Source organism: Aurantiacibacter sp. D1-12 (genome assembly GCF_028858515.1).
Classification (GTDB): domain Bacteria; phylum Pseudomonadota; class Alphaproteobacteria; order Sphingomonadales; family Sphingomonadaceae; genus Alteraurantiacibacter.
Genome location: NZ_JAPJZJ010000004.1, coordinates 165816 through 223486, shown reverse-complemented (window position 1 = coordinate 223486; position 57671 = coordinate 165816). Strand labels below are relative to the sequence as shown.

The 57671-nt window shown below is 60.8% G+C and carries 52 protein-coding genes and 2 tRNA genes (1 of these 54 only partly in view); 24 read left to right on the top strand and 30 right to left on the bottom strand.

Annotated features, from left to right (window positions below; translation table 11 throughout):
• The 4 genes in view from holA to OOZ52_RS11000 are tightly spaced (at most 19 nt apart) and all read right to left on the bottom strand, a layout consistent with a single transcriptional unit that may run on beyond the window.
• A protein-coding gene (holA, locus tag OOZ52_RS11015; RefSeq protein WP_274698568.1) for a DNA polymerase III subunit delta crosses the window boundary here: on the bottom strand, positions 1-659 show its 5' portion. Its footprint begins 376 nt before the window's first position; the window shows 659 of its 1035 coding nt (coding positions 1-659); it begins with the start codon at positions 657-659; its stop codon lies beyond the left edge, outside the window.
• A gap of 10 nt (positions 660-669) precedes the next feature.
• Positions 670-1167, bottom strand: coding sequence for an LPS assembly lipoprotein LptE (gene lptE / locus OOZ52_RS11010; RefSeq protein ID WP_274698567.1), 498 nt, complete (start codon positions 1165-1167; stop codon positions 670-672).
• Entirely contained in the window at positions 1164-3683 is a 2520-nt protein-coding gene (leuS, locus tag OOZ52_RS11005) for a leucine--tRNA ligase (RefSeq protein ID WP_274698566.1), read from the bottom strand. Before leuS ends, lptE begins: the two co-directional genes overlap by 4 nt.
• Positions 3684-3702: 19 nt before the next feature.
• Complete coding sequence (locus tag OOZ52_RS11000; protein ID WP_274698565.1) at positions 3703-4170, bottom strand: DUF3576 domain-containing protein; 468 nt, start codon at positions 4168-4170, stop codon at positions 3703-3705.
• Positions 4171-4489: 319 nt separating this feature from the next.
• On the opposite strand from OOZ52_RS11000, the gene OOZ52_RS10995 reads away from it, so the two are divergent.
• The 4 genes from OOZ52_RS10995 (at position 4490) to galU (ending at position 7308) form a co-directional block, all read left to right on the top strand.
• A complete protein-coding gene (locus tag OOZ52_RS10995) occupies positions 4490-5242 on the top strand; it encodes a hypothetical protein (RefSeq protein WP_274698564.1) in 753 nt (250 codons plus the stop codon).
• 138 nt (positions 5243-5380) lie between these two features.
• Positions 5381-6103 (top strand): acetoacetyl-CoA reductase, encoded by a 723-nt coding sequence (gene phbB / locus OOZ52_RS10990; RefSeq protein WP_274698563.1) that lies wholly within the window; start codon positions 5381-5383, stop codon positions 6101-6103.
• Between the two features lie 40 nt (positions 6104-6143).
• A complete protein-coding gene (locus tag OOZ52_RS10985; RefSeq protein WP_274698562.1) occupies positions 6144-6392 on the top strand; it encodes a ribbon-helix-helix domain-containing protein in 249 nt (82 codons plus the stop codon).
• A gap of 31 nt (positions 6393-6423) precedes the next feature.
• Entirely contained in the window at positions 6424-7308 is an 885-nt protein-coding gene (gene galU / locus OOZ52_RS10980) for a UTP--glucose-1-phosphate uridylyltransferase GalU (RefSeq protein WP_274698561.1), read from the top strand.
• A 75-nt stretch (positions 7309-7383) separates the two neighbouring features.
• Here galU and OOZ52_RS10975 read toward each other — a convergent pair whose 3' ends face one another.
• From OOZ52_RS10975 to glnE, 4 genes are all read right to left on the bottom strand, one after another.
• Positions 7384-8046 (bottom strand): M23 family metallopeptidase, encoded by a 663-nt coding sequence (locus OOZ52_RS10975; RefSeq protein ID WP_274698560.1) that lies wholly within the window; start codon positions 8044-8046, stop codon positions 7384-7386.
• Positions 8047-8137: 91 nt separating this feature from the next.
• Positions 8138-8929, bottom strand: coding sequence for a ferritin-like domain-containing protein (locus OOZ52_RS10970; protein WP_274698559.1), 792 nt, complete (start codon positions 8927-8929; stop codon positions 8138-8140).
• Positions 8926-9399 (bottom strand): peroxiredoxin, encoded by a 474-nt coding sequence (locus tag OOZ52_RS10965; protein WP_274698578.1) that lies wholly within the window; start codon positions 9397-9399, stop codon positions 8926-8928. Before OOZ52_RS10965 ends, OOZ52_RS10970 begins: the two co-directional genes overlap by 4 nt.
• On the bottom strand, positions 9399-12056 hold the full coding sequence (glnE, locus tag OOZ52_RS10960; protein ID WP_274698558.1) for a bifunctional [glutamate--ammonia ligase]-adenylyl-L-tyrosine phosphorylase/[glutamate--ammonia-ligase] adenylyltransferase: 2658 nt from the start codon (positions 12054-12056) through the stop codon (positions 9399-9401). The genes OOZ52_RS10965 and glnE overlap by 1 nt, the downstream gene beginning before the upstream one ends.
• Positions 12057-12156: 100 nt before the next feature.
• Here glnE and OOZ52_RS10955 point away from each other — a divergent pair, with 100 nt between their 5' ends.
• From OOZ52_RS10955 to OOZ52_RS10940, 4 genes are all read left to right on the top strand, one after another.
• Positions 12157-13809: a M28 family peptidase gene (locus OOZ52_RS10955; RefSeq protein WP_274698557.1), complete on the top strand. Its 1653-nt coding sequence runs from the start codon at positions 12157-12159 to the stop codon at positions 13807-13809.
• 16 nt (positions 13810-13825) lie between these two features.
• Positions 13826-14797 (top strand): agmatine deiminase family protein, encoded by a 972-nt coding sequence (locus OOZ52_RS10950; protein WP_274698556.1) that lies wholly within the window; start codon positions 13826-13828, stop codon positions 14795-14797.
• Between the two features lie 49 nt (positions 14798-14846).
• A complete protein-coding gene (locus OOZ52_RS10945; RefSeq protein WP_274698555.1) occupies positions 14847-14969 on the top strand; it encodes a hypothetical protein in 123 nt (40 codons plus the stop codon).
• Between the two features lie 69 nt (positions 14970-15038).
• Positions 15039-15806: a DUF1223 domain-containing protein gene (locus OOZ52_RS10940; RefSeq protein ID WP_274698554.1), complete on the top strand. Its 768-nt coding sequence runs from the start codon at positions 15039-15041 to the stop codon at positions 15804-15806.
• Here OOZ52_RS10940 and OOZ52_RS10935 read toward each other — a convergent pair.
• From OOZ52_RS10935 to OOZ52_RS10920, 4 genes are read right to left on the bottom strand one after another with little or no spacing between them, the layout of a single operon-like run.
• Entirely contained in the window at positions 15803-16543 is a 741-nt protein-coding gene (locus OOZ52_RS10935) for a sulfite exporter TauE/SafE family protein (protein ID WP_274698553.1), read from the bottom strand. The two genes, OOZ52_RS10940 and OOZ52_RS10935, sit on opposite strands and share 4 nt — an antisense overlap.
• A 12-nt stretch (positions 16544-16555) precedes the next feature.
• Positions 16556-17299, bottom strand: coding sequence for a sulfite exporter TauE/SafE family protein (locus tag OOZ52_RS10930; RefSeq protein ID WP_274698552.1), 744 nt, complete (start codon positions 17297-17299; stop codon positions 16556-16558).
• A 4-nt stretch (positions 17300-17303) separates the two neighbouring features.
• Complete coding sequence (gene thrS, locus OOZ52_RS10925; RefSeq protein ID WP_274698551.1) at positions 17304-19316, bottom strand: threonine--tRNA ligase; 2013 nt, start codon at positions 19314-19316, stop codon at positions 17304-17306.
• 39 nt (positions 19317-19355) lie between these two features.
• Entirely contained in the window at positions 19356-19862 is a 507-nt protein-coding gene (locus OOZ52_RS10920; protein ID WP_274698550.1) for a 3'-5' exoribonuclease, read from the bottom strand.
• Between the two features lie 236 nt (positions 19863-20098).
• Between OOZ52_RS10920 and OOZ52_RS10915 the strand changes: the two genes are divergently transcribed.
• The 3 genes from OOZ52_RS10915 to OOZ52_RS10905 all read left to right on the top strand — a co-directional run bounded on the left by OOZ52_RS10915 (position 20099) and on the right by OOZ52_RS10905 (position 26983).
• On the top strand, positions 20099-20839 hold the full coding sequence (locus OOZ52_RS10915; protein WP_274698549.1) for an alpha/beta hydrolase: 741 nt from the start codon (positions 20099-20101) through the stop codon (positions 20837-20839).
• Between the two features lie 139 nt (positions 20840-20978).
• On the top strand, positions 20979-25709 hold the full coding sequence (locus tag OOZ52_RS10910; protein WP_274698548.1) for an NAD-glutamate dehydrogenase: 4731 nt from the start codon (positions 20979-20981) through the stop codon (positions 25707-25709).
• 50 nt (positions 25710-25759) lie between these two features.
• A complete protein-coding gene (locus OOZ52_RS10905) occupies positions 25760-26983 on the top strand; it encodes an NAD(P)/FAD-dependent oxidoreductase (protein ID WP_274698547.1) in 1224 nt (407 codons plus the stop codon).
• On the opposite strand, the gene queG is transcribed toward OOZ52_RS10905, so the two are convergent.
• Entirely contained in the window at positions 26967-28028 is a 1062-nt protein-coding gene (queG, locus tag OOZ52_RS10900) for a tRNA epoxyqueuosine(34) reductase QueG (protein ID WP_274698546.1), read from the bottom strand. The two genes, OOZ52_RS10905 and queG, sit on opposite strands and share 17 nt — an antisense overlap.
• Before the next feature lie 51 nt (positions 28029-28079).
• Between queG and OOZ52_RS10895 the strand changes: the two genes are divergently transcribed.
• The 3 genes from OOZ52_RS10895 to msrB are packed head-to-tail and all read left to right on the top strand — an operon-like array spanning position 28080 to position 30830.
• Positions 28080-29054, top strand: coding sequence for an ABC transporter ATP-binding protein (locus tag OOZ52_RS10895; protein ID WP_274698545.1), 975 nt, complete (start codon positions 28080-28082; stop codon positions 29052-29054).
• Complete coding sequence (locus tag OOZ52_RS10890) at positions 29051-30319, top strand: ABC transporter permease (RefSeq protein WP_274698544.1); 1269 nt, start codon at positions 29051-29053, stop codon at positions 30317-30319. The genes OOZ52_RS10895 and OOZ52_RS10890 overlap by 4 nt, the downstream gene beginning before the upstream one ends.
• Before the next feature lie 10 nt (positions 30320-30329).
• The gene (gene msrB / locus OOZ52_RS10885) at positions 30330-30830 is read left to right on the top strand and encodes a peptide-methionine (R)-S-oxide reductase MsrB (RefSeq protein ID WP_274698543.1); all 501 of its coding nucleotides are present in this window, start codon (positions 30330-30332) and stop codon (positions 30828-30830) included.
• Here msrB and OOZ52_RS10880 read toward each other — a convergent pair.
• The 7 genes from OOZ52_RS10880 to OOZ52_RS10850 form a co-directional block, all read right to left on the bottom strand.
• Positions 30827-32539, bottom strand: a complete 1713-nt coding sequence (locus OOZ52_RS10880; RefSeq protein ID WP_274698542.1) for a hypothetical protein — start codon at positions 32537-32539, stop codon at positions 30827-30829. The genes msrB and OOZ52_RS10880 overlap by 4 nt on opposite strands.
• A gap of 45 nt (positions 32540-32584) precedes the next feature.
• The gene (locus OOZ52_RS10875; RefSeq protein WP_274698541.1) at positions 32585-32986 is read right to left on the bottom strand and encodes a GtrA family protein; all 402 of its coding nucleotides are present in this window, start codon (positions 32984-32986) and stop codon (positions 32585-32587) included.
• 2 nt (positions 32987-32988) lie between these two features.
• Complete coding sequence (locus OOZ52_RS10870) at positions 32989-34584, bottom strand: NAD(P)/FAD-dependent oxidoreductase (protein WP_274698540.1); 1596 nt, start codon at positions 34582-34584, stop codon at positions 32989-32991.
• Between the two features lie 80 nt (positions 34585-34664).
• Positions 34665-35291, bottom strand: a complete 627-nt coding sequence (locus OOZ52_RS10865) for a PilZ domain-containing protein (RefSeq protein ID WP_274698539.1) — start codon at positions 35289-35291, stop codon at positions 34665-34667.
• Between the two features lie 278 nt (positions 35292-35569).
• A tRNA-Leu gene (locus tag OOZ52_RS10860) sits at positions 35570-35656 on the bottom strand.
• Between the two features lie 119 nt (positions 35657-35775).
• Positions 35776-36057 carry an integration host factor subunit beta gene (locus OOZ52_RS10855; RefSeq protein WP_274698538.1) on the bottom strand — a complete coding sequence of 94 codons (282 nt, stop codon included), beginning with the start codon at positions 36055-36057 and terminating at the stop codon, positions 35776-35778.
• A gap of 185 nt (positions 36058-36242) precedes the next feature.
• Positions 36243-36581 (bottom strand): GntR family transcriptional regulator, encoded by a 339-nt coding sequence (locus OOZ52_RS10850; protein WP_274698537.1) that lies wholly within the window; start codon positions 36579-36581, stop codon positions 36243-36245.
• 195 nt (positions 36582-36776) lie between these two features.
• Here OOZ52_RS10850 and OOZ52_RS10845 point away from each other — a divergent pair, with 195 nt between their 5' ends.
• Genes OOZ52_RS10845 through OOZ52_RS10830 form a run of 4 tightly spaced genes read left to right on the top strand, consistent with a single transcriptional unit; the run spans position 36777 to position 41983 of the window.
• Complete coding sequence (locus tag OOZ52_RS10845) at positions 36777-38612, top strand: peptide MFS transporter (RefSeq protein ID WP_274698536.1); 1836 nt, start codon at positions 36777-36779, stop codon at positions 38610-38612.
• 6 nt (positions 38613-38618) lie between these two features.
• Complete coding sequence (locus tag OOZ52_RS10840) at positions 38619-40019, top strand: amidohydrolase (protein WP_274698535.1); 1401 nt, start codon at positions 38619-38621, stop codon at positions 40017-40019.
• A complete protein-coding gene (locus OOZ52_RS10835) occupies positions 40016-41305 on the top strand; it encodes an amidohydrolase family protein (RefSeq protein ID WP_274698534.1) in 1290 nt (429 codons plus the stop codon). The genes OOZ52_RS10840 and OOZ52_RS10835 overlap by 4 nt, the downstream gene beginning before the upstream one ends.
• Before the next feature lie 3 nt (positions 41306-41308).
• The gene (locus OOZ52_RS10830; protein ID WP_274698533.1) at positions 41309-41983 is read left to right on the top strand and encodes an NnrU family protein; all 675 of its coding nucleotides are present in this window, start codon (positions 41309-41311) and stop codon (positions 41981-41983) included.
• Here OOZ52_RS10830 and OOZ52_RS10825 read toward each other — a convergent pair.
• The 7 genes from OOZ52_RS10825 to rpe all read right to left on the bottom strand — a co-directional run bounded on the left by OOZ52_RS10825 (position 41974) and on the right by rpe (position 50354).
• A complete protein-coding gene (locus OOZ52_RS10825; protein ID WP_274698532.1) occupies positions 41974-42768 on the bottom strand; it encodes an alpha/beta hydrolase in 795 nt (264 codons plus the stop codon). The two genes, OOZ52_RS10830 and OOZ52_RS10825, sit on opposite strands and share 10 nt — an antisense overlap.
• Before the next feature lie 26 nt (positions 42769-42794).
• On the bottom strand, positions 42795-44744 hold the full coding sequence (gene dxs, locus OOZ52_RS10820; RefSeq protein WP_274698531.1) for a 1-deoxy-D-xylulose-5-phosphate synthase: 1950 nt from the start codon (positions 44742-44744) through the stop codon (positions 42795-42797).
• Positions 44745-44818: 74 nt separating this feature from the next.
• Positions 44819-45280 carry a Fur family transcriptional regulator gene (locus OOZ52_RS10815; RefSeq protein ID WP_274698530.1) on the bottom strand — a complete coding sequence of 154 codons (462 nt, stop codon included), beginning with the start codon at positions 45278-45280 and terminating at the stop codon, positions 44819-44821.
• Between the two features lie 36 nt (positions 45281-45316).
• Entirely contained in the window at positions 45317-45994 is a 678-nt protein-coding gene (gene msrA, locus OOZ52_RS10810; protein ID WP_274698529.1) for a peptide-methionine (S)-S-oxide reductase MsrA, read from the bottom strand.
• A gap of 256 nt (positions 45995-46250) precedes the next feature.
• Positions 46251-47840, bottom strand: a complete 1590-nt coding sequence (purH, locus tag OOZ52_RS10805) for a bifunctional phosphoribosylaminoimidazolecarboxamide formyltransferase/IMP cyclohydrolase (RefSeq protein WP_274698528.1) — start codon at positions 47838-47840, stop codon at positions 46251-46253.
• Positions 47841-47850: 10 nt separating this feature from the next.
• Positions 47851-49692 carry a heparinase II/III family protein gene (locus OOZ52_RS10800; RefSeq protein ID WP_274698527.1) on the bottom strand — a complete coding sequence of 614 codons (1842 nt, stop codon included), beginning with the start codon at positions 49690-49692 and terminating at the stop codon, positions 47851-47853.
• Positions 49689-50354: a ribulose-phosphate 3-epimerase gene (gene rpe, locus OOZ52_RS10795; protein ID WP_274698526.1), complete on the bottom strand. Its 666-nt coding sequence runs from the start codon at positions 50352-50354 to the stop codon at positions 49689-49691. The genes OOZ52_RS10800 and rpe overlap by 4 nt, the downstream gene beginning before the upstream one ends.
• Before the next feature lie 242 nt (positions 50355-50596).
• On the opposite strand from rpe, the gene OOZ52_RS10790 reads away from it, so the two are divergent.
• Positions 50597-51085, top strand: coding sequence for a DUF2141 domain-containing protein (locus OOZ52_RS10790; protein WP_274698525.1), 489 nt, complete (start codon positions 50597-50599; stop codon positions 51083-51085).
• 3 nt (positions 51086-51088) lie between these two features.
• Here the strand turns inward: OOZ52_RS10790 and OOZ52_RS10785 are convergent, their stop codons facing one another.
• Positions 51089-51979: a hypothetical protein gene (locus OOZ52_RS10785; protein ID WP_274698524.1), complete on the bottom strand. Its 891-nt coding sequence runs from the start codon at positions 51977-51979 to the stop codon at positions 51089-51091.
• A 24-nt stretch (positions 51980-52003) separates the two neighbouring features.
• On the bottom strand, positions 52004-53032 hold the full coding sequence (locus OOZ52_RS10780; protein ID WP_274698523.1) for a diacylglycerol/lipid kinase family protein: 1029 nt from the start codon (positions 53030-53032) through the stop codon (positions 52004-52006).
• 228 nt (positions 53033-53260) lie between these two features.
• Between OOZ52_RS10780 and OOZ52_RS10775 the strand changes: the two genes are divergently transcribed.
• The 3 genes from OOZ52_RS10775 to OOZ52_RS10765 all read left to right on the top strand — a co-directional run bounded on the left by OOZ52_RS10775 (position 53261) and on the right by OOZ52_RS10765 (position 56143).
• Positions 53261-54472 (top strand): M20 metallopeptidase family protein, encoded by a 1212-nt coding sequence (locus OOZ52_RS10775; RefSeq protein ID WP_274698522.1) that lies wholly within the window; start codon positions 53261-53263, stop codon positions 54470-54472.
• 333 nt (positions 54473-54805) lie between these two features.
• The gene (locus OOZ52_RS10770; protein WP_274698521.1) at positions 54806-55027 is read left to right on the top strand and encodes a hypothetical protein; all 222 of its coding nucleotides are present in this window, start codon (positions 54806-54808) and stop codon (positions 55025-55027) included.
• A 300-nt stretch (positions 55028-55327) separates the two neighbouring features.
• Positions 55328-56143 (top strand): calcium-binding protein, encoded by an 816-nt coding sequence (locus tag OOZ52_RS10765; protein WP_274698520.1) that lies wholly within the window; start codon positions 55328-55330, stop codon positions 56141-56143.
• 259 nt (positions 56144-56402) lie between these two features.
• Here OOZ52_RS10765 and OOZ52_RS10760 read toward each other — a convergent pair.
• A tRNA-Arg gene (locus OOZ52_RS10760) sits at positions 56403-56479 on the bottom strand.
• A gap of 146 nt (positions 56480-56625) precedes the next feature.
• Between OOZ52_RS10760 and OOZ52_RS10755 the strand changes: the two genes are divergently transcribed.
• Both OOZ52_RS10755 and OOZ52_RS10750 read left to right on the top strand, forming a co-directional pair.
• Entirely contained in the window at positions 56626-57045 is a 420-nt protein-coding gene (locus OOZ52_RS10755; protein WP_274698519.1) for a hypothetical protein, read from the top strand.
• Between the two features lie 59 nt (positions 57046-57104).
• Positions 57105-57623 (top strand): MmcB family DNA repair protein, encoded by a 519-nt coding sequence (locus OOZ52_RS10750; RefSeq protein WP_274698518.1) that lies wholly within the window; start codon positions 57105-57107, stop codon positions 57621-57623.
• Positions 57624-57671: the final 48 nt, after the last annotated feature.

Sequence of the window (57671 nt, the reverse complement as noted above, 5' to 3'; positions counted from 1 at the left end):
ATGAAGCCATCTTCTTCGGTGCTGGCTCCGACCGCGTCCCACGCCGACTGGTCAGCACGTTTCGGCGCTTGCGGCGACGCGTCGAGATAAAGCGCGAGTTTGTCGACCTCGGACTGCGCCAGCCGCACGTCGAGATTGGCTGCGCGGGCGATTGTTTCGGCCAGCGAACCATCGAGCCGCAAGCCAACTGCGTCAGCCATGGCACGCACATCCTGGGTGACCGAGCGCAAATCGGGAGGATAGAATACTGCAACGAGACTATCATCACGCTTCAACAACAGTTTGGCGCTGCGCGACTTGTCTGTGGCGGAAGTGGCAATGATGAAAATCGGCCAGCCATCATCCACCTCTCCGCGATCAACCAGCTCGCACCAGCTTTCCAGAGCAGCATGGGCTTCCTCGCCCGAAACGCGGGCAAAGATATGGCGAACATCACCGAACAGGGAGGTTGAGCGCGCTTCATCAACCAGACGCGAGGGATCGGACTTGAGATCAGCTCCACTCAGCTCGAGGCGTTCCCCGGCATCGGGCAATTCCGCAATCAGCCTGGCAACCGCAGCAGAGGCTCCTGCTTCATCCTGTCCGCAAAAGAAGAACAACCTGCATTTCCCGCCCGCGCGCTGGGCGGCTTGCGCATAGTCGCGCTGGGTAGCCTTCACTGCCCTATTCTCATTCGGCGCGCTCGCGCAGGACGCGCGTCAATCGGACAACGATCTGATCGGCAACTTCGACGGTGAGGTTCTCAAGCGCGGTCTGCTCCGCAGCGATGGTCGCATATTCGCTGCCCACCACATCGATACCGGCATCCGAACCGGCCGTGGCATCGACAAGGATTTCACCCGTCGCCATGTCCACCAACTGATAGCGCGCGCGCAGCGTGCGACGCTCGCGCCCAATCGTATCGTCGGTGAGCAGGCCCAACCCTTCGAGCCGGTCATCAAGCAGCACGTCGAGCCGGTACTGCGATCCTGCAGAGCCTTCTCCGCGGCCGAGCCGGTCATTCAGCGCATTGCGCATCAGCCAGCCTTCCTGGCCTTCGATGGGAGCGACTTCGATGCCCGCCAGCCCGCGCGCGATCACGCCGTTGCTTCCGCCCGCGTAGATCGGTTGCAGACCGCATGCCGAAAGCAGCGCCAGCGCCGCAAGCGAGGCGAGTACGCGCATCATGTGACGATATTGACCAGTCTGTCAGGCACCACGATCACCTTGCGAATATCTGCTCCGTCAATCGAACGCTGAACCTTCTCGCTAGCAAGCGCAAGCACCTCGAGGTCCTCTTTTGACGATCCCTTCGGAGCAGTCAGCGTATCGCGCAGTTTGCCCATATGCTGGACGGCGATAGTAACTTCGTCCTCGACCAGCAGAGCTTCGTCGACTTCAGGCCAGGCGGCATTGGCAACCAGGCCCTCGCCATCCATTGCCGCCCAGCCCTCTTCGGCAAGGTGCGGCATCATGGGAGAGGCCATCAGCAGGAGCGAGCGGATCGCGTGGTTGCGGCTTTCCGACGGCTGGGCCTTTTCGGCTGCGCTGGTGAGTTCGTAGAGCCGCGCAACAGCCTTGTTGAACGCAAGCGCTTCGATATCATCCGCCACGGCGGCAATGGTCTGGTGTGTCTTGCGCGCGAGATCCTTGTCCTCGCCGCTCGCGCTCTCGTCATACTGGCCGAACAGGCGCCAAAGGCGCTGAACATAGCGTCCGCACCCTTCGATGCCGGCTTCGGACCACGGCAGATCACGCTCTGGTGGCGAATCCGACAGCATGAACCAACGCACAGCATCAGCGCCATAGTCACGGATGATGTCTTCCGGGTCTACGACGTTCTTTTTCGACTTGGACATCTTGATGACCTTGCCGATCTCGACCGGCTGCCCGTCCGATTTCAGAGTCGCTCCGTCGCTCGTCCGATCAACTTCGGAGGGCATAAAGAAAGCCTCGCGCGCCCCATCCTTACGGCTGTACGTTTCATGCGTGACCATGCCCTGCGTGAACAGGCTTGCGAAAGGCTCCTTCACCTCCAGCAATCCGACATGCGCCAGTGCGCGCGTCCAGAAGCGGGCATAGAGCAGGTGCAGAATGGCGTGCTCGATCCCGCCAATATACTGGCCGACCGGCATCCACTTGGCGACCTCGTCTGCATCGAAGGGTTTGTCCGACGGCTGGCTGGCGAAACGCAGAAAGTACCAGCTCGAATTCACGAAGGTATCGAGCGTGTCGGTCTCTCGCTGAGCCGCGCTGCCGCATTTGGGGCAGCTAGTTTCCTTCCAGCTCGGATGGCGCAGCAGCGGGTTGCCCGGCTGCTCGAAAGAGACATCCTCGGGCAGCTTTACGGGCAGCTGGTCCTTGGGAACAGGCACCACGCCGCAAGTCTCGCAATGGATAAACGGGATCGGCGTACCCCAGTATCGCTGGCGCGAAACGCCCCAGTCTCGCAGGCGCCAGACGGTCGTGCCCTTGCCCCAGCCGCCGTTTTCGGCGCGGGCGATAACCTCTGCCTTGGCAGCTTCGACATCCATGCCATCGAGGAAGTCCGAATTGACGAGCACGCCTTCGCCTGCCTCGGCCTCGCCATCGAAAGGCTTGGCAGCTTCCTCCACGCTCGCCGCGACTACGCGCGGGATCGGCAGGCCATATTTGGTGGCGAATTCGAAGTCCCGCTGGTCGTGGCCGGGCACTGCCATGATCGCGCCCGTGCCGTAGTCCATCAGAACGAAGTTGGCGATGTAGAGCGGCAGATATTCACCCGTAAACGGGTGCCTTGCGCCAATACCGGTATCGAAGCCGAGCTTCTCCGCAGTCTCGAGCTCGGCAGCAGTGGTACCGCCTTTCTTGCACAGCTCGATAAATTTGGCCGCCTCGCAATTGTTGGCAGCGACATCCTGTGCGACCGGATGATCCGCCGCCACCGCGACAAAGCTCGCGCCGAAGATCGTATCGGGGCGCGTGGTGTAAACGGGCAGCGTGCCCCCGTTCGAAAGGTCGAATGCGAACTCTAGACCTTGCGACTTGCCGATCCAGTTTTCCTGCATCAGCCGCACCTTCTGCGGCCAGTCTTCCAACCCCTGAACGCCTTCGAGAAGGTCTTCAGCGAAATCCGTAATCTTCAGGAACCACTGGTTGAGCTTGCGCTTCTCGACCTCCGCGCCTGATCGCCAGCCCTTGCCGTCAATCACCTGCTCGTTGGCCAGAACCGTCATATCGACAGGGTCCCAGTTCACTTCGCTTTCCTTGCGGTAGACAAGGCCGGCGTTGAACAGTTCGATGAACAGCGATTGCTCGTGGCCGTAGTATTCGGGATCACACGTCGCGAATTCGCGGCTCCAGTCGAGCGCGAAGCCGAGCTGCTTCAGCTGCCCCTTCATCGTCTCAATGTTGTCGTAAGTCCAACCTGCAGGATGGACGCCCTTCTCCATCGCGGCATTCTCTGCCGGCATGCCGAACGCGTCCCACCCCATCGGATGGAGCACTTCATGCCCCTGCATCTTGCGATAGCGCGCCAGCACGTCACCCATCGTGTAGTTGCGCACGTGGCCAATGTGGATGCGCCCGCTGGGATAGGGAAACATCTCCAGCACATAGCTTTTCGGCTTGTCCGAATTGCTGTCTGCATCGAAACAGCGCGCATCGTCCCACGCACGCTGCCAGCGCCCGTCGGCAACAGACGGATCGAATCTCTCGTTACTCATGAAAGCCCCCTAGGGCAGATCACATGACAGTGGAACGGCGCAGATCGCGCGCGGTGGTGAGAATGATATCTTCCAACCGCTGTATCGTGGCAGCCGCAACAGGCGCTTCCACCCACTGGCCGTTCTGCATAACCTGACGCGTCGCATTCACGCGCAGCGCATCAGCCCGCAAGTCCTGATCGAGGATGGCGACCGACACGCTCACGCGTTCGTTCGGATTGTTGGGGCTGGTGTACCAGTCGGTGATCAGCACGCCGCCATTGCTGTCAGCAGTAGTGAGACGTGCGAACGAGAGCGTTTCAAGGCTAGCCCGCCAGAGGTAGGAGTTCACACCGATAGACGTCACCTGCGAGGCAGCAAGATCTGCCCGGAGTCGCTCGTCACTGCCGCCACCGCATGCGGCAAGGCCTGCTGTGGCAAGGCCCAGCACAAGGGCCGAACCCAATCGGCGGGCCGGAACGAAAGAGCGGAAAGTGGAATATGCCATCGTGTGTCCTGTAAACTCGTTTGCAACGGGAGAAACCCGCTGCAGGTTTTGCCTCTATACAAGCCGCATACGCAGTCGCAAGGCGCAGCGGGAAGATTGCGCGCAATTGCCCGATTCTGCACTGAATGCATGCTTAATGCCCACGATGATCCTGCAATGCACTTGTGTGCTGGCTGCAACACTTTGCCAAAAGGCGAAAAAGCATGGCGTATGCAGTGGCGAATCGGGAACGAAAGGCCTAGCGTATGAGTCGCTCAATAGTCACCGGCGAGTCGTTCGTTCAGGAAGAGTCCATTGGGTATGGGGAATAATGAAGGCCATGAAACGGCGTAGCAACACATTGGCAGGCAAGGTGACGCTCGCAGCGTCGGCTACGCTGTTGGCTGTTGCCCTCCCCAGTTCGGTATTCGCGATCGGCCTTTTGAATGGCGATAGTGTAAGCACCGACAGCACCAGTCAGTTCGCCTTTACCCCTGCGGCTGCGGACCCTGCCGTAGCAGCGCTCATCGCGGAACAGTCAGGTGGCAAGGCGCGGATGATGCGCTTCACTCCCGCAGGTGTCGTCAATTCCGGGGCAGAGCGATCAGTGACGGTTGCTGTTCGCGTGGACCAACAGGCTGCGGAAGCGCTTGCGGTCCGGTCCGGCATCGGCGCTGATGCTCCCAGCACGCTGCAGGTCGCGCCGACCCGGTACAATCTTGGCCTTGCACGTGGCTTTGGCAGCTTTGCCCGACCGGCACCTGCGCGCACTCCAATGCTTTCCAGCACACTTTCGAACGCCAATATTCCCGACATTTCCGATTTCTCGCTTCCCGAGAACAATCGGGACGAGCCGAGCCGCTTCGCCGCTCGCGTTGAGATGGAACAGACTCCAGTGGCCGGCCGCCGTGAAGAGGCGCGCACCAACGTGTCTGACCAGATGCTTGATGTCGGCGGCAGCTATCGCCTGACGCGCAACCTCGATATCACCGCAGGTGTGCGGTACGAGCAGGATCGCGACATTGTACCTCTGCCCGATGTGGAACAGCAGGACAGTCAGGCCGTTTATATCGGCACACAGTTCCGCTTCTAAGGCAGGATTCGCGCCAACAATTGCACAGGCATTGCTATGCGCGCCCCGCTTTGGCGGGGTTTTTCTTTGCGGAGTCACACGGCTCTGCACTAAAGCGGCAGCATATTTTCAATTCAGAGCAGAGATGGAGAACATCCCATGGCAAAAGTAGCAGTAGTCACCGGCGGTACCCGCGGCATTGGCCGGGCAATTTGTGAAACGCTGAAAGAAGACGGCTTTACAGTAGTCGCCAGCTATGCCGGCAATGACGATGCCGCACGCAAGTTCACCGACGAAACCGGCGTTCCCGCCTACAAGTTCGATGTTGGTGACTACGAAGCAACGCAGGCTGCCTGCGCCAAGATTGCCGATGAAGTCGGCCCGATCGATGTCGTCGTCAACAATGCCGGTATCACGCGTGACGGAACGCTGATGAAGATGAGCTACGAAGACTGGCACGATGTGATGCGCACCAACCTGGGCGGCTGCTTCAACATGGCCAAGGCCGCGTTCGAAGGCATGAAAGAACGCAAGTGGGGCCGCATCGTCAACATCGGCTCGATCAACGGTCAGGCGGGCCAGTACGGTCAGGTGAACTATGCCGCTGCCAAGTCCGGCATCCACGGCTTCACCAAGGCACTGGCGCAGGAAGGCGCACGCTATGGCATCACCGTGAACGCCATCGCGCCGGGCTACATTGATACCGACATGGTCGCCGCCGTGCCGGAGAACGTGCTTGAAAAGATCGTCGCCAAAATTCCGGTCGGTCGTCTGGGCCAGGCCAGCGAAATCGCTCGTGGCGTGAGTTTCCTGGCATCGGAAGACGGAGCATTCGTCACCGGATCGACCATGTCGATCAACGGCGGCCAGCACATGTATTGATGGGCTGATGCCCCTCTTTCCAAGAAGAGCGAGTTGACCGGTGGGCGATATCTATCACCCGCCGGTCAAGCGCTCGGTCGAAATTGCCGGACACAAGACTTCGATCAGTCTCGAACCGCTGTTCTGGGACATGCTCAACGATGTCGCGCGCCTCCGCAAATTGCCGCTCAATGCGGTGATCGCGATGATCGATGCAGAACGGATCGAGGCGGAGAACCCGCCGGGCCTCGCTACGGCGGTGAGGCTATGGCTTGCAGCCGATTTACGCGGTGATCTGCACGAAGGTTGACCGCGTCTATGCACCCGCGCAGAAGGCTCGCATGAGCAATCACAAACCGATCCGCAAGGCCGTGTTCCCCGTTGCCGGGCTTGGCACCCGCTTCCTGCCCGCCACCAAGGCGATCCCGAAGGAATTGCTTCCCATCGTTGACCGCCCGCTGATCCAGTACGCTGTGGACGAAGCGCGAGAAGCCGGGATCGAGCAGATGATCTTTGTCACCGGTCGCGGCAAGACTGCCATCGTCGAGCATTTCGATATGGCTTACGAGCTTGAAAGCACCATGAGCGAGCGCGGAAAGGACATGGCCGTGCTCGATCCTACCCGCGCCACTCCGGGCGATATCATCACCGTTCGCCAGCAGGTGCCCATGGGCCTTGGCCACGCCATCTGGTGCGCCCGAGCCATCGTGGGGGACGAGCCCTTTGCCATTCTGCTGCCTGATGAGATGATGGTCGCCCACCGCAATGGTAGTGGCTGCATGGCACAGATGGTCGAGGCCTATAACAAAGTCGGTGGCAACCTGATCTCGGTGCTCGAAGTCCCGCACGAGGCTGTGTCGAGCTACGGCGTGATCGATCCGGGCGAAAGCGCAGGCGCTTTAACCGAAGTGAAGGGGCTGGTCGAAAAGCCACCCGTCGATCAAGCGCCCTCAAACAAGATCATTTCGGGCCGCTACATTCTCCAGCCCGAAGTCATGCGTACGCTGGAAACACAGGGCAAGGGTGCCGGCGGCGAGATCCAGCTGACCGATGCGATGGCCAAGATGATCGGCTCGCAGGCATTCCATGCTGTCACCTTCGATGGGCGCCGGTTTGACTGCGGCAGCAAGGCCGGCTTTGTCGAAGCGACACTGGCGCTAGCGCTTGAGCGTGAAGACATGGGCGCAGAAGTGCGCGCGATCGCGGAAAGGCTCCTTGCACAGTAACGGCGTGGCATCACGCATACGAAAAGGGCGGGCCAAACGGCCCGCCCTTTTTCATTTCGCGATGTGGGGGCTGGCTTACTCGCCGCCGCGCGCAGCCTGTTCGCTGTTATCAGTATCAAGATTCGCCGTCATGTACGGGATCGGGTTGACCGACTGGCCGGCAATGCGGACTTCATAGTGCAGGTGCGGGCCGGTAGAGCGCCCCGTCGAACCGACATAACCGATCAGATCACCCACGCGAACCTGCTCACCCGGCTGCACGGTGTAGCTGGAAAGATGCGCGTAACGCGTTTCCATTTCCGCACCATGGCCGATCTGCACATAGTTGCCATAGCTCGAATACCACTGCGCCATCTCTACGATGCCATCTGCGGTTGCATAGACCGGTGTGCCACGCGGAGCGGCAAGGTCAACGCCGTGGTGGCGAGCGCGGCGACGCAGAATCGGGTGATTGCGATCACCGTATCCGCTGGTCAGGCGCGAATCGTTGAGCGGCATGCGCGAGGGAACCGACACGGCCAGCTGTGGCACAATGTCGATTTCACCAGCAGTCGAGACGGCAGCACCGCCGTCGATGCTTTCCCAGCTGGCGAACAATTCGCTGAACTCGCTGTCCAGGCTTCCCTCGGCAACACTATCGGTGTTGATGGTGCCTGCACGATCATCGTCTTCAGCCATTGCGGGCGTTGCAATAAGCAATGCACCAGCGGCAACAGCTTTGGCGAAATCAAAAAACATACGATCCCTTTGTTCTTTTCCGGCCCCTTTTCGGAACCAAGAGTGGACCCCACCCGTTTGTGTGATGCTGAGGTATGACCGCAAAAGTTAATCAAACAAGTGCGGCATAGCTTTCGCGCGACAAACCGGCTGCAAGACGCGCCGAGTCGTTGAACGGAGGCTTCAGCGCCCCCCGGAAGTGCGTTTTTACAAGATTTTTCCAGTGATTCTGCGGATTCTGGCCGTTTTTGGTGCAAATCTTTGCAAAATGCCTTGATCCGGCGGCGACGTGGCGAATCTCATCGTCAAGGATTCGTTGCAGAATTTTGGCCCCGCGTCCGTCACCCTGCGACCTTACGCGCTCAAGCGTAGCGGGTGTGACGTCAAGGCCCCTTGCCTCCAACACCATTGGTACAATCGCAAGCCGCGCTGCCAAGTTGTGGGCCGTATCACCAGCCGCTTGCCAGAGCCCCTCGTGCACAGGCAGATCGCCATAGGCCGCGCCTATCGTACCAAGGTGACGCTCGATCAGTGCAAAATGCATCGCTTCGTCTGCTGCGACATCCAGAAAATCGGTAATGAACGCGTGATCCATCTGCGCGCCGAACCGCCCGACGATGTCGAGCGCGAGATCGATCGCGACAAATTCGATGTGCGCGAGACTGTGCCACAAGGCCACCCGATTGCGCTGAGAACCGCCCTTGCCACGCTTAGGCATCTGCGACGGCGGGAGCACCTGAAGATCCACCGGCCACTCGGGCCGGTCGGGCATTGCTGCTGAAAAGCCGGTCGGAAGGTTGCCGTGCCGCCAATCCCGCACCAGCTTGCGCGTGCGCATGACCTTGCTTCGTTTGTCGCCGGTCAGCAGCGCATCACGGATCGCAGTAGAAAGGTCGACGGTCAAAGCGCCTTGGCCGCAGCGAGCACTTCTTCTGCGTGGCCTTTGACCTTCACCTTGCGCCAGACCTGAGCGATTGTGCCATTGGCATCAACGAGGAATGTCGAACGTTCCAGGCCCATATAGGTCTTGCCATACATCTTCTTCTCGACCCACACGCCCAGTGCTTCGGCCAGACCGTCGGTCTCGGCATCGGTGGCCAGCGGAGCTTTGAGGTCATGCTTGGCGATGAAGTTCTGGTGCTTCCTGGCCGAGTCCTTGCTCACGCCGAGCAGTGCCACGCCCGCCGCATCGAATTCGCCTTTCAGCGCAGAAAAATCCTTGTTCTCGGTGGTGCATCCGGGGGTATTGTCCTTCGGGTAAAAGAACACGACCAGCTTCTGGCCCCTGAAGTCACTCGCCTTTACGCTACCGCCATCGGGCGTTTCCATCGCCATATCGGGCATTGCGTCTCCAGCGTCGGGGCGATTTGCCATCATTCAATCTCCAGATCTTCGTCAAAGTGTCTGCTCCATTGTGTGGCGATCCCTCGCCGCGCTTCAAGGAGGGCCTGTAACAAATCGGCATAGCTATCGAACCCGCATGCCTTGGCGAGCACGCTCTTTGCTGCCTCGGGCGGTTCGTATCCGTCTGGTGCAAACAAACGCTCGGCGACAAGGAAACGTGTCAGCATCAGGTGATTTTCGGCATGCTCTACCGGCAGCAATCCGGCGTCCGCCAAACCGCTTATCGCCTTCTCCAATGCCGGCTCGAGCGCCACGCCTTCGCGCAGCTGCAAGTAGTGGATCAGAAACTCTGAATCGACGAGACCGCCGCGCAGCAGTTTAACATCAAGCGGCCCTTGCGCTGGCTTGTTGGCCAGGACATCGGCGCGCATCGACAGTACATCCTCACGCAGCTTGGCCTTGTCGCGCAGCTGGCAGAGCGCATTGCGGACGATGATCCGCAGCTGCTCTTTTGCCGCGTCCGAGCCGTAGAGCGGGCGGGCACGGGCCAGCGCCATATGCTCCCACGTCCACGCGTCCTCCCGCTGGTACTTGGCAAAAGCATCGAGGCTGACCGCAAGCGGTCCTTGCTTGCCTTGCGGGCGAAGCCGCGTGTCCACCTCATAGAGCGCACCCTCGGCCGTCGGCACGCTCAACGCGGCAGAGACGCGGGTCGCAAGGCGATTGAAATAGAGTGTCGAGGAAAGTGGTCTGCGGCCATCCGATTCAGCGCCAATATCGCCGGTAAACAGGAACACAATATCAAGGTCCGACGCATGGGTCAGCGCGCCGCCACCCAGCCGTCCTAGCCCGAGGACGACCAACTCGCTCCCCGCGATTTCGCCATGCGTCCCGCGGAACTCTTCGACGGCGGCAGCAGCTCCTGTCGCGATTGCCGCTTCGGCGATGCGGCAAAGCCCTTCGGCGATATCGAGCGGATCGTGGCGGCATTCGATCATCTGCGCACCCAGCGCGAACCGCCCTTCGCCGACGATCTGCCGAAGGCGATCAAGCCGCGCCTCGTAATCGTCCTCCTCGCTGCGCGCCATGCGGGCCGCAAGCGCAGGCACATCATCGGGCAATTGCGCACCGCTGGCATCGAACAGCACGTCGAGAAGTTCGGGGCGTCGTGCCAGCGCATCGGCGAGCGGCCGAGCGAGTGTGAGGATACGCAGAACGCGTTCGAGCAGGCCCGGACGCTCCTCGAACAGACGGAACAGGTTGATCGCGGTCGGCAAGCGGGTGAGCAGTGTTTCCCATCGCGCAAGCGCGCGGTCGGGATCGGGGGCATCGGCAAGTGCCTGCAACAGGTCATTGCGCATGGCATCGAAGGCCTTGAGTGCCTCCGTCGAGCGAAGCGCGCGGATGGTCCCTTTCCAGCTTTTCACCCGGCTCTCGAAATGATCGCGGAAATCATCCGGTACCGAGACGCTGGCAGGAGCAGTATCGTCTTCACCCAGCAGGGCATCGTAGCGCTCAGCCACGGCATCAGTGATTTCGCGTAGCTCCTCGATCAGTGCTTTGCCGTCGGGCAAGCCGTCGAGCCTTGCGACGTTGTCGATCGCCTCTTCGCCGTCGGGAATTTGGTGCGTCTGACGGTCGTTCACCATCTGCAAACGGTGTTCGATCACGCGCAGCCGGTCGTAGCTTTCGCCGAGCACCTGCGCGTCATCCGCTCCGATCACCTCAGCCGCCGCCAGCGCGTCGAGTGTTGCGCGCGTACCGCGACGCCGCAGCGCCGGATTGCGGCCGCCGTAGATCAGCTGGTGAGTCTGCGCATAGAATTCGATCTCGCGTATCCCGCCGCGCCCTTTCTTGACGTCGAAACCCGGCCCCGGCTCGCGCGGTCCTTTGTAGGCCGAGCGAATACGCGCGGTGAGGCGGCGGATCGATTCGATGGCGGTGAAATCGAGGCTCTTGCGCCAGACGAAGGGGCGGATGTCCTCGAGGAACGCCTCGCCCGCCGCAAGGTCTCCACCCGCAGGCCGCGCGCGGATAAAGGCCGCGCGTTCCCATGCCAGCGCCGAGGTTTCGTAGTGCGAGATCGCACCGTTAATCGGGACAGCCAACGGGCTGACTTCGCTCGCCGGACGCAACCGCAGGTCGACGCGCAGCACATAGCCCTCACCCGTTGGCTGGGAGAGCAGCTCTACCACGTGGCGCGCGTATCGCTGGGCAGCTTCGCCCGGCTCGTCCCGCTCGCGCTTGGCCAGCCGGGTCGGATCGAACAGCAGGATCGGATCGATGTCGGACGAATAGTTGAGCTCACCCGCGCCCTGCTTGCCCAGCGCCAGCCCGACAAAGCCGCTTGCATCGGCATCGGGCACACGGCGGCACACCGCGGCTAGCATCGCTGCATCGAGCGCGCGGTCGGCAAAATCGCTGAGTTCCTGCATCACCCTCGCAAGCGGCGTGGCCCCCGCCAGATCGGCAACACCCAGCACCAGCGCAAGCGAAAGCCGTTCCTTGCGCAGCAAGTCCCCGACATCCTCGATGCCGTCACCGCTCGCTTTCGCTGCTGTGAGTGCTGCCTCGCCATCACCCTCCGCCAGTAGCTCGGTCAGCTCAGGCCGGCGTTCCGATGCAAGGCGCAGGAATGGCGCGTGCGCCAGCGCCCGATCCAGTCCGCTTTGCCAATCTGCAGCCATGCCCGTGGTCCTGCACACACCGCGCGCGCCTAGCAAGTCTGCTTGTGCTTGGCCTCGCGTGATGCCACATGGCGGGCAACACAAGTGAGAGGACTTTTTGATGCTGCGTATTCTCGCCCCCGCCGCTTTGCTGGCGCCACTGGTTGCTCTGGCCGCCTGCACGCCCGAACCGCAGGAGGTCACTCCCGAACTGTCGCTCGAGACGATGCAGAATGTGACGCGCACGCTGTCTTCGGACGAGTTCGAGGGCCGTGAACCGGGCACACCGGGTGGCGAGCGCACGGTTGCCTACCTGATCGAGCAGTTTCAGGCCGCGGGCCTGCAGCCGGGCAATGGCGATAGCTGGGTGCAGGAAGTGCCTCTGGTGGAAGTGACGGGCAGCAACTTTGCGCCGCTCACCATTGGAGACCAGCAGTTTGAGCATGGCAGCGAATGGGTAGGTGTATCCTACCCACTGGTCGAGCGGACCGAGATTACCGATAGCGAAGTGGTCTTCGTCGGCTACGGCATCAACGCGCCGGAGCGCGGCTGGAACGATTACGAAGGCCTGGACATGGAGGGGAAGACCGCGCTCATCCTCGTCAACGATCCAGACTATCAGGACGAAGGGCTGGAAGGTACCTTCGGTGGCCGCGCGATGACCTATTACGGGCGCTGGCGCTACAAGTACGAAGAGGCCGCACGACAGGGTGCCGCCGCTGCTATCGTGATCCACGAAGATTTCGCCGCGAGCTACGGCTGGAACGTTGTCGAAGGCGGCTGGACGGGCGCGCAGGCCTATGCCGACACCGGAGATGGCGGTGCGGGGAACACCGATATGAACGGCTGGATGACGCAGGACGCAGCGCGTCGTGTGCTCGCCGCCGAGGGTCTCGATCTGGACGAGCTTGTAGAAGCGGCAAGCCAGCCGGGCTTCCGCGCAGTCCCGCTGGAGCAGCGAGCCTCAACCAGCTTCGATAATTCGATCCGCCGCTTTACGTCTGAAAACGTGATCGGCATCCTCCCGGGCAACCAGCGCCCGACCGAATATGTCCTCCACACCGCGCACTGGGATCATCTCGGCATCTGCGGTGAAGAGGGCGATGAGGACATGATCTGCAACGGTGCGGTTGACAATGCCACCGGAACCGCAGCGCTGGTCGCTCTGGCCGAGGCACATGTTGCCGCCGGACCGACCCAGCGCACGCAGGTGTTCCTTGCCGTGACCGCCGAGGAATCGGGCCTGCTGGGCTCTGAATACTATGGTGCGAACCCGGTTTTCCCGCTCGACCGCACGGTGGGCGGTGTCAACATCGATGCGCTCTATGTGCTGGGCGAAGCAAGTGACGTGACTGTCATCGGCGGCGGCAAGAGCGAGCTCGACGGCTACCTTTCCGATGCCTTGCAGGCGCAGGGCCGCACCTCCACATCCGATGCCGCACCGCAGGCCGGACGCTACTACCGCTCCGACCATTTCAGCCTCGCCAAACGCGGCGTGCCGATGTTCTACGTGAAGAGCGGCCAGACGCTGAGTGAAGGCGGCGCGGAGGCAGGCGAAGCGGCCTATCAAGACTACAACACCAACCACTATCACGCGGCGAGCGACGAGTTCTCCGAAGACTGGGATTGGGCCGGTGTGATGCAGGACCTTGAGCTCTACTTCATGCTCGCGCGCGCGCTGGGCGATACCGGCGAATGGCCGAACTGGAACGAGGGCGACGAATTCCGCGCCACACGCGATGCAAGCTGTGCCTCCGACGACGGTGGTTGCTGACGCAATGGCGGCAAGGATGCCCGCCGAGTGGGCCCGGCAGGACTGGATCTGGATCGCCTTTCCCGCGCACGCAGAGCTGTGGGAAGATGATCTCCAGCCTGCACAAGAGCAGATGGCGGCCTTCGCCAATGCAGTAAGCGAGGCCGGGCAGGACGTGCGCCTTGTCGTGCGTGATGAGGCGACGAAGGCGGTGGCAAGCAAGCTCGTGTCGGCCAAGGTCACAATCGAACAGCACCCTTACGGTGATATCTGGATCCGCGATACCGGGCCGCTGATCCTGCCCGACGGTTCGGGCGGCAGACGCGCGCAGGGCTTCGGCTTCAACGGCTGGGGCGGCAAGTATCTGCTTCCGGGCGATCAGGAAACGGGTGCCTCGCTCGCTGCTGCTGGAGGCTTCGCGTATTCCCGCGCGGACTGGATCCTCGAAGGCGGTGCTATCGAGACCGACGGGACGGGACTGGTTGTCACCACCGAGCAATGCCTGCTCAATCCCAACCGCAATCCGCACCTGTCGCGCGAGCAGATCGAGGCGAACCTGCAGCGGGACTGCGGCTTTGACCGCGTCCTGTGGCTCGGCAACGGATTGCTGGGCGATCACACTGATGGCCACGTTGACAACCTCGCGCGCATGGTGGGCGAAGGCGTGATCGCCATTCCGGTGGCGCTAGACGATGACGATCCCAACGCTGCAACCTTTGCCGATGCCAGGGCACGCGCCGAAGCCTTCGGGCTGGAGGTGTGTGAGATACCCTCTGCCGGACGCATGGGTGACGATGACGAGGTGGAGCCTGCAAGTTTCATGAACTTCGCTGTCACCAACGGTGTGGTCGTGGTGCCGACCTATGGCTCCCCGCATGACAGGGCGGCAGTCAAGGCTATCGGCGCGCTCTTTCCTGATCGTGATGTCGTCGGCCTGCGCGCCGATGCCGTGCTGACCGGCGGCGGAAGCTTCCATTGCGCCAGCCAACACGTGCCAACGGCGGCCTGATCCGGGCGATCTTAACGATTCGTTAGGAATTTGGGCGGACAATGGCCACATGGCCAAAGCTATCGCCTTCACCCGCTCAAAAGCCGCATCCGCGCAGGAATATGCGCGCATCGCGATCGTGAGCTTTTGCGGTGTTGCGCTGATTGTCGCAGGCCAGTTCCTGCCGCTTTGACGCGCGCAACGTAACTTTCTCCCACTTTTCGGCGAATTTCTTCCTGACCCCGTTCAGGAGTGATTTGCGATGAAGTATGTTCTGGGCCTTGCTGCCGCCGCAGTGCTCGCGATGATCTGCGGATTCGTGCTCTACATGGACCGGGAGATGGAAGCCGCGCAGGTAGCTGAAGCCGACTTGCCGCCTGTACAGGCGGATGTCTCGCCTGTCGTGCTTGAGCTGTTCACAAGCCAGAGCTGTTCATCCTGTCCGCCCGCTGATGCTCTTGCGCGTGAACTGGCACAGCGGGACGATGTGATCGTGATCACGCGCCCGGTTACATATTGGAACCGCATCGGCTGGGTCGATACGCTGTCCAACGAACGCAACACTGAACTGCAACGCGCCTACGCCCGGCGCGGCCTAGAAGGTTACAACGGCGTCTACACCCCGCAGATCGTGATCAACGGGATGAGCGGCGATGTCGGATCGCGTGCCAACTCGGTGGCCGAGATGATCCGCGCCGCGCAAGCGGGCGAACGTCCCGACATCACCGTTTCCGACAACGGAGAGGTCGAGGTGCGCGGCTCGGCACCAGCATCTGCCGAGCTGGTAATCGTCGCTGTTGATGGTGCGGAGACGGTCGAGATTGCCTCAGGCGAAAACCGCAATCGGACAGTCACCTATACCAATACATGGCTCGGCGAAGCCCCGATCGGCTCATGGAATGGCGGCGATGCGGCATTTGACTTGCCCGCTACCATGCCGCTCGCTGGCGAGGCTGATGCCTACGCGATCATCCTGCGCGAGAGCACCCAGACAGGCGCGGGCCAGATTCTGGCCGGACGCTGGCTTTAGGCTGCCACCAGCTTGTAAAGCGCGCCCAGCGCAGCTCCGCCCAGCACAATTGCTGTCGCGACTTGCCACTGCGTCTTGCTCACCTGCCCGAAGGCGCGGTGGCCGAACCAGTCGCCGAACAAGACGGCTGGAAACAGCAGCGCTGCGAGCTCGATCTCTTCCCAGCCACCGACGCCCCGCCAGACGAAGAAGGCTGCCGAGAGCGGCGTCACCACCAGGAAGATCGCCATCATACTTGCACGGGCAACCCGGGGTTCCAGTCGCCCGCGCAGGTAGAACGGTGCCATCCCCGGCCCCGGCATTCCGGCAAATCCGCCGAAGAATCCGGTAAAAAAGCCCGAAAGTCCCATCGCGGAGCGGCGCGGCAAGGCGACTTTGCCAAGCGGGACAACCACCAGCACGAATGCCCCAAGCGATACCATGGCGATCAGCACGCGTGCCCAGTCCGGGCTGAGCGCCACGAGCGCCCACAGGCCCAGTGGCATGCATGCAAGAGCAATGACGGCGATGGGGATCGCGCTCTTGTCGGCATCACGCCGGATGCGGCCAATGTCGGTCAGTCCGATCAGAAACAACGAGACGATCCCCACCAGCACCGCTGCGCTCGGCTCAATCGCCAGCTGCAGTACAGGTACCAGAACCACCGAAAGGCCAAATCCCGCGAGGCCGCGCACGAAGCCCGCCGCGATCGCAGCGAGCAGTGCGACGGCAATCGTCTCTGGTGAAAATCCGAACACGCGCTTCGCCTTCTAGAGCTTGAGCAGCGCTGCCACAGCGGCCGCCCCAAGCACAATGCCGACAAAAGCCCGCCAGACCGGATCGCTCACTCGTCCGAAGACCAGCGAACCGAGCCAGTTGCCGAGCGCCATCACCGGAAACAGGAGCAAGCCGAAGACCAGCAAGCGCCACTCAAGTAAGCCCGTGATCGCACCCGAGGTAAGGCTCGCCAGCGCAGACACACCGAAGATGCCGATCATTGATGCCTTGGCCATCACCCGCGGCATGTCCTGCCGCACATAATAGGGCACGACCGATATTCCCGGCATGGCGGCAAATCCGGTCATCACGCCTGCGATCAGGCCCGTGGCTCCGGTGGCGACCTTACCGGGCGGTCTTGGCTGCTTGCTACGGGGAAACACGACCACAAGGAATGCCGTCAATGCCGCCAGCGCAATCAGCACACGGGCAAGCGGCGGCGGCGTCATAGACAGAAGCAAGAGCCCCGGCATTGTCGTGAGGATCAACAGCCCCATGATCCAGTAGGCCGACCTGTCCGCTTCGCGCAGGACGTAGCGGATCTCGCTCAGTGCCAGCGAAAACGCGAGTACATTCACCAGCAGAACCGCCTCCAGCGGTAGCAGCGCCAGCGCGAGGATCGGTGCAAGCAGGAAGCCGAAGCCGAACCCCGTCAGCCCGCGCACAAATGCCGCGCCCAGCGTTGCGACAACCGCTGCGACAATCTGCGTCGTTGAAAATCCGTCGAGGATTTCCAAGCGATCAGGCCTTCAGATCGGGCGGGGTCGCGGCGTCTTTGAGCGTGGCAATCGCATCGTCGAGGGCGAGGAACTGCTGTTGCTTTTCACCCAGAGTGCGCATGGCAACGGTGCCTTCCTCCGCCTCGCGCTTGCCGATAACAAGGATATGCGGAACCTTCGCCAGCGAGTGTTCGCGGACCTTGTAATTGATGCTTTCGTTGCGGAAATCGCTTTCCACTCGGATGCCGGCGGCTTCGAGCTTGGTGATCGCTTCCTTCGCATAGTCGTCCGCATCGGAAACGATGGTTGCGACAACGGCCTGCGTCGGTGCGAGCCATACGGGCAGGCGACCGGCAAAATGCTCGATCAGGATACCGATGAAGCGCTCGTAAGAGCCAAAGATCGCGCGGTGGAGCATGACGGGTCGGTGCTTCTCGCCATCCTCTCCCACATAGGTCGCGTCAAGGCGTTCGGGCAGCACACGGTCACCCTGGATCGTGCCGACCTGCCAGGTGCGGCCGATGGCATCGGTCAGGTGCCATTCGAGCTTGGGCGCGTAGAAAGCACCTTCGCCGGGGAGTTCTTCCCAGCCGTATTCCTCGTTGTCCATTCCCGCTTCGGCCACGGCATCGCGCAGCTCCTGCTCGGCCTTGTCCCAGTCTGCATCCGAACCGAAACGTTTCTCGGGCCGTAGGGCCAGCTTCACGTGATAGGTGAAGCCGAAGTCCTTGTAGACGCTATCCGCCAGCTTGCAGAAGGCGCGCACTTCCTCGACGACCTGGCCTTCCGTGCAGAAGATATGCGCATCATCCTGCGTGAACTGGCGCACGCGCATCAACCCGTGCAGCGCGCCGTGCGGCTCATTGCGGTGACAGCAGCCCATTTCGCCCAGCCGGATCGGCAGATCGCGATAGGAAGTAATGCCCTGCTTGAAGACGAGAACGTGCGCGGGGCAGTTCATCGGCTTCATCGCCAGCCATGCGGCATCTTTTGCCACACTCGGCGCGCTCTCGCCGCTCTCCTCATCCACCTCAGGGACGATGTCGGGGACGGCGAACATGTTCTCGGCATATTTGCCCCAGTGGCCGGACTGGGTCCACTGCTTCACGTCCATCAGCTGCGGCGTCTTGATCTCCTGATAGCCCGCGCCGTCCATCTTGCGGCGCATATAGGCTTCCAGCTCGCGCCACACGCGATAGCCATTGGGGTGCCAAAAGACCGACCCGTGCGCTTCTTCCTGCAGGTGGAACAGATCCATTTCGCGGCCCAGCTTGCGATGGTCGCGCTTGGCGGCTTCTTCCAGACGGGTCAGATGCGCATTGAGCTGCTTCTTGTTGAGCCAGCCGGTACCGTAGATGCGCGTCAGCTGCGCATTGTTCTGGTCGCCGCGCCAGTATGCCCCGGCGACGCGCATCAGCTTGAACGCCTGCGGATCGAGCTTGCCGGTGGAGGCCAGGTGCGGGCCGCGGCACATGTCGAGCCAATCATCGCCCGACCAATAGACCGTAAGCTCTTCACCCTCAGGCAATTCCTTCGCCCATTCGGCCTTGAACACTTCGCCATCGGCTTCCCATTTGGCGATCAGGTCCTCACGGCTCCAGATTTCGCGGCGGAGCGGTTTGTCGGCCTTGATGATCTCGCGCATCTTTTCTTCGATGGCAGGCAGGTCTTCGGACGAGAACGGATCGCGGCTCTCGGGCGCTTTCACGTCGTAGTAGAACCCGTCGTCGGTTGCGGGACCGAAGGTGATCTGCGTGCCGGGATAGAGCGCCTGTACGGCTTCAGCGAGCACGTGCGCGAAGTCATGGCGCGCGAGTTCGAGCGCCTCTTCCTCATCGCGCGAGGTAATCAGCGCCAGTTCGGCGTCGCCATTGAAGGGGCGATTGATATCGCGCAGCTCGCCATCGACGCGCGCAGCAATGGCAGCCTTGGCAAGGCCCGGGCCGATAGCGGCAGCGACATCGCCCGGAGTCGAGCCCCGTTCCATTTCGCGCACGGAGCCATCGGGAAGGCTGATCTTGAGAAGTTCGGTCATCACTTCAGACTTTCACTCGAATTCATTTTCATGCCCTCCCTAAGGATGGGCGCTCATACCGCAAGCGTTTTGGACGAGGGCAAGGTCCTCGGGGGCCATATTGTGCAATTCGCCTGCCAGATTCGCCTCGACGAAATCGGCCAGCGCCCGCGCATCGGCCAGCGCATTGTGCGGTATGTCGCTCGCCTTGGCGGTGTCAAACCCGGCAAGATTGAGGAGCAGGCACGCATACTGGAACGGATCGTTTCGCTTGCCATGATCGCGCAGCAGCATGGCGTTGAAATGGACAAGGTCTTCCGGCCAGTCGGCAATGAAAACGTGCGGTCCTGCATCCTTGCGCAGAAACTTCTGCATCTTCTTTACCACCTGCAAGCGCTCGATCGGCTCCTGATTATAGAAGGGCACGACATGCTCCTGTACCCACGGCACGACAAGTTCGTGCGCGTGCAGCACTTCGTAGAAATGCGCGCCATCCTCTCGCACCAGCGCGATGCTGAGCAATTGCCCGCCGGTGCCGTTGAATTCGGTGTCGATATAATAGCGCATACACGCTCCCTCGCGCCGCTGTGTCGTTCTGCCGGTTTCGGGAAGCTGGCGCGATGCCACCCGAAACCGGGTGGCGGAGTACGTGATCAGGCCACGACCATCCGCCCCCGGTTGCCCGAGGTGGTGGTAGTTGTCGTAGTCGTCACGCGATTGGCCATGAGCAGGACATAAGGAGAGCCCCGCCGTTTGTCACCCTCCCTTGACGCATGGCCATTGCATGGCGAGGGATCGTTTCGATGACAGAAATTCGCACGCTACCATCGGCGCAAGGCATTGAACTGGCATTTCGTCACACCACCGGGTCTGGCCCCGCAGTGGCCTTCCTGCCCGGCTACATGTCGGACATGGACGGGAGCAAGGCGACCGCCATTTTCGCACATTGCAAGGCACAGGGGCGCGAATGCCTGTTGCTCGATTACTCGGGTTGCGGGGAGAGCGATGGCGACTTTGCCGATGGCACACTGACTATCTGGCGCGACGAGGTCTTGCTGCTGATTGCGAACCAGATTGAAAACGAGAAGGTTGTTGTCGTCGGCTCATCGATGGGCGGCTGGCTAATGCTGCTTGTCGGCTTGGCACTCAAAAACCGGCTTGCTGGCCTTGTTGGCATCGCCTCGGCTCCCGATTTTTCGGACTGGGGGTATGATGAGGCGCAAAAGGCGCAGTTGCGTGAGGGCGAAACGATCTTCGAAGAGAGCGACTACGGCTATGACCCCATGCCCACCTATGCCGGGTTCTGGGCCGATGCCGAAGCCAACCGGCTGCTCAACAACACCATTCCGATTACCTGCCCGGTACGCCTGTTGCACGGTCAAGAGGACAAGGATGTTCCTTGCGATACCTCACTGCGACTTGCGAAGGCTCTCGCCAGCGAAGATGTGCACGTCACGCTGATCAAGGGCGGCGACCATCGGCTATCACGCGAGAGTGACGTATCGGTGTTGCTACGAACCGTTGATGCTGCATGTGAAATCTAGTTTCTGGTGAGACATTTTTGGTGCATCGCGTGCAACAGCGCGATAGAGGCGCGCGCAAGGTTGCGGTAGGAGTCGCAACTGCATATCGAGTCGAGGCGCTGGACCGCACAAAGCGGACGGCGAAGGAGAACCGAAGGCCATGGCCAGCACGAAGAGCAAGAACAACGCTTTTTCCGATCTCACCAAAAAGGAGCGCGCCTTTGCTAATACGCTGAAGGAGCGCATCAGCAGCTCCATTCTCCCAGGGGAGGCGCCGCTGGAAGGCAAGCAGCTGGACGAAGCGGCCGCCTTCGTCATCGAGGCTGCTCGCGAACGTGCCGATGGCAAGCCAGCTATTCTCGCCCGCTCCGCAAGCAATGGCCGCCGCTTCATGCGCATCGCGGTGATCAACAAGGATATGCCGTTCCTGGTCGATTCTATCGCAGCCACGATGGCCGCCCGCGGCCTTTCAATCGACAGGCTGGTCCACCCGATCCTTCCTGTTCGCCGAAAAGGTGGGAAGCTGGAAGACGTGCCCAAGGGTGATGGCACAGGCGAGAAGAAGGAAAGCTGGGTCTACATCGAGACCGTCCGGATCGACGCTAAAGAACGCCGCGCACTCGAGAAGGATCTGGAAACCGCAATCCTCGATGTGCGCGCAGCCGTGGCCGACTGGTCAGCCATGCGCGCTGCATTGACCGACGACGCTGATCGCATGTCCGATGCCGAAGGTGCCGCGCTGCTACGTTACCTGGCAGACGGTATGATGACGCAGCTGGGCCATGTCACCCGCACCCGCGATGGCAGGCAGAGTGACTTGCTGGGCATTTGTCGCCGTTCGACACCTGACCTTCTGGCGGATGATGCATTCGACAAGGCATTCGCCTGGTTTGATGGCAAGAACGGCAAGCCGGGTAAGTCGCCGCTGATTATCAAGGCGAACAGAATCAGCAATGTGCACCGCCGTGTGCCGATCGACCTGTTCATTGTACCGCTGATCGAGGGCGGCAAGGTTTCCGCGCTTTCGGTGCATGCCGGTATCTGGACCAGCGCATCGCTGGTCGCGCCACCCAACACCGTTCCGGTTCTGCGCCAGCAGCTCGAAGCGATCATGAGTCGCCTCGACTTTGCGCCCGACAGCCACGACTACAAGGCGCTGGTCCACGCGTTGACTGCACTGCCGCACGATCTGATTATCAGCTTCTCTGACGAAGACATCACCCGCGTCGCGACCGCGATGATGGGGCTGGCTGAGCGCCCCCGCCCCCGCGCAACACTGGTTACCGCACCGCTGGGCCGCCACGTCTTCGGCTTTGTCTGGATGCCGCGTGACATGCTTTCAACCGCAGTCCGTTTGCAGGTGCAGGACTTGCTCGAACGCGAGACCGGCGCCAGCACGCTCGATTGGAGCCTGATGGTTGAAGGCGGCGCGCTCGCCTTGCTGCGCTACGTCATGGACTTCCGTGGTAAGGACGATCCGGTCGATGCAACAGCGATCGACCGGTCGCTGCAAGACATGTTGCGCGGCTGGAATGACGCTGTGGAAGAGGCGCTGGGAGAAACCGGAGAGGCAAGGAGGGCCGAAGCACTTGCTTTGCGATATGCGGCCAGCTTCCCGCCGTTCTACCGCACACAATACGGCGCCACTGAAGCAGCCGTTGATATTTCCCGGCTGCGCCAGCTTGCCGCCCACGCGGAAGAAGCGGGGCAAGGCCGGGACTCCCGGCTTTACCGCGTCGCAGATGATGCTGACGACTGCCTGCGACTGAAGGTCTACCAGCATCACGGCTCGCTCCCGCTTTCAGATGCGGTTCCGGCTTTGGAAAACTTCGGCTTCCGCGTCTTGTCCGAAATCCCGACCGAGCTCGGCGGTCAGGACACCGGTACGATCCATGACTTCATCCTGCGCCTGCCTGCAGGGATGAGCGGCGATGAGCTGCTCGAACGCGCCGACATTATCGAGACCGCTGTTACAAGCGTGCTCAACCAGAAGGCGGAAGACGATGTCTTCAACCGCCTTGTCATTTCTGCCGGACTGGATGCGCAGGAGGCCGACTGGCTGCGCGCATTCTATCGTTATCTGCGCCAGTGCGGCCTGACCTACACGATCTACACCGTAGTCGATGCCCTGGCCGGTGCCGGCAAGGTCACCCGCTCGCTCATCGCGCTTTTCCGCACGATGCACGATCCTGCCTTCAAGGCTAATCGCGCAAAAGCTGCAGCTGAGATCGACAGCGATATTCGTATCGGCCTTTCCGAAGTGGTGGCGATCAACGATGACCGCCTGCTGCGTCGCTACTGGGACACGATGCGGGCGGTGCTGCGTACCAATGCTTTTGCACCAGCTTCCCAAGAGGCATTAGCGCTGAAGATCGACAGTTCGCTTGTTCCGGGCCTCCCCAAGCCCGTGCCGTGGCGCGAGATCTTTGTCTATTCGCGCCGGGTCGAAGGCATCCACCTGCGCGCAGGCCCGGTTGCCCGCGGCGGACTGCGCTGGTCCGACCGGCGCGATGACTTCCGCACCGAGATCCTGGGCCTGATGAAGGCGCAGAAGGTTAAGAACGCCGTGATCGTGCCGACCGGCGCAAAGGGCGGCTTCTATGCCAAACGCCTACCCAACCCCGCCATCGACCGCGACGCCTGGTTCACCGAGGGCAAGGAAAGCTACAAGCTGTTCATCCGCACGCTGCTGTCGATCACAGACAATTACGTGAACGATAAGGTCGCACACCCTGAAGGCGTGGTAATCCATGACGGGGAAGACCCCTATTTCGTCGTTGCAGCAGACAAGGGAACGGCAACATTCTCCGACACCGCCAATGCGATCGCGATGGAACGCGATTTCTGGCTGGGCGATGCCTTCGCCAGCGGCGGCTCCAACGGATACGACCACAAGGCGATGGGCATCACTGCCAAGGGCGCCTGGGTCTGCGTGCAGCGCCACTTCCTGGAAATGGGCGTGGACGTGCAGAAGGACCCGGTCCGAGTGGCGGGCTGCGGCGATATGTCGGGCGACGTATTCGGCAACGGCATGCTGCTGTCCAAGTCGATCAAGCTGACTGCGGCCTTCGACCACCGCCATATCTTCATCGATCCCGATCCCGATCCGGCCGCGAGCTGGAAAGAGCGCAAACGCATGTTCGATCTGCCGCGCTCAAGCTGGGAAGACTATGACAAGAAGGTGCTGTCCAAAGGTGCAATGGTCATCCCGCGCAGTACCAAGCGGATTGAGCTTACAAAGCAGGCAATGGCCGCCGTGGGCATCCACGAAAGCGATCTGAAGGACGGCGCGCTTGACCCGGACAGCCTGATCAACCTGATCCTGAAGAGCCCTGTTGATCTGATCTGGTTCGGCGGCATTGGCACCTATGTGAAGGCCAGCCACGAAAGCCACTCTGACGTCGGCGATCCGGCCAATGACGCGCTTCGCGTCAACGCCGCTGATCTGAACGCCAAGGTCATTGGCGAAGGCGCTAACCTTGGCACCACGCAAGCGGGCCGCGTCGAGTTTGCCCTGCGCGGTGGCCGTGTGAATACCGACTTCATCGACAATTCTGCAGGCGTCGACTGCTCGGACAACGAGGTCAATATCAAGATCGCACTGGCAGCCGCGCGAGAAGCCGGCCGCCTGTCCGAAGATCGTCGCAACGCGCTGCTCAAGGACATGACGAACGAGGTTTCCGATCTAGTGCTGGAGGACAACCGTCTGCAGGCGCTGGCGCTTTCGATCGCAGAACAGGGCGGTAGCCGCTCTGTCGGCGCGCACGCCCGTTTGATCGAAGTGCTCGAGGAAATTGGCGGCCTTGACCGCGCGAATGAAGGGCTGGGCGATGGCGAAGCGCTTTCGCGCCGTGCAGCTGATGGTCAGGGCCTGACCCGTCCGGAACTCGCCGTGCTTCTCTCTCACTCCAAGCTGGTGCTGCAAGACGCGGTCGAAGGCAGTCCGCTCGCCGAAGACAAAGCGGCCGATGCACTGGTGTTGGGAGATTTCCCGCCGCAGCTGCAGGAGCAGTTCGGCAAGCAGTTGCTGTCGCACCGCCTGCGTAACGAGATTGTCGGCACGGTCGTTGCCAACAAGATCGTCAACCGCATGGGTATGCTGCATCCGTTCGAACTTTCCGAAGAGGAAGGCGCCGGGCTCGATGCCATCGGTTCGGCGTTCGTCACCGCATCGACGCTGCTCAAGATGGATGCCATCTGGACGGCGCTTGATACCAAGGCAATGCCTGAAACCGCGCGCCTCAAGCTGTTCGATCAGGCAGCACTGGCATTACGCGGCCACATTGCCGACCTGCTCCGCGCCGGCGGCGGAACCAAATCTCCGTCACTCGTCGCCGCAGAAATCGGCGACAGGGTTTCCGAGCTGGTCGATAAGGCCGACACTCTGCTGGGCGACGAAGCGCGCGCGCATGTTGAAGACATTGCCGCGGGTCTGGTAGAAGCTGGCGCGAGCAAGGAACTGGCGGGCATGGTCGCTCACCTCTTTGCCGTGGACGGTTCAATCGGCCTGGCAAAGCTATCCAGCGATACGGGCCTCAAGACGTCGGCGTTGGTGACCGCCTTCATCGAGCTGGGCGCCGTACTCGGGATCGACTGGGCGCAATCACGCGCCGCTGTGATGAGCCCGGCAGATCCATGGGAACGGCTGCTCGTTTCGGGCCTGGCGCGCGATTTCCAGCAGATGCGCATCGATTTCATTCGCGGCCTTGCCCGTCGCAAGAGCAAGAATGCCGATGATCCTTCGGCCATGATTGCTGCATGGGCGGCCAAGAACGAGACCGCAGTTGCGCAGTTCCGGCGTATGGTTGAACGCGCGCAGACTGCTACGCCAATTGCCCCTGCGATGCTGGCGCAGATTGCCAGCCAGGCGCGCAACCTGCTGCAGGGATAGGCATTGCCGCCGCTTGACCTTGGCGACGGTTTTGCGCACCCATCCGCGCGATGAAGAAATATGATGTGATCATCGTAGGCACCGGGCACGGCGGCGCGCAGGCCGCCATCGCCTTGCGCCAGAACGGATTCGAAGGCTCTATCCTGATGATCGGGCGCGACCGGGAACCTCCCTATGAGCGCCCTCCCTTGTCCAAGGAATATCTGGCGGGAGACAAGCCCTTCGAGCGCGTCCTGATCCGCCCGGAAAAGTTCTGGCAGGAGAAAGGTGTCGAGCTGTTGCTGGGACAGTCGGTCACCAAGGTCATGCCGGAAATGTTTGAAGTGCAGCTCGGCTCGGGCGACACGCTAGGCTATGGCAGACTGATCTGGGCTGCAGGCGGTGACGCGCGGCGGCTCGATTGCCCGGGCGCTCATCTGGAAGGCGTTCATGCTGTTCGCGACAAGCGCGATGTCGATGCCTTGTTGGCAGACATAGAAGGCGGCGCGAAGAAGTTTGTCGTTATCGGCGGCGGCTATATCGGACTGGAAGCGGCGGCCGTTCTGCGCAAGCTGGATTGCGAAGTGGTCTTGGTCGAAGCTCTCGACCGCGTGCTGAGCCGGGTGGCGGGAGAAGACCTGTCGCGCTTCTATGAGGATGAGCACCATCGTCAGGGCGTCGAGCTTCGTCTGGGTACGGGCGTGGAGCGCCTTGTCGGAGAAAGCCGCGTCACGGGTGTTGTTCTCGAAGGTGGCGAAGAACTGCCTTGCGATGCCGTGGTCGTAGGCATTGGTATTGTGCCTGCTGTCGGTCCGCTGATCGCGGCCGGCGCGGCTGCGGCCAATGGCGTTGATGTCAGCGACACCTGCCACACCAGCCTTGAGAAGGTATACGCCATCGGCGACTGCGCCGCGCACGCCAACCCTTACGCCGATGGCGCGGTGATCCGCCTCGAAAGCGTGCAGAACGCGCATGACATGGCGACCACAGTGGCCAAGGCGATCTGCGGCGATCCGCAACCCTATGACGCCTTCCCGTGGTTCTGGTCGAACCAGTATGACCTCAAATTGCAGACCGCCGGCCTCAGCCTTGGTCACGACGAAACCGTGCTTCGCGGTAATCCGGATGAACGCAGTTTCTCGGTGATCTATCTGAAGGATGGCCGTGTGATTGCGGTCGATGCGGTCAATCGCACCAAAGACTATGTGCAGGGCCGCAAACTGGTAGAAGCGCGCGCGGAGATCGATCCGGCACTGCTCGCCGACACGGACACACTGCTCAAGGACATGCTGTAAGCTGGGCCCTGGCCCAGTGCGCGGCCTCGACCACAACCTCGTCATCGTCCTGGCAAAGCACCGACACCTGCGGGAGCAAGCCGGTATTGCCGCTATTCCCGGCGGCGATCAGGCAGTTGCGCACGAAGCGGTTGCGCCCGATCCGCTTTATGGGTGAGCCGGAGAATTTCGCACGAAACGTCGCGTCATCAAGAGTGAGCAATTCTGCCAACTCCGGCTCGACCAGCCCATCGCGCGGAGCAAAAGCTTTGTGACGGGCAGCGGTGTCGGCGAACTTGTTCCATGGGCACACCGCCAGGCAATCGTCGCAGCCGTAGATGCGATTGCCGATGGCTTCGCGGAATTCCTCCGGGATCGGCCCCTTGTGCTCGATGGTGAGGTAGGAAATGCAGCGTCGCGCATCGAGCCGATAGGGTGCATTAAATGCGTGGGTCGGGCATGCCACCTGACAGGCGTTGCACGAACCGCAACGATCATCATGTGGCGCATCCGGCGCTAGCTCTACCGTCGTGTAGATCGCGCCGAGGAACAGCCAACTGCCGTGATCACGGCTGACAAGGTTGGTGTGCTTGCCCTGCCAGCCCAGTCCTGCCGCTTCGCCGAGCGGTTTCTCCATAACAGGCGCGGTATCGACGAAGACCTTAAGCTGGCTTTCCGGCTCCTGCTCGACCAGCCAGCGCGCCAATGCCTTGGCCGCCTTCTTCAGTACGTCGTGATAGTCGCGCCCATGCGAATATACCGAGATGCGCGCCTTTTCTGCGTCACCCTCCAGAGCCAGTGGATCGACTTGCGGAGCGTAGGACATGCCAAGCGCGATAACGCTCTTCGCCTCGGGCCACATGCTTTTGGGTCCCTGCCGCACGTCGGCGCGGTCTTCCATCCACCCCATCGTGCCGTGAAAGCCCTCGCCCAGCCATTCATGCAAGCGTTTGATTTGCTGCGGATTGTCCTCTGCGCGCGCAATCCCGACAGCGGCAAATCCCAGCTCACGCGCTTTTGCCTTGAGACGATGCTCAAGCGAATTGGTATCGGGCGTGTTAACCATAATGCGGGAGTGGCTCGTTCATCACTCCCCTGTAGCGGCTAAGGCATGGATATGGCGACAGGTAGTTTCACAACCAAAGCAAAGGAAGCGCGACCGCTTGCGATCGATGCGCGCGGACTGGTCAAGCGGTTTGACAGCACACTGGCGGTGGACGGGGTGGACATCTCCATTCCCCAAGGCGCGATTTACGGCGTGCTGGGGCCCAATGGTGCGGGCAAAACGACAACATTGCGTATGCTGCTGGGGATCATCGATCCCGATGCTGGATATCGCCGTGTTCTGGGTGCGGAGAACCCGCAGGATGTGGCCCGCCTGATCGGTTACCTCCCCGAAGAGCGTGGGCTCTATCCCTCAATGAAATGCTACGAAGCGATTGCCTTTATGGGCGCCCTGCGCGGAGTACCGCTCGAAGAAGGCCGGAAGCGAGGCAAGGAACTTCTAGAGCAGCACGGGCTCGGTCACGCCATCGAGAAACAGATTCGCCAGCTCAGCAAAGGCATGGCGCAAACGGTTCAGCTCCTCGGAACGCTGGTGCACGAACCCAAACTTGTGGTGTTTGACGAGCCGTTCAGCGGCCTCGATGCGATCAACCAGGGCAAGCTCGAACAATTGATCCGTGGTCTTGCCGACAAAGGCACCACGGTGATTTTCTCAACCCACGTCATCGCCCACGCCGAAAGGCTGTGCGAGGGCATTGCGATTATCGCAGGCGGCAAGGTCCCCTTTGCGGGTCGCGTTGATGAGGCGCGTGACAGGATTCCGGCGCAGGTCCGGCTTGAAACCCGCAATTCCGAGGGACCGTGGCGCAATGCTCTGCCCGAAGACACGCGGCGCGTGGGCGATTTCTGGTATTTCCCTCTTCCTGAAAGCGGGGTGGAACCTCTGCTGAAAGCGCTGATCGAAGGCGATGCCGGGATTCTGTCGCTCTCCATCGAGCGCGCGGGACTGCACGATGCCTTTGTCGCCATCGCCGGCGAGGCAGCAGCACGCGACATGGTCACCAACGGATCGGGAGAGCAGGCATGAGCAATCCGGCAGTCGATTCCGGCGGACGTCTTTCGCTCTTGCGTGCGGCCTTTGTGATCGCTCGGCGCGATTTCAGCGCCATCCTGTTCAGCCGTACCTTCATCTTCTTCCTGCTCGGACCGCTTTTCCCTGTCGTGGTCATGGCCCTGGCGGGCGGGGTGGGCGCGCAAGTGCAAAGCGAAGCGATGGTCGCCGATGTCGGCATTGCAATGGAAGGCGAGCAAGTCGACGCCATGCTTGCCGCGCGCGAGGAACTGGACCGTCAAATTCCCGGTCGACTGCCGCCAATGATCGAACTCGCGCGGCTCGAGCCGGGCGAAGCCTATGACGCCCGCACGGTGCTCGAGAACGCCGAAGGCAGCCTCGCCGCCGTCGTCACCGGGACGCTTGACGAGCCTGTGCTGACCGCAACCGAGGGCAGCATCGGCCGCTGGCAAGGCACCGTGGGCCTCGTTGCCGGATATGCACGCGATGGCACGGCAAGAAACTATCCGCAGGTAGGAACGTCAGTTGTCGGCACCAGTGGCGCATCGGAAAACACCGGCAGATTGCGAACCGCACAGGGTGCGCAGGTGCTGCTGTTCCTGCTGATCATGATGCTCGCCAGCATGGTGCTTTCCAATCTGGTCGAGGAAAAGGGCAACAAGATCATCGAAATCCTCGCCGCAGCGATCCCGATGGACGCAGTGTTTCTTGGCAAGCTTTTCGCCATGCTCGGTATTTCGCTGGTCGGCGTTGCAGTCTGGGGAGGCTCCGGCGCGGCAATCCTTTATGCCGGCGGCACATCGCTGTCCGACTATGCCAACCCCGGCGTCGGCTGGCCGATGTTCTTCGCTCTCTTTGTTATCTACTTTGGCATGGGATACCTGCTGCTCGGCAGCATCTTCCTCGCCATCGGTTCGCTCGCAACCACCGTGCGCGAAGTGCAGACGCTGGCCATGCCTGCGTCGATGTTCCAGATCCTGGTGTTCTTTTTTGCGAGCCTGTCTGTAACCGATCGCGGGGGTATGATCGAATACAGTGCCATAGCATTCCCGCTTAGCTCGCCTTTCGCGATGGTCGCCAAGGCGGCGGTGGAGGAAGCGCTGTGGCCGCATCTGCTGGCGCTTGGCTGGCAGGCCATGTGGGTTGCGATCTTCGTACGCATGGGAGCAAGCATGTTCCGCAAGCGTGTGATGAAATCGGGCCCTCGCGGTGCTTCACGGCGCGGCCCTGTATCGGCTCTGTTGGGTATGTTCAGGAACAGTTCGACGCCAACAGCATAGAGTCAGTCCCATGACGAACAGCAAAGTGACCCGCCGCTCCGCCCTCGCATGGTTGGGGGCTGGTGCTTCGATTCCCGTTTTAACCGCCTGTGGCGGCAATGAAGCCCGCGCCCAACAGAACTTTCGTGTGTCCTATAGCGAGGCCGAATGGCGCCGCCGCCTGACCCGGATGGAGTTTCGCGTGCTGCGCGAAGCCGCGACCGAACGCCCGTTCAGTTCCCCGCTGGACAATGAATCACGCCGCGGCACTTTCCATTGTCAGGGTTGTGGCAATCGCCTGTTTTCCAGCGCGCACAAGTTTGACAGCGGCACCGGCTGGCCCAGTTTCTGGCAGCCGATCGACAGCGGAGCAGTGGGGTATTCGACCGACTACCACCTCGGCTATGCACGCACCGAAGAACATTGCGCCGATTGCGGAGGGCATCTGGGACATCGCTTCAACGATGGCCCGCGCCCGACCGGGCACCGCCACTGCATCAACGGGGTCGCGCTGGAATTCCGCCCCGCTTAGTTGACGCGGTAGACGCGCAGCACTCCGCTATCGAAGCCAACCACCGGGGTGAGCCATTGCGGGACTTCGCCGTTCGCAAGCGCATTGGCGAAGTTGGCTTCGTCTGCCGTGCGGTAGAGCGCCAGGTCACTGGCCGAAAGACAGGCGATGACATAGTCGGCATCGTACCCACGCAGCACCGCCTGTGCTTCCCCGGGTGGCCCGGTAAAGGCCGAAACCACATCCACCATGGGCTGCTGATTGCGGTGATAGCTCGCCGCGACAATACTGTGCTGCGTCTGGCCAAGGATAGCTGGCCCCGCATCCATCGTGACCAACATCAGCCCCGGCTCCAATGCAGCGAGGCTGGCATAGTCGCAGGAGCCCGCAACAACCGGAGCCGCCGCACCGCGCGCCATTGTCTGCGTCGGGAACATGGGATCAAGCGGCTTGGTAATCGCGCTCATAAACATTGGTGTGGCGAGGAATATGCAGCCCAGCGTCGCCAGCAAACGCGGCACCATGGAAGGGATCGCCCGCGCTTGCGGCAGCAGAAGCGCCAATAGGACAGCGGCGAACGGAATTGTCAGCAACTGGCCGATCACCGCAGCGCGCATCAGGAACAGCGAATAGCCCCAGGCCGCGAGCGCCAGCAGGAATAGCATAAGCCAGGCAACGCCTGCGCCATCGGCAAAGGCGCCGCCCTTACCGGCCAGCCAGTATCCCAGCACCAGCGGTACCAGCGTCCAGATCAGCATGGCCGCGACGGAGACCGGCTGTTTCCAGAACGGAAGCCCCTCTGTGATATACCCGTGCCACCACGTCGCGAGTACCGGATCGAGCTGTGCCATCGGATTGGTCGCGCATTCACCCAGCAGCACGAGGGCGAGCGGAATCGTTGCGATAGGGATCAGCGCAAGCCCTGCCAGTCGTCCGCTGGAGACATGCTGGAACGGCAGGAAGGGCATAATGCCTGCGATCAGTGTCGCCACACCAAAGGCAGCAACATGCCCGGGGCGAAGGACATCGCAGTAAGGGCCGAGCAATTCGATATTGGGTCGCGTGGCAAGCGAGAGAAACAGCGAGAACAGCGTCAGCGAAAGGAGGAACCACGGCAGCAGCGGCCGCTCATCGGCAAGGTACCGCAGCCCGTACAGGCCCGCAATCACGGCGACGAGCGGCAATGCCTCGAGCGAGATGACAAGCCAGGCAGAGGCCATCAGCCCTGCCCCCACCGCTCCCCGGCGGCGCGTAGAAAGCATGAGTGCGGCGGTCGCCAAGGCGAGCACGGCTTGCGGCGCGTGATGGTCAATTCGCATCGGAGCAAAATTGCCGGGCAGCAAAGGGAAGAGCGGCAGCAGCACAAGGCCTGCCAGCAGTGCTCCGCCATTAAATCCCAGCCGCAGCATAATTGCGCGCAGTGCGAACAGCGCGGGCAACAGCCAGAAAAGTGGCACCAGTGCCATGCCCCAGCGCTCGCCAAACACTGTGATCGCCAATGCCAGTGGCATGTCGACAAGGCGCGACCATTGCATGGAGAAACCGTCAGGCGGGTTCATCCGGTATTGAGTGATGTCCCACCAGCTCTGGCCGCTCAGCAAATCGCGCACTTCAAGCAGCCGCGTCCAGTCGTCAGGACCAACGGGTTGCCAACCGATCCACGGCTGAATGGCAAGGCGAACAGCGCAATAAAGCAGCCAGACAGCCAGCACCGCCCACGCCGAGCTCAACAGCTCGCTTCTATCTGTCCCTTTTCGCGCCATAACGCGCGCTGCTTAGCGGAAAACCACGCGGCTGCGCAGTAGCCAAGTGGCGAAAAAGCTCACAAATATGGCGACAAGTTTGGCGATGCGAGGATCAATACCGCTCGTATCGCCCGCCCAGACAATCGCTGTCGTCAGAGCAAGGCCGATCAGGGCGGAAATAACGAACAGTGCTTTCTGTCTGGTCCGGGCTGCGCCGCGCTCTGCAACGTTGCCGGTAAACACCGCACGACTGCTCATCAGCCAATGGGCAACAATGCCAAGCGAATATCCGAACGCCGATGCGCCCGCCGCCCACATACCCATAGACAGCAGCGCGAGGAAAGTGCCGACATCTACCGCAAGCGCACCAACGCTCGCCAGCAGGTAGCGGACAAAGCGCCAGTCGGTCAGGCGTTGGAGCACTGCGACCATGGTCAGGCGGCCTCTTTGTCGTCTTTCACGCGCAACGGGACATCGCGCACCGAGTTCAGCGCGGCAGCCTGGTCAGCAGTGACTTCGCGGGACGGCAGCGCTTTCTCCGCGCCTTCGTCACCCGCCTCGTGATATTCGGCGTCTTCGTTGACGCACCAGGTATCGTAAAGACGTTCACCGGCGATGATGTTCTCGACCGTCAGCATGGCAGTCATCATCGCGTGATCCTGGTTGTTATAGCGATGCATGCCGTTGCGGCCGACCAGATGCAGCGTTGGATGCTTGGCTTCCAGCTCCTCGCGCATGGCATCGACGTTGGCGGCATAGTCCTCGTCATAGACGGGATAGGCCTTTTCCTGCCGAACTACCGCGCCGCCGATCACCTTTTCAGGCGACACCAGGCCGAGGATAGCCATTTCCTTCTTGGCGAGCTCGACAAGATCTTCGTCCTTCATCGACCACAGGCCGTCGCCCTCGAAGCAGAAGTATTCGAGGCCGACGCAGGCAACATCCTCGTCTGGCACCATTTCCGGCGACCAGCTGCGAAAGTTCTGCACACGGCCGACCTGCACCTTGTCATCGTGAATGTAGATCCAGTTGTCGGGGAAGAGGTCTTCCGACTTGATCATCAGCGCGACTGTGAGGAAATCGCGGTACTTGAGATTGCTCGCTTCGAGCGAGGTTTCGGGTAGCGGATGCAAGCGCGCGCCGAGCTGGCGCATCGGGGCAGAGCTGATCGCGTGATCGGCCTTGATCACCACATCTCCATCGGGGCCGGCTGCAGTCATACGCCAGCCATTGTCGCCGTCCGATGCCAGCTGCTTGAGCTCGCTATCCATGAACAGCTGACCCTTGCCGGTCGCAATCATCTTGTCGCGTGCAGCTTCCCACATCATGCCCGGGCCAAGGCGCGGGTAGCGGAAGGTTTCAAGCAGGGTCTTGGCCTGCTTGCCGCTGCCATCATTGAGCTTGTTGAGGCCGAGCGAGCGCTTGAGCCCGTCAACTACCGCGCTCCAGAGCGAAAGCCCCTTGATACGCTGGGCGGCCCAGTCCGCGCTCATCTCATCACACGGCATTCCCCACACCTTCTCGGTATAGGTCTTGAAGAAGATCGAATAGAGCTTCTGGCCGAACTGGTTGGTTGTCCAATCCTCAAAGCTCTTCACCTCGCGTATCGGGAACAGCTTGTACCGCGCGTAAGAGAGCATGCACATCGCGCTGCGCCACAGGCCGAGGTTGCGAAGCGCCTCGAACGCGCGCAGCGGGTAGCTGTAGAACTTGCCCTCGTAATAGATGCGGCTCATGCGCGGGCGCTGAATGAAATCGTCGGGCAGGATCTCGTTCCACAGGTCGACGACTTGCTGGCTCTTCGAAAAGAAACGGTGACCGCCGATATCGAAACGATACCCGTCGTGCTCAACCGTACGGCTGATGCCGCCGACATAGGTCGCATCTTTCTCGATGATCGCAACGCTCTTTCCCGCCTTGGTCAGCAGATATCCCGCCGTAAGCCCCGCTGGCCCGGCCCCGATAATCGCCACGTCGACGCGGGTTTCGCCTGTGTTCTTGAAGTCTTCAGGCGTGATGGATTGCGACATGAAAGCCCCCGGTTGTTGGTCCTGACCGGGAGTGAACGAAAATGGTTAGGGCATGGTTAACGCGGGCGCTTCACACCGCCCTAGATGCGACGTTGAAGATCGCGCGCAATCCGGGCGAGCTCGCCATACTGAAAGGTCTCTTCGAACACGAGGCCGCACGTTCCTTCGCGCCGCCAGCGGACCTTGGCGAAGGTATCACGCAGGCCTGGGGCACGCAGTTTAATCCGCTGATCGGTGGCAAAACTGCTGGAGCAGGCGATCTTCGCGCCTTGCTGCGAAATGTCCTGAATGGTCGCATATTCGCATCGCCCGAGCGCCTCTATCTCGGCAGGAGCTGTAAGGTTGAGGCGCACCGGGCGCTTGGTGAAACGGCTTGGGCTCTCGATAATGCGCTTGATATCTGCGGTTGAACCGAAGCGGAAACCTGCGCGGTCGCTGTCCTGCCACACCATCTGCACACCGTAGCGATCGCCATTCTGCAGCTCGAGCCACATGTTGTCGCAATCGGGCAAGCGGTGGAAAATGCGCATCGATATTCCGCTTTCCGACGCGTCGCGGATGACACCCAGATATTCACCTTCGCGGGTGACGAGTTTGGCCGCGCGAATAAGCAGTGTATAACGCTGTGCACGGCGCTTTTCGGGTGCACGTTTGTGCGGAACCGCATCTGATTCCATCAGATCTTCGCGACGCAAATGCTCGCCCATGTCATACCCCGTTTCCTCTGCGGCATGCGACTGTTACGCAGCCTAGGCTTTCGTGAACAAAGCAATAGCGGAGCTAGCGATGAGAATTTGCCACGCGGCAGATCGGGAATTTCCGAAAGGAAAGGTAACTGGGTTGTTTACGGATTAGCGCGGCGCGCTACGCTGTCGCTCGCGAGTTTCCGGCCAAGCCTGCGCCGGATTAGTGGGCACGCCCTTCGCTTGCGCTTGGGAGTCTCGACGGCAAACCATCCCCCCGGATGGTTCCCTCTAGTCAAAACTGGTGCGGGCGGTGGGACTCGAACCCACACGATCTATAGGATCAGGGGATTTTAAGTCCCCGGCGTCTACCATTCCGCCACGCCCGCCAGAGCCATAACGGCTGCGCGCCACGCCTAGCCGCAGCGGACAGCGATTGCCAATGGCAAGTGTTATGGGCGGCTTGTCGGGCCGAACGCGTTTTCAGGAAAGTGAAGGTAGCCGAAGCTTAGCTCGGGTTAAGCCGCTCGCGCATTTCCTTGCCCGGTTTGAAGTAAGGCACCCGCTTAGCCGGAACAGACACCGCTTCGCCCGTTCGCGGATTGCGTCCGATGCGGGCATCGCGTTGTCGCGTGGTAAATGTGCCAAAGCCACGCAATTCCACACGCCCGCCTTCGGCCAGACGCGTAGTGATTTCGTCAAAGAAAATATCCACGACCTGCTCAACCTCTTCAGGCCGCAAGTCGGGATTGTCCGCAGAGAGCGCCTGCAAGAGCTCGGATCTGATCATTTTGCCTCCCCGATTAGGGTATAACGGTGCGACCCACATACCTGCATCGCCAAGAAGCCGGTCCCCGGCGATGTTTACGAATGTAAACTGCCAGAGAGTGGCCCATGACGCAATGTCATGACTGTGTTTACGCAGAAAATGCGGCAATTCCTTGTAGAAATTCGTCAAACCGCGCTTTGAAACGGTCAGGCGTTTTCGCTGAGCTGTGCCAAATCAATATCGAGTCGCTCCATCCGTTCCCGGATAGATGGCCATTCTTCGCGCAAAAACGCCTCGCGCTCGCTCTGCCGCAGCTTGGCCGAAGCGCCATCGCGCACAAACATGCCAACCCCGCGCTGAACGCGGATGAGGCCATCGGCCTGGAACTGTTGGTACGCCTTGGCCACGGTAAGCGGGTTCGCCCCTTGCTCTGCCGCGAAAGCGCGGACCGAGGGCAACATGTCTCCCTCTCCGTATCGGCCATCGATAATGGCAGCGGCAATTTGCTCTCGCAGGCGAAGATAGACGGGTCTTGTGTCAGCCATAATGGTGCATCACTGCCATAATACAGCGCGTCAGGTCAAGGGTGTCTCATAGCCGCAAGACAGTTCACCCAGCCGGTTTCACCCGCAACGAAATCCGCTTCACATTGGTAAAACTTTCGTTAGGGTGCCCCCTTTCCAAGAGGGACCGCGCCACGAAGAAGCGCGGGATTCGTTACCAGAGGGGTTGGTTTGGGTATGGTCGAGGGCCTTTTCTTTACATTCGATTCCGCATTTGAAATGTGGACTTTCCGCGTGGCCGTGGTCGCGCTTTTGGGCTTCCTGATCGGTGGTACTCTGCTGATTACGCGTCCGCAGGAAGAGGTGATGGGCCATCCCAAAGGCCTGTTCCTGCTGTTCATGGCAGAAATGTGGGAGCGCTTCTCCTACTACGGCATGCGCGCGCTCCTCATTTTCTACCTCACCCAGCACTGGTTGTTCAGCGATGGCGAGGCATCGGTGATCTATGGTGCCTATACGGCGCTTGTGTATATCGCGCCGGTGGTTGGCGGCTACTTGGCTGACCGATACATTGGCCAGCGCAAGGCGGTGTTGTTTGGCGCAGTGCTGCTGACCTTCGGTCACTTCTTCATGGCCTTCGAGGGCGATGCGTCGCTTGGCCAGGCTAACCCGATGATCAACGTGTTCTGGCTTGCGCTGGCGCTGATTATTGTTGGCTCAGGCTTCCTCAAGGCGAACATTTCGGTGCTCGTTGGCCAGCTCTATGCTCGAACCGATATCCGCCGCGATCCGGCCTACACCATCTTCTACATGGGGATTAACGTTGGTGCGGCGACTGCCTCGATCATCTGTGGCTATTTGGGCCAGACGGTTGGTTGGGAATATGGCTTCGGCCTTGCCGGCTTCGGCATGCTGCTGGGCCTGTTTTTCTTCGTGATCGGCAAGCCTTTGCTCAAGGGCAAGGGGGAGCCGAAGGATCCGGCACGTATTGCTGGCGCGAAGGAATGGGGCATCTACGGTGCCGGCCTTGCTATGGTGGCTCTGTGTTGGGTCGCCATCCAGTATCAGGAACTGGTGGGCGTGGTTCTGGGTGCATTCGGTGGTGCTCTGGTGGCGTACGTGCTGGCAATCCTCACCTTTCAGATGGCCTACGGCTCCTGGGAGAAAGCGCCGCGCGGGCCATTCATGGTTTACCTGGTCAGTGCGCTTGGCCTAATCCTTGGTCTGATCGGTGCCTCGCAATCGATCGCCTATTCTGACTATGTTGCAGGAGCATCGCTTGTCGTTTTGATCGGCGTACTGATCCAGCAATCGATGGTGAAGACCTTCCACGAACGCGACCGCATCTTTGCGGCCATGTTCCTCATCCTGGTCTCGGTCGTCTTCTGGGCACTGTTCGAGCAGGCGGGTTCGTCGCTTAACCTGTTCACCGATCGCCATGTTGATACCCAGGGCGTGAACGCGGCAATGTTCCAGTCGATCAACGCGATCTACATCGTGTTGCTTGCTCCGGTCTTTGCAATGCTCTGGCAGTTCCTTGGCGCTCGTGGTGCAGAGCCGAGCACGCCGATGAAGTTTGGACTTGCCGTGGTGCAGGTCGGCCTCGGCTTCCTTGTTCTGGTATGGGGTGCAGAAAGCGTTGGCGTTAACGTGCCGACGCCGGTCATCTTCATCTTCCTGATCTACTTGCTGCACACCACTGGTGAGCTTTGCCTCAGCCCGGTTGGCCTGTCTGCGATGAACCGTCTTGCACCGGCCCATCTGGCATCGCTGATTATGGGCACCTGGTTCTTTGCTTCGGCCACAGGCAATTTTGCTGCGGGCAAAATTGCAGAGGCTACAGGTGCTGAGGGCGTCGGCGAAGAAGCTGGCAAGCAACTGGTACTCGACGTGTACAGCACAGTGGGCTGGTATGCCGTTGGAATTGGTGTTGCGGTTATGGTGATCAGCCCGCTGGTCAAGAAACTAATGCACCTCGACACGCTGAAGGACGATGGAGATCTGGCCGGAATGGCAGAGGCCGGACTGGAAGCCCAGGAAGCGGGAGTACATCCCGAAACAAGCAAGGGGTAAATAGCGATGGGCCGTCACTTTCCAAAGGGCGGCCCAGCCGCTGCACTTGCAAGCCTTGCCTCACTGGCGCTGGTCAGCTGTTCGGCGGCAACCGGGGCTTCTGGCCCGGCTGTCGCCAGCTCTGATGCAGAGACCGAGGCGAGCGAACCCTATGCCTCAACCTATGAGCGCTATCCCGGCGTACCGACAGCCATTGTCGGCGCGACCGTTTATGATGGCGCGGGTAGCCAAATCGATAACGGAGTAGTGCTGTTTGCCGATGGCGCAGTGGTTGCCGTTGGCGATGCGAGCCTCGCCGTGCCTACAGGCTACACGCAGATCGACGGCACCGGGCTGTTCGTCACGCCGGGCATCATCGATATTCACTCTCACCTGGGCGACTACCCCACACCCTCTGTCCCCGCGCACAGCGATGGTAACGAAGCAACCAGCCCGACCACCCCTGAAGTCTGGGCCGAGCATTCAGTATGGCCGCAGGATCCGGGTTTCAGCCGCGCGCTGGCCAATGGCGGGATAACCTCGCTGCAAATCCTTCCAGGTTCGGCAAACCTGATGGGCGGGCGCTCGGTCACGCTCAAGAACGTACCCAGCCGCACAGTGCAGGGCATGAAATTCCCCGGCGCGCCCTATTCAATGAAAATGGCCTGCGGCGAAAACCCCAAGCGCGTTTACGGCGGCCGAGGGCGGATGCCTTCAACCCGTATGGGCAATTTCGCGGTCAACCGTGAAACATGGATGGAAGCGCAAGCCTGGATGGAGCGTGACAATCCCGCGCGCGATCTCGCCATGGAAACGCTCGCAGGCGTGCTCGAGGGTGACATCGGCATACAGAACCACTGCTACCGCGCCGATGAAATGGCGCTCGTCCTCGATATGGCTGATGAGTTCGGTTACCAGGTCTCGGCCTTCCACCACGCCGTTGAGGCGTACAAGATCGCCGATCTGCTGGCCGAGCACGACGTCTGCGCGGCAGTGTGGGCGGACTGGTATGGCTTCAAGATGGAAGCCTACGATGCGATCCCCGAAAATGCAGCACTGATCCACAATGCCGGTGCTTGCGTGGTTATCCACTCGGATGATGAGAACGGCATCCAGCGCCTCAATCAGGAGGCCGCGAAGGCCCAGGCAGACGGCATGCGGATGGGGATTGCCATTTCCGATGCGGATGTGATCGGCTGGATCACTTTGAACGCAGCTCGCGCCATGGGGATCGCCGACCAGACCGGCAGCCTGGAAGCGGGCAAGATGGCCGATGTGGTGCTATGGAACGGCGATCCGCTGAGCGTCTATTCGCGGCCGCAAATGGTCTGGATCGACGGCGCCCTTATGTATGACATGAACAATCCGATGCTGCGTCCGGTAAGCGATTTCGAGCTCGGCCAGCCGGGCGAAGGAGACGTGAAATGAAGCGCCTCCTGACACTTGCTGCGTCGGCCATTGCGCTGACTGCAGCTCCGCTCGCCGCGCAGGATATCGCCATTGCCGGCGCGACTGTCGCTACGGGCGATGGCGGCGAACCTATCGAAAATGCGACAGTCGTCGTGCAGAACGGACGCGTTGTAGCCGCCGGCCAAGGGGTGGCCGTGCCAGCAGGTGTTCCTGTCATTGACGGCTCAGGCGCATGGGTAACACCGGGCATCTTCGCCTCGCTCACCGACATCGGACTAGTCGATGTCGGCGCGGTTTCCGCCAGCAATGATGTGAGCGCAGGGGATTCCGAGTTTTCGGCGGCGCTTGATGTCGCACCCGTCATCAACCCGGCAGCGCAGGATTTCAGCTACAGCCGCGCAGGCGGCGTCACACGCGCTTCGGTGGCGCCGGGGGCAAGCTCGGGCATCTTTGCCGGGCAAGGCGCGATCATTGATCTTGGCGCTGACTATGACGCGGTGCGTGAAGCGCGCGCGTTCCAGTATGTGGAGTTGGGCGAACGCGGCGCAGGGATTGCGGGCGGTAGCCGCACGGCGACGCACGTGATGCTGCGCAATGCTTTGTTCGAAGCCCAGCGGCTCGCCGACACGGGAGCGCGCGACGAAGATGCGATGCTTACGCGCTTCGATGCCATGGCATTGGCCCCGGTATTGAGCGGGCAAACGCAGCTCTATGTCGAAGTGAACCGCGCGAGCGATATCCTCACTGCATTGCGTCTTCCCGATGAGTTCCCGGGTTTGGACATGGTGCTGGTCGGCGCTACCGAAGGCTGGATGGTGGCCGAGCAGATCGCTGCGTCAGGCACTCCGGTGATTGCTGCGGCGCTGCGGGACTTGCCAGCCAGCTTTGAAGAGCTCGCGGCAACGCAAAGCAACATCGGACGCATGGTCGATGCAGGCGTAACCGTGGCGATCATGCAGTATGACAGCAGCGGCGAGCATCCACGCAACTTGCCGCAGGCTGCGGGCAATCTTGTCGGTCTCAGCCGCGTAACGGGCGCGACCGGTCTTACTTGGGGTGAAGCTTTTGCCGCGATCAGCTCCATCCCAGCGCGCATTGCTGGCCATGCCAATGAAGGCATTCTGCGCAGCGGAGCGCACGGCGATCTGGTGCTGTGGGATGGCGATCCGCTGGAGCTTAGCTCTGCGCCAATCCGCGTGTGGATCGATGGGGTCGAGCAGCCACTCGACAACCATCAGACTCGCCTTCGCGAACGGTACCGGACGCTCGATGAAAGCCAGCTTCCGGCTGCCTATCGGCGTTAGGTGATGGACCCCGCGCTCACATCGCTGATTGCCGCAAGCATTGCCTTTGTCGGCACGCATTTCGCCCTATCGCATCCGCTGCGCACCCCGCTGGTGCGCATGGTCGGGGAACTTGGCTTCAGTATAGTCTACTCGATCGTCGCCTTCGCAACATTGGGCTGGATGGTACTGGCGTTCCGTGACGTCGAAGGCGGCATGCTTGGCGGCAGCGGTGATGTCGGCTGGGTCATTGCCACCTTGTTGACCTTGCCTGCCATGGTGCTGCTGTTCGGTTCCTATGTCGGCAATCCCGCCATGCCCATGCCAGGTGCTGCAGAAGCTGCGCGCAAGGAGCCGCAAGGCGCTTTCCGTGTTACGCGGCATCCGATGATGTGGGGCATCGCACTATGGGCCGTCTCGCACATGGTGATGTGGTGGAGCTGGCGGACCAATGTGGTCGCGCTCGCGATCCTGGTTCTGGCACTTGTTGGTGCGCATCTTCAGGACCGCAAGAAGCAGGTGCAGATGGGCGATGCCTGGCGAGAGTGGGAAAGCAAGACCAGCTTCTGGCCGCGCTGGGGCGCTCTGCCCAACGTTGGCGCGACCCTATGGATCGCTGGCACTGTCGGCTGGCTCGCCGCCACCTATGCGCACATCCTGCTTGGCGATCTACCCGCCGGAATCTGGCGCTACATCTGATCTGCTTCTGAGGCGATGAATTCGGCGATGCGCGCCTGCACAGCATCGTTTACTACCAGATCATGGCCCCACCCGGGGAAGGTCTCGATCACCGTATCATCGCGCACAGATGCCAGCGACTGCGCCTGTTCGAGCGCGATCAGCGAATCTGCTTCGCCGTGCAGTATCAGGATCGGTTCGCCGATCTCGGGCAACTTCTCATCGTTGCGATAGCGGTCCTGCAACAACATCCGCACAGGCAGCCAACGCAATTTGCGCGAGGCGGTCTCTTCCAAGCTGTCGAACGGGGAAATCAGCACGAGCGCCCTCGCGCGCACCTCGGTTGCCAATTGCACCGCTACACCCGAACCGATGGAATTGCCGACGAGCACTATGTCGTTCTCGGCCAACCCCTTGCCTTCGCGCAGGAACTGCCATGCCCCGCGAGCATCCTGATAGAGACCCTCTTCTGACGGAGTGCCCGGGTTGCCTGAGTAACCACGATACTCGGCTGCGAGAATACCATAGCCTTGTGCGGCCAATTGGTCGGTCACCATGGCAGAGCTTTGCCAGTTGGACGTATTGCCGTGAAAGAACAACAGCGTCGGCATACCTTCACGAGCAGCCAGATAACCGCTCGTCAGATCGATCCGGTCAGGCGTGTCATAGGTCACACGCGTAAACCCGGCCGGAATGTCGTCTCGCACCACAGGGGGCGCATAGATCAGCCGGTTCTGGTTGAGGAAGACGAGCGCAATGAGCGCGCCATAAATCAGGATCAGGATCAGGACGACATAAGCGAACATGCGTAGCCCCCTTCGCAATCGCCGGCTCAGGCTCTCGCCTCTTCCACGCGTTGACCTGCTCCGGCGCTGTTGTGTCGCAAGGCGCTGAGTACCGTTTCCACGATATGCGGCGCGTTGAGGCCGGCCTCATCGTACTGCTTCGCGGGATCATCGTGATCAATGAACACGTCGGGCAAGCGCATCGTGCGGATCTTCAGTCCGCCATCGGTCAGACCTTCATCGCTCGCCATTGTCAGCACGTGTGCGCCAAGGCCGCCGATGGCCGCCTCTTCCACCGTCACCAGAACATCATGCGTCGCGGCGAGCTTGCGGATCAGCTCCTCATCCAAGGGCTTGGCAAAGCGCATGTCGGCGATTGTTGTGGTGAGACCCTTGGCTTCCAGCTCTTCTGCCGCCTTCTTGGCTTCTTCCAGTCGCGCGCCGAGCGAGAGGATGGCGACCTTGCCGCCTTTGTCGGCATCGCCGCGAACCACGCGCCCTTTGCCGATTTCGAGCTTCCTGAACTCGGTCGGCATTTCTACGCCCACGCCGTTGCCGCGCGGATAACGGAAGGCGATTGGGCCTTCGTCATACTCCACGGCGGTATAGGTCATATGTGCAAGCTCCGCCTCGTCCGCTGCGGCCATCACCACGAAGTTGGGCAGGCTGGCGAGATAGGTGATGTCGAAAGATCCGGCATGCGTCGCGCCATCGGCACCCACCAGACCCGCACGGTCAATCGCGAAACGCACCGGCAGGTTCTGGATCGCCACATCGTGGACCACCTGGTCATAGGCGCGCTGAAGGAAAGTCGAATAGATCGCTGCAAACGGGCGCATGCCCTGTGCCGCAAGACCAGCCGCAAATGTCACGCCGTGCTGTTCGGCAATGCCCACGTCGAAGCTGCGATCCGGATGCGCCTGCGCGAACTTGTCGACGCCCGTGCCACTCGGCATGGCGGCGGTGATGGCGCAGATGCGGTCATCATTATCAGCGATCTTGGCTAGCGTTTCGCCGAAGACGTTCTGGTAGGCTGGCGGACCAGCCGCGCTCTTCTTCTTCTCGCCTGTCACCACGTCGAACTTTGGTACACCATGGTATTTGTCAGCGCTGTTTTCGGCAGGGTCATAGCCCTTGCCCTTGGTCGTCACGACATGGACAAGGATCGGGCCCTGCTCGCTGTCACGCACGTTCTCCAGGACAGGTACGAGGTGGTCGAGATTGTGGCCGTCAATCGGGCCGACATAATAGAAGCCCAGTTCTTCAAACAGCGTCCCGCCGGTCACCATGCCGCGGGTGTATTCCTCTGCCTTGCCGACAGCGGAATGGACGCGGCGGCTGATCTTGTTAGCGACCTTCGAGGCGAGCGAACGCAGGCCGAGGTACTCACTCGAAGAAACCATGCGCGCCAAATACGCCGAGAGACCACCAACCGGCGGCGCAATCGACATGTCGTTATCATTGAGGATCACGATTAGGCGATTGCCCGCCTGTTCGGCATTGTTCATCGCTTCATAGGCCATGCCCGCGCTCATCGCGCCGTCGCCGATCACGGCAATCGCCTTGCCCGGCTTGTCATTCAGCTTGTTGGCAACTGCGAAGCCGAGCCCGGCAGAGATCGAGGTGGAAGAGTGCGCCGCGCCGAACGGATCGTATTCGCTCTCGCTACGCTTGGTGAAGCCGGAAAGGCCACCGCCCTGACGCAGCGTGCGGATGCGATCACGCCGCCCAGTCAGAATCTTGTGCGGGTATGCCTGATGGCCAACGTCCCAGATCAAGCGATCATCGGGCGTGTTGAAAATGTAGTGAATCGCCACTGTTAGTTCGACCACACCAAGGCCCGACCCCAGATGGCCACCTGTTGAGCCAACAGCGTCGATCATTTCGGTGCGCAACTCGTCTGAAAGCTGGCGTAATTGTTCCGTCTTCAGCTGGCGGAGATCATCGGGGGTTTTCACCGTATCAAGCAACGGCGTTTCAGGACGTTGTGCAGTCATTGGACTGCTCTACACCGCATTTTGTGGCCTGTCGATGAACGGTTTATCGATGAATTTGCACAACTGGCCGCAGCTCAGCCAGCGCAGTCACGGCACAGTCCGCGTAGCTCCACCACTGGGCGTACATTGGAATATCCGTGTGCCTTGCCGGCATCACGCAGGGTGTTGGTCACCTTGTCATCATCAAAATGGTCGGCCTGCCCGCAATCGTCGCAAATCACGAACACACAGTCATGGCGGCAACCCGGGTGCGTGTTGACGAGATACGCATTCGCGCTTTCGATCCGGTTGGCTAGGTTGGTGCGAACGAACAGGTCGAGAATGCGATAGACACTGTTGGCCGCTACACGCTTGCCGCGAACCTTCCCGACGTCTTCGGCAATGTCATAGGCGCTCGCCGGGCGCGGCTGATCAGCCAGCACACGGAACACGTCTTCGCGCATGGCGGTCCATTGTTCGCCAGCCTCGGTCAGCACCGATGCGGCCTCTTCAATCAGCTTGTCGCCCGAATGTTCGTGGTGTGCATGTGTAGCCATGGCGGGTAACATAGTGTCACCCACAGCAAACGGCAATCAGCCCGTACGGAAGCGAGACCTGTAAAGACCGGGGAACTCCGCCTGAAGCGCGCGAACCTTGGGCATATCCCAGCGGCGGATGTAGCCGCTATCGGGATTTCGCAGGAGATAGTCCTGGTGGTATTCTTCGGCTTCATAGAAGCGTTGGTAGTCCTCGATCCGCACAACGATGGGATCATCCCACACACCGGAACGCTCCATCTGGCGAAGATAGGCCTGTGCGACCGCGCGTTGCTCCGACGTTACTGGCACAATCGCGGATCGGTAATGCGCCCCGCGGTCCGGACCCTGACGGTTCAGTAAAGTCGGATCAGCACCGACCGAGAATAGAATCTGCAACAGCTGGTCATAGCGCACAACTGAGGGATCATAGGTCACGCGGACCGCTTCGGCATGGCGCGTGAAACCGCCCGAAACGCGGGCGTAGGTGGCATTGGCTGCAGTCCCGCCATGATAGCCGGAAACCGCGCTGGTCACTCCACGCGTATGGCTGAACACGGCTTCAATGCCCCAGAAGCATCCGCCTGCGAAAATAGCGGTCTGCAATCCGCGCTCATTGGCCTGGCGCGATGCGACCGGCGCGTCAAATACCTCTTCGGCGGAGACGGTAGTGGCGGGGATAGTGAGGGCGCCCAGGCCCAGTGTGATGGCTGCTAGAAACGGCTTTGCTGGCATCAAGATCCTCCTAGGTTCGGCAAGATATTCGCCGCCAATGCAATGGCGGTTACACCGAAACCCAGGAAGAAAGAGCGAAATGCTTCGGAAGAAAAGAGAGACATGAGGCGGTAATCCGAAAGTGTAATCGAGTCGTCTTGTGTTCGGACTATGGGTAGCCAGCGGTTACTTTCGACCGACTGAATTTGCCCGTTGCCCAGCGTTCATCCTGCCATAGGCCGGGCATGGTTAATTCCGCGATAATGGCGGCGAAGCCTTAGTGCTTGAAGTGCCGCATGCCGGTGAAGACCATGGCGATACCGGCTTCGTCGGCGGCGGCAATTACCTCTTCATCGCGCATGGATCCACCAGGCTGGATCACCATTGTCGCGCCAGCTTCAACCGCACTCAACAAGCCATCAGCGAAGGGGAAGAACGCGTCCGAAGCAACTGCGCTACCGACCGTGCGGGACTCATCCCAGCCCGCCGCTTCTGCCGCTTCCTCTGCGCGGACGGCGGCAATGCGCGAAGAATCGCGGCGGTTCATCTGACCCGCGCCGATGCCTGCGGTCACGCCATCCTTGGCATAGACGATCGCGTTCGACTTCACGTGCTTGGCGACCTTCCACGCGAACATCGCATCGGCCACCTCTTGCTCGGTCGGTTGGCGCTTGGTGACGACTTTCAGGTCACTAGCCGAGACCACACCATTGTCGCGCGACTGGAACAGCATGCCGCCAGCGATGCTCTTCATTTCCAGGCCGGGACGTGCCGGGTCGGGAAGCTGATCGAGCATCAACAGGCGCAAGTTCTTCTTGCTTGCGAACACAGCCTTCGCGGCATCTTCCGCCCCCGGTGCGATGACGACTTCGGTGAAGATCTGCGTGATGGCCTCGGCAGTGGCTGCATCGAGCGGAACATTGCTCGCGACGATCCCTCCGAATGCCGAGACGCTATCGCATGCCAGCGCCCGCTGCCACGCTTCGAGCAATGTATCGGCTACAGCGACACCGCACGGATTGGCGTGTTTGACAATGACAATGGCGGGCCTGTCTGCAGGAAATTCTGCCACAAGACCCAGCGCTGCATCGGCATCGTTGAGGTTATTGTAGGAGAGCTCCTTGCCCTGCACCTGGCTCGCCTGTGGGACGCCGGGGCTCGCTGGGCCATTGGGCAGATAAAGCGCTGCCTGCTGGTGCGGGTTCTCACCATAGCGCAAGGTATTGCCAAGCCTGGTCGCCACGGTCAGCGCCTCAGGGAACTGCGCACCCTGATCGGCGAAAGCGAACCAGCTGCTGATCGCACTGTCGTAGGCTGCGGTTGCCGCAAAGGCCTTCGCGGCCATTTTCTTGCGGAACGCCAGCGTTGTCGCGCCGCCATTGTCGGCCATTTCGTTTTCCAGCGTGGCATAGTCGGCCGGATCGGTCACAATGGTGACGAAGGCATGGTTCTTCGCCGAAGAGCGCACCATGCTTGGCCCGCCGATATCAATATTCTCGATAATCGTATCGCGATCTGCGCCGCTCATCACGGTGTTCACGAACGGATAAAGATTGACGACAACCAGATCGATCGCGCCGATGGCATGCTCTTCCATGGCGGCAGCGTGCTCAGCATTGTCACGCACTGCGAGGAGGCCGCCATGCACCATTGGATGCAGCGTCTTCACCCGGCCATCCATCATCTCGGGAAATTGCGTCAGGTCCGAAACATCGCGTACATCCAGTCCGGCATCGCGAATGGCGCGCGCCGTTCCGCCGGTCGAAACCAGCTCAACGCCTTGAGCGGCAAGCTTCTGCGCGAGTTCGACAATGCCGGTCTTGTCGGACACCGAGAGCAGCGCCCGCTTGATTGCCACGTCAGTCATCTTTTGAGCTTTATCCCATTTTCTTGAGCAGCCAGGCAAAGTTTCCGCCCCCGCGTGAGGCGAGTCCCTGAATCACCAGCTGCTGTACCGGATGCGGTCGACCGTTTCCATCGATCCACATGCTTTCTTCGATTTCGAGCGCTTCCGCACCCGTGACGAACTGCCACAGTGCGCCATCGGGCAACAGCAGGCTGGCGCTGCGCCCGTTTTCGTTGAGTCGCGCCTCGACATGACGACCGAGATGGAAGCGGATAGCGTATGGCACCTTGCCGCGCTTACCCTTTCGGCCCGAAGGCAGCAGCACATCTTCACCGCGCAACTCGCTGCCGTCATCGCGCAGGATCAGGATGCGCTTGTGCAGCAGACCAAAGCGGGCGGCATAGCCATCATGGCTCGCTTCCAGCCGGCGCGCACCGCCATTCTCCAGCTTGATCGGACGCATATCGATCTCAACCTCGCCCACGCCGGTGCCGAGCTTCCCATCAAGCAGCACGGCGGTGGAATTGGCATCGCCCAGTATCAGCGTTGAATGCGCTGCTGTAGCGCGCAGGCCCTGCTCGACACGGATCGGCACTTGTCCGCCCGCAGCTGCAGCACCGCCGCAATTCACGATCAGCCGGTGATCGCCGTGGCTGAATTCAAACGCGAGCGTCGAGGCGCAGCCATTACGTGCATGGCGGCTGAGCGGCGGCGGCGAGGCATCGAATTGCAGCACCGCCGGCTTTGACGACAAACGCTGATAACCCCAACCACGCGCTTCCTTGAGCGGGCGAACGCGCACACCGCTTGCTTCGATCAGCGCCGCAAGCCTGTCTGCTGGAATCGCATTCGCGCCCTGCCAGCTGCCTAGCCCGCCATCGCCGTGCGTCAGCGCGAGCAATGGCGGCACCAGCATTGAGAGCACGGTCTCGATTGCTTCGGGCACTTCGCGCCGTGTGGCGCGATAGCAAGCGGATAGCTCAACCAGCATTTCGATCGCCTGGATCTGCGCAAGCGGGCTGCGCGAAAGCACGCCCCCATCATCGCCTACCAGTTCTCCCAATGCGCGGATCAGCCCCGCCTCTCCGAAGAGGCGGCGCGGTTTGCCCTCGGGGAGCAGCAGGCCCGATGCGATGATCGCGCACCATGCCGAAACCTCGCCCAGCCGATCGGGTGCCCTTGCCGCGTTGCGGTCCAGCCAGCGCGCCGTTTCTTCCAAGGCGCCGAGCACCCTGCTGCGAAGCGCCTTGTCTTTGGTCGAGAGAATAAGCGGCGCGTGCACCAGCCAGGCCAGTTGCCGCTGCGCGGCATACTCCACTTTCCAAGCAGGCCCTTTGCCGGGCTTCGGGTTGACCGCCAGCCAGGCCGCCAGCACACGTTCTGCAACCGAAGTACATTGCTGGCGCGGCGCACAGGCTTCCAGATCGCGGAGCCAGGTAAAGCCGTGGAGCACGCGGTCGAATGGCGGTGTGTGCTTGGCAGTAGGACCGAAATCGACCTGCGCAATAGGCGCCTTGACCCCGTAGACATAGAAATGCCCCGCACGCAGCGCCATGCCCGCTGCGCGCTCACCCTGCAGCGGGCTTTCCACGGTCGCCTGCAATCGCGGACGCGCGGGTTTGCGGAACGGCGCGACCAGTGTGCTGCCCGAAACACCCATGCGATAGGCCATGCGCATAAAACGCTCGCCCGCCGAGATAGAAGGTGGCTCAAAATCGGTAACGACAAGCGCACGGTCGGAACCCAGATCTTCCGCCGGACCCGCATCATCAACCAGCGCTTCCTGATCCGCGACCAGCGGAATGGCGCTTTGGTCGACCTCTTTGCCTTTCGCAGTATCGGCTCGCTTCAGGCCAAGAGTCGGCGCATTCACGTGCCCTCTCCCCGCAAGGCGGCGATATTCGCAGCATATTGCGACGGACCACCCTTGAACGTGGCAGAGCCTGCCACCAGAACGTCCGCCCCGGCATCGACACATTGCCTCGCCGTGTCCGGATTAACGCCGCCGTCGACTTCGATCAGGACATCAAGGCCCTGCCTGTCGATCATTTTGCGCACCGCTTCGATCTTGCGCAGCTGCGAATATATGAAGCTCTGCCCGCCGAAGCCGGGATTGACGCTCATGATCAGCACGAGGTCGATTCCCTCAAGCAGGTAGTCGAGCGTGTTGGCAGACGTTGCCGGATTCAGCGAAATGCCGGCCTTCTTGCCCAGCCCGCGGATCATCTGCGCAGTGCGATGCACATGTGCTCCCGCCTCGGGGTGAACCGTAATGATGTCCGCGCCGGCAGCTGCAAATTGCTCTACCCACATATCAACGGGGGACACCATCAAATGAACATCGAAGGTCTTTTGCGAATGCGGCCGCAGCGCCTTCACCACATCAGGCCCGATGGTGAGATTGGGCACATAATGCCCGTCCATCACATCGACATGCACCCAGTCGCAACCTGCCTCGTCAATCGCGCGCACCTCTTCACCGAGCTTCGCAAAGTCGGCGGAAAGGATCGAGGGCGAGATAAGCGGACGGGCCATGGTTGGCGAATACAGTTAAAGATGCGCGATTCGCGCCTCAAGCACGCGGAGACGATTTTACACCCTTATACGGGGAAAACTCTCCATTCCGGGGAGATGTTTGACTGCTTCAGCCGCGGTTAAGTGGAATTGCTGCAAAGATTGGCGCAATTACCGGAAAGTGTAATGTCACCTTTTCGCGCTGGTCGACGAATAGGATGGTGGCATTTCATGGCTCCGGCCCGAATTGAACAGGCAGTATTATGACGAACCGAATTCTTACCCTCGCCGGCGTGGCGGCTGCAGCGCTTGGCCTCGCCGCGCCCGCAGCAGCGCAGGAATTCCGACAGGAACTCCGCCACTCGGTGACGCCTTGCCGTGGCAGCGGCCCGGCGGTGTGGATCAACATCACCGAAATCGAGGCGTCGCGCGGCACGCTGCGTGTGCAGCTTTATCCAGGCACCGATGCCGACTGGCTGGAGCGTGGCCGCTGGCTCAACCGCATTGAAGTGCCTGCCCGTGCCGGCAGCATGCAGGTCTGCATGCCGGTCCCGGCAACCGGCAACTATGCCATTGCGATCCGGCACGACGTGAACGGGAACGGGCGCACCGACATACGCACCGATGGCGGTGGCATGTCGAACAATCCGAGCATCAACATCTTCAATCTTGGCCGCCCAAGCATCAGCCGCACGCGCTTTTCGATCGGACGCGAAGTGAAGTCGATGTCTATCCGGATGCGCTACATGTAATGATCAGTCGGCGCGACGTTTGGCGCGCCAGACTTTGAAAAGAACACCCGGCGCGGCAAGCACCGGGTGTTTTTCACGCCAGGGCGTTACTTCCACTTTCACACCGGTGTGCCGCTCCACTTTCCACGCGGCATAGCGCCCCGCACCTTCGAATGTACGTGTTGCGCGGAGCAGGCGCGCAATGTTGAGGACCTTGCCAAGCCGTTGGCGCGTCTTCCACCAGTCCAGCAGGTCTGCCCTCTCGCGCGCACCCATCTTCGGAACAATGATGTGCCCTTGTGGTGCAAAGTCCACTCCGGCATGCGCAAGAGCATCGGGCAGCAATCCGTCGAAGTGGTCGGCGTTGAGTTCAAGGATCGAGTTCTCGCGTCCGGGCTTTTCGACGCGAAGCTCCGCCTTGTAGGTCGCGCGAAACAGCGAGCGCCAGAAATCCCACTCCTCCCCTTGGTCCGGACCCACCGCAACGGCGAGCTTGGCGGCGGTGACGCAAGCGCCCAGAACCGCAGTGGCGACGTTTTCTGCCGATTCATCGTCACGGCTCCAGACAAGTGCACTTGGCTGCACGAACCGCGCCCAGATCGTGGTGTCGCGCGATTGCCCGGAGGCTGCCAGCCCGAACTTCGCCAGCGTCATCGTGGCAATCTTGGCACGTAGCGTTTCACCTTCATGCTCCCACTCGCGATAGGAAACGGTGGGCCACATTCCGGTTTCCGCCGTGCCCGGCAGCAGCACATAAAAATCGATCACACCCTCAAGCGATCCGGTGCGTAGATTCGATCCGTAAAACAGCACAGCGAGCGCGCCTGCTTCCTTGCCCAGCCGGGCTGCGAAAGCGGAAATGGCAGGATCAACCCGCCGCGCCAGCGATGTTTCGATGCGCTCAGAAAGGGCCATCAATGCACCCGGGGACCTGGCCGATCAGGCAACAACAAAATGCAGCGGTGCGCCGGCGCTGATCTGGTAATACCCCGATGGAAATGCTTCGCCATCAAGGATGAAGCTCTCCGCGATATCGAGCTCCATCGTCGTGTCGCCGACAACGTGGCCGCCCCGTTTCAGCATGGCTTCGCTCGCGGTGCCGCGCATCAAAGATGCGATCCGCAGCAGCAAGCCGCGACGCGGATTATCAAGCACCGCCATGCAGAGAGGCTCTTCCCTGCCACGGAATGGATCGAGCCCTGCAGGAAACTCTTTGAGCGTCGAGGCGAACAGCAGATAGCGCTCATTCGCAGGCAGACCGCCATAATGCGGCACCTCGCGACCATCGCCCTGGCGCACCGACATATGGGTCCCCTTACGCCAGGGGTTGGTCGCGCTACCCAGCAGTGCTTGCATCACGCTCCACACCGCAGTGACGCCAATGGCAGCTCCGTTAAATGCGCCAAGATCGTGCGAGCGCTGGCCCAGAGCAATACAGCGATTGAACACGCCGGCCCCCATGATGAAACCACGCACCTGCGCCTGCGGATTGTCCCGCAAGCTGATGACCAAAGGATGGCGACGCGCCACATTGCCGGCACGCAATGCCGCAATGGCATCGGCGAGCGTCCAGTCAGTAGGCAGCCCCAAATCAAGCGCGAGCGCATTGGTTTTACCGTTGGGCACCACCATCAACGTCGGCCAGCAATCGCCGAACACGCTGGTACCGCAAGTAAGTACATCGCGCACGGTCCCGTCACCACCATCAATGGCAATGCAATCAACCTGGCGCTCGGCAAATTCGGCCAGAATACCGGGCAGCTCGCTGCGCTTCTCGGGCAGGCGCAGCAACACTCCTTCCGGAATGTGGGAAGCAGCCTCGCCGCGCAGGTTGCGATGGCTGCGTGCATTGCGGATCAGCCCGACCAAAGGGTTGTCACGCACGGGAGAACGCGCGGTACAGCCATCAGCCTTCTCGCTGGCATTGACCTGCGGCAAGCGGTCAAAAAGGTGGATAGATCCGTGCATTGAACCTTCATCTTACACAGTGGCCGTCCGTGCTGGCTATGCCCTCTACACGAATGATGGCCCGCTGTCATCGCAGTGCAACATAGGGCCAAACGACACCAATCGCGGTGCCACCTGAAAGCTATGTCTACCAAATCTCTTTGTGGCATGAGATAGGGTGTCGATCAGGAGCCACAAGCGAAGGACAATTCGCGCGGGCTCAAGAATTAGTTTCGCGGATATTTTACTATGCTGACCAAGTCCCTTCTCGAAACCGCGCGAACGCAGGAAGAGGCCATCGTCTCGCTTCGCCGCGCCATCCATGCCGAGCCCGAACTGGGGCTGGAAACACCCAAGACCCTTGCGAAGGTAAAAGCGGCTCTGGCCGACCTCCCGCTTGAGTGGCACGAGGGCCCAAGCTGCACGGGCGCTGTAGCGGTACTGAAAGGCGCCAAACCGGGGCGCAGCGTATTGCTACGGGGCGATATGGACGCCCTGCCGATGAACGAACACACCGGCCTCGATTTCGCCTCCACTATCCCAGGTCGCATGCACGCCTGCGGGCACGATGCGCACACGGCGATGCTCGCTGGCGCGGCACGAGTCCTTTCCGGCATGCGGGATGATCTGGAAGGTGAAGTCCGCTTCATGTTCCAGCCAGGTGAAGAAGGCTATCACGGCGCCCGCTTCATGCTGGAAGATGGTTTGCTGGGCGGGACTGCGGAATACCCGCTGCCCGATGCCGCCTTCGCACTGCACGTCTGGCCCAACGCCCCGCACGGACGGATCGAAGGCCGCGTGGGTGCCATGTTAGCCTCCGCCGACGTGATCGAAATCACCGTTACCGGCAAAGGCGGGCATGCCTCCATGCCCTTTGACGCGATTGATCCGGTGCCCGTGGCAGCGGAAATAGTGCTGGCGCTGCAGGCGATGATCACCCGCCGCTTTAACGCGACCGAAGCCAGCGTACTGACTTTCGGCAAGATGGAAGCAGGAACGACAGACAATGTCATTCCCGATACCGCATACCTGCTTGGCACGGCGCGCAACCTCTCGCCCGAGCGTCGCGCTGCGGTGAAAGAGGCGATCGTCGAAGTTGCGCAGAACATCGCCCGCGCGCACCGTTGTTCTGCAGAAATCAACATCAAGCCGGGCTTCCCGCCGACGATCAACGATGGCCGCGCCGTTGCGCTTGGCGAACAGGTTGCCATGTCGCTGGGAGGCGAGGAGCCCTGGGCCCACCGCCCCGCCCCCACGATGGGTGCGGAAGACTTCTCTTATGTCATCGAGAAGGTGCCGGGTGCGATGTTCTTCCTTGGCGTGGCGGCCGAAGGAGTCGACTGGCAAGGCTGCTGCGGCTTGCATTCGAGCCACATGGTACTCGACGAGAATGTGCTACCAAAAGGCACCGCATTCCTCGCGGGTTGTGCACTGCAGTTTCTGGAGAAGGGCTGGGAGTAAGTCTGGCGCGCCTAGAAGGATTCGAACCTGTGACCTCTGCCTCCGAGAGCACGAAAGAGTTGCAGCCCGCAAAGCTCTAAAAGAAAGCTCGACACACCAACGCCGCCTGACACCTGTCAGCCATAAACTAATGTGAATATTACAGAATTGTAAGAAAATTAGCTTGCGCACCTGAGCCTTGTGCCGGTAGCCGAGCATCTCACTACAATGCATTCCATGAGAAGAAAGGCTGCGGCTATCCTTCGACTGACTTTCCCACGATCCCATAAGCCTGAAGACCTTAGGCCTTTGTACGAGGGCTTCAAACTTTCGAACCCTGTCGCATTTGAGGCAATGAAAAGGGCTGTCAGCAATGCGGAAGTTCGACCGGTCAGCGTTGAGCCATCTGATCATGAGTGGTTTGAGGCCAGACAAGCTGGGTTGGCTTTGAGAAAGTTCATTTCTCAAAATGCTGACTGTGAATCTGGCGATGCAATTACAACAGCGCTGATGGACATTCGGATGATGATTTACGCCGAAGTCTCGTCTCAGCTCAAAAATGGCAGGAAGGCTTAAGATGTCCTTGATCTATTTTTTAGATGCCAACGCCCTCAACCATGCCATTTTAGCAGGCGTACGAGGCACCGGATGGGTGCCCGGAATGCCACCGCCTAATCAGGCCTTTCGGTATCTCGATGAACTAATATCCGGACAAGGTCGCTGGGTCATAAACTCAGTAATACGAGCGGAAATTGCCGACGGTCTGGGACAGGTGCCGGAAGCTCAGTTGCTGTTGGACACGACCTCCTGACAGGGGGGCACTCTTACGATCAGACCAATGTCCTGCAGTACGGTGCAGGTATTCTTGCTGCGGACTTGGTAGTCACGCGCAGCGGCAACGACATTGTGCTTTCAATAGCCGGGATCGATGGTTCGTTCACTCTGCAGAATGCGCTCATCAGAGCAACACACGAGCAGCTCGATAGCGTGCGCTTTGCTGATGGCACCGAGCTTACCCGCTGGGATATCTATGCTGCCGCAGTCGCCAGCCAAGCTACGTCTGGTGATGATGAGATTCTTGGCTCAAGGGCCGATGATTTCATCGACGCCGGTGCGGGCAATGACGTGATCGACGGAGGCGATGGGAACGACACCATAGACGGGCGTTCCGGTGACGATCAAATCAGCGGCGGCTACGGCGACGATGTCCTGCGTGGATGGGGTGGAAGCGATACAATATGGGGGCTTTGGCAACGATACCCTAACGGCGCTAATGATGATGACCTCTTGTACGGTGAGAATGGAAACGACTTGCTTAAAGGCGGGGATGGGAACGACCAGCTTTTTGGAGGCAGTGGAAATGACAACCTGCGCGGAGAAGGTGGAAATGACCTTCTGTGGGGCGAGAGCGGAACCGATTTCCTCTATGGCAATGATGGCGATGACCAGCTGATCGGCGGAACTGGGCGCGATGTCATGACCGGCGGGCTAGGGAGCGACGTCTTCATCTTCTCTGACGGAGACTTTGCGGGGCTTGGAGTAAACACCGCAGATCGTATCGCTGATTTCAATCTTGCCGAGAACGACATTATCGATCTCTCAGGGGTGGATGCTGTCGCAGGAGGCGATGACGATCAATTCGCTTTCATTGGCGGCTGCATTTACGGGCACTGCGGGCGAGCTTCGGTATGAGTTCGTAGGTGGAGACACCATGCTCTACATGGATGTCGACGGCGATGCAGTTGCTGATTTTGCGATAAAGTTGGACGGCAATCTCGCGCTATTGGAATCCAGTTTCTTCTTATGATCCTTGGCTTGCCCAGGCTGTATTTCCGCTTCTGGCCCTGTCAACGCGAACGCATTTTTGGAGCGGCGACCAACGTGTTGTGCTGACTATATGCTTACCAGCTTTTGAACGCGTAAGCGTACGGCAAATATCTCATTGAAAAACTGGCGCACCCGACAGGATTCGAACCTGTGGCCTCTGCCTTCGGAGGGCAGCGCTCTATCCAGCTGAGCTACGGGTGCTGATAGGCGAAGCCGCCTAGCAATGGCTGGCGCGCGCGCCAAGCGGAATTGTGGTTCTTGTTGAGGGCCTACCGGCAAAACGTCTGGCTCGCGACGAAGCCTTGCTAACTTCTTGGCAAGGGGTTGGGCGCTATGGGCGCAGCACTATGAGCGCAATGTCACCTGTTTTTGGCCAGAGCCAACGGTCGGGCGGAAAAGGCCCTTCTGCACGGCTGAATGGCGATACGAGTGGCTTAAGCATGCGCTGGGCCGCATTGGCCGACGCGGGGAAGGTTGTCTGCATGCTATCAGGCTACAAAGCCGAGCAAGTTGAAAAGACGGTGAAAAACTTCCCCGCTCTTATCCGCGATGCCGAACCCTGGCGTCGTGATCTGGCCCTCAAAGGCTGCGCAGACCTGTCGGCGGTAATGGAGCCCGGCATCTCCGCACTGCTGGCGATCAATGCGCGCGGCGCGAGCTGCACCCATGCTGCCCGCGCCCTGTGGCAAGAATTTGCCGCCGCGCGCGCCAGCATTGTCGCCTTGCTGCCACCCACAAGCGATCTGGGGCCGCGTCGCAGCGCCTGAATTGCATCCAAGCGCGTAAGGCGCTTGACCGTGTTCCCATTTCGTTCCAATCCTGCGGTATGCCCGATTCGCTTGCTGCCATCGCTGAATCCGATTCTGCAGAGCCAGAATTCGCCTTGCGCTCGCAAGCTGTGGTGCGCGGCATCTGCCGGCTGTTTGCACGCAACGATATCTGGGTGTTGTCGGAAATGCCGCTGCGCAACGGGCGGCGCGCCGATCTGATGGGGATCGATGCGAAAGGCAAGATCGTGATTGTCGAGATCAAAACTGCGCGCGCAGACCTGGTTGGCGATAACAAGTGGACCGACTACCTCGACTATTGCGACAAGTTCTATTGGGGGCTTCCACCAGAGCTAGATCGCGAGGTTCTGGAAGGTGATAACTATCGGCCCGATTGCTGCGGCGTGATTGTAGCAGATGAGTATGATGCGGAAATTGTTCGCCCTGCTCCGAGCCATCCGCTGGCAGCAGCCCGGCGCAAGGTAGAAACTGAAAGGCTCGCGCGCGCCGCCTTACGTCGGCAGGCTGTCGTCGCTGATAGCCACTGCGCTCGCTGGGGCGGCGAACTTGCGGGATAATCTGCGCTGGAGGGATAGCGGAATCTTCATGTGCGCGGCATAGTCAAC

Coding starts and splice junctions, on each gene's coding strand:
- OOZ52_RS10815 (WP_274698530.1), bottom strand. CDS start 45,280: ATGGCTACACATGCACACCACGAACATTCGGGCGACAAGCTGATTGAA.
- glnE (WP_274698558.1), bottom strand. CDS start 12,056: ATGGCTGCAGATTGGCAAAGCGGACTGGATCGGGCGCTGGCGCACGCG.
- OOZ52_RS10940 (WP_274698554.1), top strand. CDS start 15,039: ATGAAGTATGTTCTGGGCCTTGCTGCCGCCGCAGTGCTCGCGATGATC.
- OOZ52_RS10910 (WP_274698548.1), top strand. CDS start 20,979: ATGGCCAGCACGAAGAGCAAGAACAACGCTTTTTCCGATCTCACCAAA.
- OOZ52_RS10790 (WP_274698525.1), top strand. CDS start 50,597: ATGACGAACCGAATTCTTACCCTCGCCGGCGTGGCGGCTGCAGCGCTT.
- OOZ52_RS10950 (WP_274698556.1), top strand. CDS start 13,826: ATGCCCGCCGAGTGGGCCCGGCAGGACTGGATCTGGATCGCCTTTCCC.
- OOZ52_RS10905 (WP_274698547.1), top strand. CDS start 25,760: ATGAAGAAATATGATGTGATCATCGTAGGCACCGGGCACGGCGGCGCG.
- thrS (WP_274698551.1), bottom strand. CDS start 19,316: ATGACCGAACTTCTCAAGATCAGCCTTCCCGATGGCTCCGTGCGCGAA.
- rpe (WP_274698526.1), bottom strand. CDS start 50,354: ATGGCCCGTCCGCTTATCTCGCCCTCGATCCTTTCCGCCGACTTTGCG.
- leuS (WP_274698566.1), bottom strand. CDS start 3,683: ATGAGTAACGAGAGATTCGATCCGTCTGTTGCCGACGGGCGCTGGCAG.
- OOZ52_RS10920 (WP_274698550.1), bottom strand. CDS start 19,862: ATGCGCTATTATATCGACACCGAATTCAACGGCACCGGCGGGCAATTG.
- lptE (WP_274698567.1), bottom strand. CDS start 1,167: ATGATGCGCGTACTCGCCTCGCTTGCGGCGCTGGCGCTGCTTTCGGCA.
- OOZ52_RS10770 (WP_274698521.1), top strand. CDS start 54,806: ATGAAAAGGGCTGTCAGCAATGCGGAAGTTCGACCGGTCAGCGTTGAG.
- msrB (WP_274698543.1), top strand. CDS start 30,330: ATGACGAACAGCAAAGTGACCCGCCGCTCCGCCCTCGCATGGTTGGGG.
- OOZ52_RS10870 (WP_274698540.1), bottom strand. CDS start 34,584: ATGTCGCAATCCATCACGCCTGAAGACTTCAAGAACACAGGCGAAACC.
- OOZ52_RS10780 (WP_274698523.1), bottom strand. CDS start 53,032: ATGCACGGATCTATCCACCTTTTTGACCGCTTGCCGCAGGTCAATGCC.
- OOZ52_RS10840 (WP_274698535.1), top strand. CDS start 38,619: ATGGGCCGTCACTTTCCAAAGGGCGGCCCAGCCGCTGCACTTGCAAGC.
- OOZ52_RS10750 (WP_274698518.1), top strand. CDS start 57,105: ATGCCCGATTCGCTTGCTGCCATCGCTGAATCCGATTCTGCAGAGCCA.
- OOZ52_RS10835 (WP_274698534.1), top strand. CDS start 40,016: ATGAAGCGCCTCCTGACACTTGCTGCGTCGGCCATTGCGCTGACTGCA.
- OOZ52_RS10890 (WP_274698544.1), top strand. CDS start 29,051: ATGAGCAATCCGGCAGTCGATTCCGGCGGACGTCTTTCGCTCTTGCGT.
- OOZ52_RS10755 (WP_274698519.1), top strand. CDS start 56,626: ATGAGCGCAATGTCACCTGTTTTTGGCCAGAGCCAACGGTCGGGCGGA.
- OOZ52_RS10955 (WP_274698557.1), top strand. CDS start 12,157: ATGCTGCGTATTCTCGCCCCCGCCGCTTTGCTGGCGCCACTGGTTGCT.
- OOZ52_RS10845 (WP_274698536.1), top strand. CDS start 36,777: ATGGTCGAGGGCCTTTTCTTTACATTCGATTCCGCATTTGAAATGTGG.
- OOZ52_RS10855 (WP_274698538.1), bottom strand. CDS start 36,057: ATGATCAGATCCGAGCTCTTGCAGGCGCTCTCTGCGGACAATCCCGAC.
- OOZ52_RS10875 (WP_274698541.1), bottom strand. CDS start 32,986: ATGGTCGCAGTGCTCCAACGCCTGACCGACTGGCGCTTTGTCCGCTAC.
- galU (WP_274698561.1), top strand. CDS start 6,424: ATGAGCAATCACAAACCGATCCGCAAGGCCGTGTTCCCCGTTGCCGGG.
- OOZ52_RS10915 (WP_274698549.1), top strand. CDS start 20,099: ATGACAGAAATTCGCACGCTACCATCGGCGCAAGGCATTGAACTGGCA.
- OOZ52_RS10775 (WP_274698522.1), top strand. CDS start 53,261: ATGCTGACCAAGTCCCTTCTCGAAACCGCGCGAACGCAGGAAGAGGCC.
- dxs (WP_274698531.1), bottom strand. CDS start 44,744: ATGACTGCACAACGTCCTGAAACGCCGTTGCTTGATACGGTGAAAACC.
- OOZ52_RS10975 (WP_274698560.1), bottom strand. CDS start 8,046: ATGTTTTTTGATTTCGCCAAAGCTGTTGCCGCTGGTGCATTGCTTATT.
- OOZ52_RS10995 (WP_274698564.1), top strand. CDS start 4,490: ATGAAACGGCGTAGCAACACATTGGCAGGCAAGGTGACGCTCGCAGCG.
- phbB (WP_274698563.1), top strand. CDS start 5,381: ATGGCAAAAGTAGCAGTAGTCACCGGCGGTACCCGCGGCATTGGCCGG.
- OOZ52_RS10850 (WP_274698537.1), bottom strand. CDS start 36,581: ATGGCTGACACAAGACCCGTCTATCTTCGCCTGCGAGAGCAAATTGCC.
- OOZ52_RS10895 (WP_274698545.1), top strand. CDS start 28,080: ATGGCGACAGGTAGTTTCACAACCAAAGCAAAGGAAGCGCGACCGCTT.
- purH (WP_274698528.1), bottom strand. CDS start 47,840: ATGACTGACGTGGCAATCAAGCGGGCGCTGCTCTCGGTGTCCGACAAG.
- OOZ52_RS11000 (WP_274698565.1), bottom strand. CDS start 4,170: ATGGCATATTCCACTTTCCGCTCTTTCGTTCCGGCCCGCCGATTGGGT.
- OOZ52_RS10865 (WP_274698539.1), bottom strand. CDS start 35,291: ATGGGCGAGCATTTGCGTCGCGAAGATCTGATGGAATCAGATGCGGTT.
- OOZ52_RS10945 (WP_274698555.1), top strand. CDS start 14,847: ATGGCCAAAGCTATCGCCTTCACCCGCTCAAAAGCCGCATCCGCGCAG.
- queG (WP_274698546.1), bottom strand. CDS start 28,028: ATGGTTAACACGCCCGATACCAATTCGCTTGAGCATCGTCTCAAGGCA.
- OOZ52_RS10825 (WP_274698532.1), bottom strand. CDS start 42,768: ATGTTCGCTTATGTCGTCCTGATCCTGATCCTGATTTATGGCGCGCTC.
- msrA (WP_274698529.1), bottom strand. CDS start 45,994: ATGCCAGCAAAGCCGTTTCTAGCAGCCATCACACTGGGCCTGGGCGCC.
- OOZ52_RS10785 (WP_274698524.1), bottom strand. CDS start 51,979: ATGGCCCTTTCTGAGCGCATCGAAACATCGCTGGCGCGGCGGGTTGAT.
- OOZ52_RS10830 (WP_274698533.1), top strand. CDS start 41,309: ATGGACCCCGCGCTCACATCGCTGATTGCCGCAAGCATTGCCTTTGTC.
- OOZ52_RS10965 (WP_274698578.1), bottom strand. CDS start 9,399: ATGGCAAATCGCCCCGACGCTGGAGACGCAATGCCCGATATGGCGATG.